At 43.7% G+C, this 55,538-nt stretch carries 45 protein-coding genes, 7 tRNA genes, 2 rRNA genes and 1 pseudogene (1 of these 55 only partly in view); 34 read left to right on the top strand and 21 right to left on the bottom strand.

Annotation, left to right across the window (positions count from 1 at the left end):
• The 9 genes from V6C21_RS01500 to V6C21_RS01460 form a co-directional block, all read left to right on the top strand.
• Positions 1-124, top strand: a 23S ribosomal RNA gene (locus tag V6C21_RS01500); the annotation flags it as partial.
• 64 nt (positions 125-188) lie between these two features.
• A tRNA-Lys gene (locus tag V6C21_RS01495) sits at positions 189-264 on the top strand.
• Between the two features lie 69 nt (positions 265-333).
• A tRNA-Glu gene (locus V6C21_RS01490) sits at positions 334-409 on the top strand.
• Positions 410-438: 29 nt separating this feature from the next.
• A 5S ribosomal RNA gene (gene rrf / locus V6C21_RS01485) occupies positions 439-555 on the top strand.
• A 24-nt stretch (positions 556-579) separates the two neighbouring features.
• A tRNA-Ile gene (locus V6C21_RS01480) sits at positions 580-656 on the top strand.
• 6 nt (positions 657-662) lie between these two features.
• Positions 663-739, top strand: a tRNA-Trp gene (locus V6C21_RS01475).
• A 28-nt stretch (positions 740-767) separates the two neighbouring features.
• Positions 768-844, top strand: a tRNA-Asp gene (locus tag V6C21_RS01470).
• Positions 845-846: 2 nt separating this feature from the next.
• A tRNA-Thr gene (locus V6C21_RS01465) sits at positions 847-922 on the top strand.
• A 217-nt stretch (positions 923-1,139) separates the two neighbouring features.
• Complete coding sequence (locus V6C21_RS01460) at positions 1,140-2,864, top strand: PASTA domain-containing protein (RefSeq protein ID WP_479268159.1); 1,725 nt, start codon at positions 1,140-1,142, stop codon at positions 2,862-2,864.
• Here V6C21_RS01460 and V6C21_RS01455 read toward each other — a convergent pair whose 3' ends face one another.
• The 6 genes from V6C21_RS01455 to V6C21_RS01430 all read right to left on the bottom strand — a co-directional run bounded on the left by V6C21_RS01455 (position 2,865) and on the right by V6C21_RS01430 (position 7,354).
• Positions 2,865-3,236 carry a PH domain-containing protein gene (locus tag V6C21_RS01455; RefSeq protein ID WP_034843419.1) on the bottom strand — a complete coding sequence of 124 codons (372 nt, stop codon included), beginning with the start codon at positions 3,234-3,236 and terminating at the stop codon, positions 2,865-2,867.
• A 293-nt stretch (positions 3,237-3,529) separates the two neighbouring features.
• Complete coding sequence (locus tag V6C21_RS01450; RefSeq protein WP_479268158.1) at positions 3,530-4,132, bottom strand: FMN-dependent NADH-azoreductase; 603 nt, start codon at positions 4,130-4,132, stop codon at positions 3,530-3,532.
• A gap of 257 nt (positions 4,133-4,389) precedes the next feature.
• A complete protein-coding gene (locus V6C21_RS01445) occupies positions 4,390-4,611 on the bottom strand; it encodes a hypothetical protein (protein ID WP_034843413.1) in 222 nt (73 codons plus the stop codon).
• A 98-nt stretch (positions 4,612-4,709) separates the two neighbouring features.
• Complete coding sequence (locus tag V6C21_RS01440; RefSeq protein ID WP_479268157.1) at positions 4,710-5,372, bottom strand: ATP-binding cassette domain-containing protein; 663 nt, start codon at positions 5,370-5,372, stop codon at positions 4,710-4,712.
• 22 nt (positions 5,373-5,394) lie between these two features.
• Positions 5,395-5,961, bottom strand: coding sequence for a stage II sporulation protein M (locus tag V6C21_RS01435; RefSeq protein ID WP_479268156.1), 567 nt, complete (start codon positions 5,959-5,961; stop codon positions 5,395-5,397).
• Positions 5,924-7,354, bottom strand: a complete 1,431-nt coding sequence (locus tag V6C21_RS01430) for a hypothetical protein (RefSeq protein ID WP_479268155.1) — start codon at positions 7,352-7,354, stop codon at positions 5,924-5,926. Before V6C21_RS01430 ends, V6C21_RS01435 begins: the two co-directional genes overlap by 38 nt.
• A 957-nt stretch (positions 7,355-8,311) precedes the next feature.
• Between V6C21_RS01430 and V6C21_RS01425 the strand changes: the two genes are divergently transcribed.
• Positions 8,312-9,544 (top strand): homocysteine S-methyltransferase family protein, encoded by a 1,233-nt coding sequence (locus tag V6C21_RS01425; RefSeq protein ID WP_034843487.1) that lies wholly within the window; start codon positions 8,312-8,314, stop codon positions 9,542-9,544.
• 37 nt (positions 9,545-9,581) lie between these two features.
• Here V6C21_RS01425 and nth read toward each other — a convergent pair whose 3' ends face one another.
• The 3 genes from nth to V6C21_RS01410 form a co-directional block, all read right to left on the bottom strand.
• On the bottom strand, positions 9,582-10,214 hold the full coding sequence (nth, locus tag V6C21_RS01420; RefSeq protein WP_034843488.1) for an endonuclease III: 633 nt from the start codon (positions 10,212-10,214) through the stop codon (positions 9,582-9,584).
• Between the two features lie 433 nt (positions 10,215-10,647).
• Positions 10,648-11,763 (bottom strand): hypothetical protein, encoded by a 1,116-nt coding sequence (locus V6C21_RS01415; RefSeq protein WP_479268154.1) that lies wholly within the window; start codon positions 11,761-11,763, stop codon positions 10,648-10,650.
• 103 nt (positions 11,764-11,866) lie between these two features.
• Entirely contained in the window at positions 11,867-12,439 is a 573-nt protein-coding gene (locus V6C21_RS01410; RefSeq protein WP_479268153.1) for a uracil-DNA glycosylase, read from the bottom strand.
• Between the two features lie 272 nt (positions 12,440-12,711).
• On the opposite strand from V6C21_RS01410, the gene V6C21_RS01405 reads away from it, so the two are divergent.
• Positions 12,712-12,787: transfer RNA gene (locus tag V6C21_RS01405), tRNA-Ala, on the top strand.
• A gap of 97 nt (positions 12,788-12,884) precedes the next feature.
• On the opposite strand, the gene V6C21_RS01400 is transcribed toward V6C21_RS01405, so the two are convergent.
• The 5 genes from V6C21_RS01400 to chvE form a co-directional block, all read right to left on the bottom strand.
• On the bottom strand, positions 12,885-13,778 hold the full coding sequence (locus V6C21_RS01400) for a CFI-box-CTERM domain-containing protein (protein ID WP_479268152.1): 894 nt from the start codon (positions 13,776-13,778) through the stop codon (positions 12,885-12,887).
• A gap of 50 nt (positions 13,779-13,828) precedes the next feature.
• A complete protein-coding gene (locus tag V6C21_RS01395) occupies positions 13,829-14,146 on the bottom strand; it encodes a hypothetical protein (RefSeq protein ID WP_479268151.1) in 318 nt (105 codons plus the stop codon).
• Between the two features lie 523 nt (positions 14,147-14,669).
• Positions 14,670-15,848 carry a multiple monosaccharide ABC transporter permease gene (gene mmsB, locus V6C21_RS01390; protein WP_045085869.1) on the bottom strand — a complete coding sequence of 393 codons (1,179 nt, stop codon included), beginning with the start codon at positions 15,846-15,848 and terminating at the stop codon, positions 14,670-14,672.
• Positions 15,848-17,386 (bottom strand): multiple monosaccharide ABC transporter ATP-binding protein, encoded by a 1,539-nt coding sequence (gene mmsA / locus V6C21_RS01385; protein ID WP_034843499.1) that lies wholly within the window; start codon positions 17,384-17,386, stop codon positions 15,848-15,850. Before mmsA ends, mmsB begins: the two co-directional genes overlap by 1 nt.
• A gap of 156 nt (positions 17,387-17,542) precedes the next feature.
• On the bottom strand, positions 17,543-18,649 hold the full coding sequence (gene chvE / locus V6C21_RS01380; RefSeq protein WP_034843531.1) for a multiple monosaccharide ABC transporter substrate-binding protein: 1,107 nt from the start codon (positions 18,647-18,649) through the stop codon (positions 17,543-17,545).
• 395 nt (positions 18,650-19,044) lie between these two features.
• On the opposite strand from chvE, the gene V6C21_RS01375 reads away from it, so the two are divergent.
• The 4 genes from V6C21_RS01375 to V6C21_RS01360 are packed head-to-tail and all read left to right on the top strand — an operon-like array spanning position 19,045 to position 24,165.
• Complete coding sequence (locus V6C21_RS01375; protein ID WP_045085868.1) at positions 19,045-19,938, top strand: substrate-binding domain-containing protein; 894 nt, start codon at positions 19,045-19,047, stop codon at positions 19,936-19,938.
• A 15-nt stretch (positions 19,939-19,953) separates the two neighbouring features.
• Positions 19,954-21,465: a sensor histidine kinase gene (locus V6C21_RS01370; protein WP_034843502.1), complete on the top strand. Its 1,512-nt coding sequence runs from the start codon at positions 19,954-19,956 to the stop codon at positions 21,463-21,465.
• Positions 21,466-23,076, top strand: a complete 1,611-nt coding sequence (locus tag V6C21_RS01365; RefSeq protein ID WP_034843504.1) for a DNA-binding response regulator — start codon at positions 21,466-21,468, stop codon at positions 23,074-23,076. It begins immediately after the preceding gene.
• An 18-nt stretch (positions 23,077-23,094) separates the two neighbouring features.
• Positions 23,095-24,165, top strand: a complete 1,071-nt coding sequence (locus tag V6C21_RS01360; protein WP_479268150.1) for a sugar ABC transporter substrate-binding protein — start codon at positions 23,095-23,097, stop codon at positions 24,163-24,165.
• Between the two features lie 277 nt (positions 24,166-24,442).
• On the opposite strand, the gene V6C21_RS01355 is transcribed toward V6C21_RS01360, so the two are convergent.
• From V6C21_RS01355 to V6C21_RS01345, 3 genes are all read right to left on the bottom strand, one after another.
• The gene (locus V6C21_RS01355; protein ID WP_479268149.1) at positions 24,443-25,273 is read right to left on the bottom strand and encodes a carbohydrate ABC transporter permease; all 831 of its coding nucleotides are present in this window, start codon (positions 25,271-25,273) and stop codon (positions 24,443-24,445) included.
• On the bottom strand, positions 25,270-26,163 hold the full coding sequence (locus V6C21_RS01350) for a carbohydrate ABC transporter permease (RefSeq protein WP_034843508.1): 894 nt from the start codon (positions 26,161-26,163) through the stop codon (positions 25,270-25,272). The genes V6C21_RS01355 and V6C21_RS01350 overlap by 4 nt, the downstream gene beginning before the upstream one ends.
• A gap of 81 nt (positions 26,164-26,244) precedes the next feature.
• Complete coding sequence (locus V6C21_RS01345) at positions 26,245-27,507, bottom strand: ABC transporter substrate-binding protein (RefSeq protein WP_479268148.1); 1,263 nt, start codon at positions 27,505-27,507, stop codon at positions 26,245-26,247.
• Positions 27,508-27,711: 204 nt separating this feature from the next.
• Between V6C21_RS01345 and V6C21_RS01340 the strand changes: the two genes are divergently transcribed.
• From V6C21_RS01340 to yicI, 3 genes are read left to right on the top strand one after another with little or no spacing between them, the layout of a single operon-like run.
• Entirely contained in the window at positions 27,712-29,505 is a 1,794-nt protein-coding gene (locus V6C21_RS01340) for a sensor histidine kinase (protein WP_479268147.1), read from the top strand.
• Complete coding sequence (locus tag V6C21_RS01335) at positions 29,490-30,281, top strand: response regulator transcription factor (protein WP_045085864.1); 792 nt, start codon at positions 29,490-29,492, stop codon at positions 30,279-30,281. The genes V6C21_RS01340 and V6C21_RS01335 overlap by 16 nt, the downstream gene beginning before the upstream one ends.
• Before the next feature lie 4 nt (positions 30,282-30,285).
• Positions 30,286-32,601, top strand: coding sequence for an alpha-xylosidase (yicI, locus tag V6C21_RS01330; RefSeq protein ID WP_479268146.1), 2,316 nt, complete (start codon positions 30,286-30,288; stop codon positions 32,599-32,601).
• A 187-nt stretch (positions 32,602-32,788) separates the two neighbouring features.
• On the opposite strand, the gene V6C21_RS01325 is transcribed toward yicI, so the two are convergent.
• The 3 genes from V6C21_RS01325 to V6C21_RS01315 are packed head-to-tail and all read right to left on the bottom strand — an operon-like array spanning position 32,789 to position 35,749.
• The gene (locus V6C21_RS01325) at positions 32,789-33,802 is read right to left on the bottom strand and encodes an acetylxylan esterase (RefSeq protein ID WP_479268145.1); all 1,014 of its coding nucleotides are present in this window, start codon (positions 33,800-33,802) and stop codon (positions 32,789-32,791) included.
• Entirely contained in the window at positions 33,799-34,746 is a 948-nt protein-coding gene (locus V6C21_RS01320; protein WP_045085862.1) for a glycoside hydrolase family 113, read from the bottom strand. Before V6C21_RS01320 ends, V6C21_RS01325 begins: the two co-directional genes overlap by 4 nt.
• Positions 34,733-35,749 (bottom strand): glycoside hydrolase family 130 protein, encoded by a 1,017-nt coding sequence (locus tag V6C21_RS01315; RefSeq protein ID WP_045085861.1) that lies wholly within the window; start codon positions 35,747-35,749, stop codon positions 34,733-34,735. Before V6C21_RS01315 ends, V6C21_RS01320 begins: the two co-directional genes overlap by 14 nt.
• 342 nt (positions 35,750-36,091) lie before the next feature.
• On the opposite strand from V6C21_RS01315, the gene V6C21_RS01310 reads away from it, so the two are divergent.
• The 6 genes and pseudogenes from V6C21_RS01310 to V6C21_RS01285 all read left to right on the top strand — a co-directional run bounded on the left by V6C21_RS01310 (position 36,092) and on the right by V6C21_RS01285 (position 43,178).
• Entirely contained in the window at positions 36,092-37,096 is a 1,005-nt protein-coding gene (locus V6C21_RS01310) for a LacI family DNA-binding transcriptional regulator (RefSeq protein ID WP_479268144.1), read from the top strand.
• A gap of 521 nt (positions 37,097-37,617) precedes the next feature.
• Positions 37,618-38,925: an ABC transporter substrate-binding protein gene (locus V6C21_RS01305; RefSeq protein ID WP_479268143.1), complete on the top strand. Its 1,308-nt coding sequence runs from the start codon at positions 37,618-37,620 to the stop codon at positions 38,923-38,925.
• A 222-nt stretch (positions 38,926-39,147) separates the two neighbouring features.
• Complete coding sequence (locus V6C21_RS01300) at positions 39,148-39,912, top strand: carbohydrate ABC transporter permease (protein WP_479268142.1); 765 nt, start codon at positions 39,148-39,150, stop codon at positions 39,910-39,912.
• Positions 39,913-39,914: 2 nt separating this feature from the next.
• Positions 39,915-40,805 carry a carbohydrate ABC transporter permease gene (locus V6C21_RS01295; protein ID WP_479268141.1) on the top strand — a complete coding sequence of 297 codons (891 nt, stop codon included), beginning with the start codon at positions 39,915-39,917 and terminating at the stop codon, positions 40,803-40,805.
• Positions 40,806-40,817: 12 nt separating this feature from the next.
• Positions 40,818-41,927: pseudogene (locus tag V6C21_RS01290) on the top strand (AGE family epimerase/isomerase); the annotation flags it as partial.
• A 75-nt stretch (positions 41,928-42,002) separates the two neighbouring features.
• The gene (locus V6C21_RS01285) at positions 42,003-43,178 is read left to right on the top strand and encodes a glycoside hydrolase family 130 protein (protein ID WP_045086072.1); all 1,176 of its coding nucleotides are present in this window, start codon (positions 42,003-42,005) and stop codon (positions 43,176-43,178) included.
• A gap of 59 nt (positions 43,179-43,237) precedes the next feature.
• On the opposite strand, the gene V6C21_RS01280 is transcribed toward V6C21_RS01285, so the two are convergent.
• Positions 43,238-44,644, bottom strand: coding sequence for a phosphomannomutase/phosphoglucomutase (locus V6C21_RS01280; protein WP_479268140.1), 1,407 nt, complete (start codon positions 44,642-44,644; stop codon positions 43,238-43,240).
• A 312-nt stretch (positions 44,645-44,956) separates the two neighbouring features.
• Between V6C21_RS01280 and V6C21_RS01275 the strand changes: the two genes are divergently transcribed.
• From V6C21_RS01275 to V6C21_RS01230, 10 genes are all read left to right on the top strand, one after another.
• Entirely contained in the window at positions 44,957-46,027 is a 1,071-nt protein-coding gene (locus tag V6C21_RS01275) for a mannose-1-phosphate guanylyltransferase (protein WP_479268139.1), read from the top strand.
• Positions 46,028-46,126: 99 nt separating this feature from the next.
• Positions 46,127-47,092 carry a thiamine pyrophosphate-dependent dehydrogenase E1 component subunit alpha gene (locus V6C21_RS01270; RefSeq protein ID WP_479268138.1) on the top strand — a complete coding sequence of 322 codons (966 nt, stop codon included), beginning with the start codon at positions 46,127-46,129 and terminating at the stop codon, positions 47,090-47,092.
• A 33-nt stretch (positions 47,093-47,125) separates the two neighbouring features.
• A complete protein-coding gene (locus V6C21_RS01265; RefSeq protein ID WP_034843518.1) occupies positions 47,126-48,169 on the top strand; it encodes an alpha-ketoacid dehydrogenase subunit beta in 1,044 nt (347 codons plus the stop codon).
• An 11-nt stretch (positions 48,170-48,180) separates the two neighbouring features.
• Positions 48,181-49,218 (top strand): NAD-dependent epimerase/dehydratase family protein, encoded by a 1,038-nt coding sequence (locus tag V6C21_RS01260; protein WP_034843519.1) that lies wholly within the window; start codon positions 48,181-48,183, stop codon positions 49,216-49,218.
• A gap of 130 nt (positions 49,219-49,348) precedes the next feature.
• Positions 49,349-50,494, top strand: a complete 1,146-nt coding sequence (locus V6C21_RS01255; RefSeq protein ID WP_034843521.1) for an O-fucosyltransferase family protein — start codon at positions 49,349-49,351, stop codon at positions 50,492-50,494.
• Between the two features lie 33 nt (positions 50,495-50,527).
• Positions 50,528-51,586, top strand: a complete 1,059-nt coding sequence (locus V6C21_RS01250) for an O-fucosyltransferase family protein (protein WP_479268137.1) — start codon at positions 50,528-50,530, stop codon at positions 51,584-51,586.
• Complete coding sequence (locus V6C21_RS01245) at positions 51,576-52,535, top strand: O-fucosyltransferase family protein (RefSeq protein ID WP_479268136.1); 960 nt, start codon at positions 51,576-51,578, stop codon at positions 52,533-52,535. The genes V6C21_RS01250 and V6C21_RS01245 overlap by 11 nt, the downstream gene beginning before the upstream one ends.
• Positions 52,536-52,574: 39 nt before the next feature.
• Positions 52,575-53,477, top strand: a complete 903-nt coding sequence (locus V6C21_RS01240) for a phosphotransferase family protein (protein ID WP_479268135.1) — start codon at positions 52,575-52,577, stop codon at positions 53,475-53,477.
• A gap of 93 nt (positions 53,478-53,570) precedes the next feature.
• A complete protein-coding gene (gmd, locus tag V6C21_RS01235) occupies positions 53,571-54,593 on the top strand; it encodes a GDP-mannose 4,6-dehydratase (RefSeq protein WP_034843527.1) in 1,023 nt (340 codons plus the stop codon).
• Between the two features lie 18 nt (positions 54,594-54,611).
• Positions 54,612-55,538, top strand: the 5' portion of a protein-coding gene (locus V6C21_RS01230; protein WP_034843529.1) for a GDP-L-fucose synthase family protein. 12 nt of this gene lie beyond the right edge of the window; the window shows 927 of its 939 coding nt (coding positions 1-927); the start codon lies at positions 54,612-54,614; its stop codon lies beyond the right edge, outside the window.

The raw sequence follows: 55,538 nt of genomic DNA, 5'->3' as shown, positions 1-55,538 counted from the left end.
GATAAGATATCCCACATCGTTAAGATGGTAAGACACCTTGAAGACTACAAGGTTGATAGGTCGGAGGTGTAAGCACCGTGAGGTGTTAAGCTGACCGATACTAATATGTCGAGGGCTTGACCTCAAAAAGTTCTACGGAAGCAGTAGAGTAAACTAAACTTTGTTCAGTTTTGAAGGCCCTTAGAACTGCACCTCTAGCTCAGTTGGTAGAGCAACTGACTCTTAATCAGTGGGTCCAGGGTTCGAGTCCCTGGAGGTGCACCACTATTAAAATATGGCAGAGGTTCAGTGGGAGCGAGGGTCAGGGATAAGGAAGAGGAAAGAGATATAACTGGCCCGTTGGTCAAGCGGTCTAAGACACTGGCCTCTCACGCCAGTAACAGCAGTTCGAATCTGCTACGGGTCACCAAAAACGACAATAAGTAAAATTAGAATATAGCCGGTGCCTATGACGATGAGGACCCACCCGTTCCCATTCCGAACACGGAAGTTAAGCTCATCAGTGCCGAAGATACTTGGCGGGCGACCGCCTGGGAAAATAGGTCGGTGCCGGCACATAAGTCTATCCTTTATTAACTTGGGCCTTTAGCTCAGTTGGTTAGAGCAACCGGCTCATAACCGGTTGGTCCGGGGTTCGAGTCCCTGAAGGCCCACCAAAATGCAGGGGTATAGCTCAGTTTGGTAGAGCAGCGGTCTCCAAAACCGCGTGTCGTGGGTTCGACTCCTACTGCCCCTGCCATTTTTGATTACGATATATAAAAATATATGGCCCGGTAGTTCAGCTGGTTAGAACGCTAGCCTGTCACGCTAGAGGTCAGGGGTTCGAGCCCCCTTCGGGTCGCCAATGCTGATGTAGCTCAGTGGGTAGAGCACATCCTTGGTAAGGATGAGGTCGGCCGTTCAATCCGGCTCATCAGCTCCAGAAAAAAGCCGCATAAACGATTGTTTATGCGGCTTTTATTTTGTCTTAGTGCGCATAGGCTTTAAATTAAGACACTATTTCGCTATAATTTTTGAAACTTATTATAGTATCAAAAATATAATAGTATAAGTGTTATTGATAAATCCGTTATTCATAACGAATAACGGATTTATTTTTTGCAGCCTGAGGCTGTAACTGCATCCGGGGGTAAAGACATATGGGAGGATATATTGGGAAATGCTTGTCAGGCAGATATGTTTTGCAAAAAATTATAGCCGTCGGAGATAAATCAATAGTTTATAAAGCTTATGACAATTTGGAGGATAGAACTGTAGCCGTAAAAGTATTTAGCGGAGAAGTTTATATAAAAAAGGGGATGAGCAAACAGTTTAAAAAGGAACTCAATGCACTCACCCTCTTATCGTTCCCGGGTATCGTTCAGGTTTATGATTATGAATTTGATGGCCCGCAAAAATATATAGTCATGGAGTATGTTGAAGGGCTTAGTTTAAAAGACTATTTGGAAAAGCAGAAACTTCTGAATTGGAGAGATGCATTGAATATTGTGGAACAGGTGCTGTTGGCACTGGAATATGCGCACAAGAAAGGCATTCTCCATCAGAACATAAAGCCGGAGAATATTCTGCTGGCCGCTGACGGGACGATAAAAGTTATGGATTTTAAGATTAGCGGGCTTATGGATACCAAAACCAAAGTGATAACTGACTTATACTGCGATTATGCAATATATTCAAGTCCAGAGCCGGCAGATGAAAAAGCAGATATCTATGCTGTTGGAGCGCTGCTGTTCAAAATGCTGACCGGCAGCCTGCCTTATGTTGGGAGCAGCGCGGCATCTGCAATGCAGCATTGGGGAAATTCTAAACGGAAGAGCAAAGATAAGGACGCGATACCTGTAGGACTTAAGGAAATAGTCCTTCGTGCAATACAGAAAAATCCGGAACTGCGATACCAATCGGTATCAGATATGCTCGGTGATATAAATAAACTCAATTTAAATCCTGACATCACTTTTAATTATGATTTAGGCGGTAAATCTACAAAGAAAGAAAACAGCGCATGGAAAAAGTCGGCCTCAACGTTGCGTGCTGCCCCTGTTGTGATTGGAGTATTCATTCCTATTTTTATAGCGCTGCTCATTGCCCTCATTCTTATGGCAGTCGGCAAAAACATTATCTTTTCTTCAAAAGTTAAGGTGCCAAATCTCGTCGGCAAGGATTATAAAAGCGTCATGGCCGACCCGAAATATAAAGATATTGACATCAAGATGCTTACAACAGAATATAGCGACACCTATTCCGCTGGAACTATCGTCTCCCAGAATCCCCTGCCCGAAACGATTGTGGAAAAAGGCTCCCGTATTGATGTATTCGTCAGTTTGGGGCCGGAAAAATTAACAATTCCGGATGTTACAGGGATGAAAGAGTCCGACGCAGTGTCTACGCTAAACAACGCCGGATTTAAGAAAGTGAAAACGAATAAGGTATACGATAATGTAATTGAATCTGGGTTTGTGGTGAGACTCGAGCCATCAGTAAATACGCAAGTATCAGCAGATACGGAAATCACTGTCTATGTAAGTATGGGCGCTGATCCTAAGAATAGGCTTATAACAGTTCCCAATCTTTCGGGAATGAGTTATGAGAAGGCAATAAATAAACTTAAAGCTTTAGGCCTTAAAGCAGGGACAAAAACCTATAAAAATTCAGATGCGGCGGCAAATACGGTTATTTCACAAAACCCTGCCGCAAATTCACGTGTTGCTGCTGGCACTCGCGTCAATCTTGTAATCAGCGGCAAAAAAACCGCTGCCGACAGCAACATATCAAATAATAAAGCTGCCGACAGCGGCAAAAATAAACCTTCATTTAATTTCAAATGGCAAATAGATTGGAAGAATGGTTTTCCGCCTAAGAAATAATTATCTCAAAACATACTCGCTGATAAAACGGCAGATACTGCTGATATCCACATTTCCCAAAAACTCAAGTCTGACCTTGCCAAGGCCGCTAAAATAAAGCTCCAACTCACTGTCAAGGTCAAATGTTCCCGCTGTTTCTACTGAGAACGCTTGGATTTTCGCATACGGGAGAGAAGAAAAATCCTTCTTTTTGCCTGTGAGTCCCTGTACGTTGACGGTAATAATTCGCTTGTTGGTAAAAACTACAGTGTCCCGCACCGACTTAAAGGACATTACGACATTTTCGTCGGGGAGCAGAATCGGGGCCACCATTTCGGCACCGTCCGCAGAGGGACGAAGTTTGAAGAAACTGCCATTTTTGAAATCAATCACAAATATAACTCCCTTCAACTGAAATGATTTATAAAATCATCATATACCAAAAAGGGAAAAGTATGCAATTATCATTTTTCTAAAAATCATATTAAGCCATTTCAGTAATGATTTGAACCCTAAGGATAAGTTTATTACGTTAAAAAAACCGCCACCGGCAGCAGTACATCGTGTACTCAAGCTGCCGGCGGCGGAAAAGATAACCGCGTTTAGCATTATCGGCATATTAGCCCGATATTTTAAGCAAAGAAAGTTGTATTTTCGCAGAAGGGAAGATAGTTAAATGGGGATCATCAGAATGTTTCGGCAATGCGGCGGGCGTCACTTATGGCTTTAGAAATGATGGTCTCCGTATCAACACCTACAATGTCAAGTGAATTGGCGGCGATAGTGGTATAGTCCGTTATGCCTAAAAATCCGAGTATAGTTTTAAGGTACTTGTCTCCAAGCTCCCAGGCTGCATTCGGACCGGTGGAATATTCACCGCCTCTTGCGGTTATATTGACCGCTTTTTTGCCCTGGCATAGCCCAACCGGCCCGTTGGCTGTATATTTGAAGGTTATGTTGGTAACGCAAATGTAGTCAATGTAGGCCTTCAATATCGCGGGAACACCAAGATTCCACAGCGGTTCGGCAAATACATACTTGTCAGCGGCAAGGAACTGATAAGCGTACTTTAATACAGGATCGTCTTTGCCTTCCCCTGGCTTTGCGACGTGTTTCTGCACGTCCTGCGGCGAGAGAAAATGGATGCCTTCTTTATAAAGGTCGAGCGTGATGATCTTGTCATTCGGATTCTTAAGTTTATACGCCTCTATAAACTGGTTTGCAATTCTGAAAGTTCTCGACACATCGTCGGGTTTCGGGTTTGCTTTAATATATAAAACTGTATTCATAAAACACTCACCTCTGAATTCATTCTATCACTTTTACAGCGTTTGTCAATCCCTAAATTCCTGACTTTGTCATATACTTACTCTAAAAGGTGGTGCAATCTACTCTGATTTTAAAAATCTGACTATTTTTTTCGTCTGAATCTGCTAATAATAAGATATCCAAAAAGCACTGCAAAAATACAGTAGATTACTATTCTGAATGGTTCCATATTATTTCCACCCCATAAATTCAAGATGTGGACCTGTAATCCTACGAATTAAAGAGCAATAGCCTCTTTCTTGGTCAATTTCTTAATTGCCTGTTTTAAACCCATTTTTACCGCTTGCTTTATCAGAGCGGCGGTTCCACCGGAGACGATGCCGGCTACGAGGAAACCTGCATCAATAAGCCATGCCCACCAGGCATTACCTGTTAAATAATCATAAATCAGGTTACCAGTTGACCAGGATGTCCCCAAAATTTCAATAATATATGTCATATTTATGCCTCCTGAATTTTCCAGGTCCACATCTTGTTAAATTTAATAAAGTAAGAATGAACCCCCGAATATACAGAACATATGAAAAATCAAAATCATCATTCCGGATTACGAAAAAATTCGTCGTCCAACTTATCTATATGAACGACCCTTGTTGCGATTGCCTTAAATGTCTCTATATGCGTAACAAAAAGCACCGCTTTGTTTTGTGATTTTACAATATCAGCGACGGAATCGAGAATTATCTGCTGCGTGGACTGGTCAAGGGCGGTAAATGGTTCATCCAGAACCAGCAGATCAAAATTTCGCGAAAGCATAATCGCCAAATAGAGTTTGTTTCTCATTCCTTGTGAAAGCTTTTTGACTAAAACTGAATCATACCCGTCAAGATTAAAAAGTTTCAGATAGTGGTTTACATTTTCATTATATTTTTCATCACATTCAAAAATGGTTTTAAAGAATTCAATATTTTCTCCGACCGTAAGATAGTCGTAAAGGCAGTCTTCGCTCATTATATAAGAAATTTTTTTGATGAGAGCGCGGTTTTCAGAAACAGATTTGTTATATATGTATATGTTTTGATAACTGTTGACTATTCCAGTTATACAATTCAATATAGTTGTTTTGCCTGCACCGTTGCTGCCTTCAAGGCAGACGATTTCACCAGGATATACTTCAAGGGAAAAGTCCTTAATTACAACTTTCTCGTCGTAACCAAACGTCAGGTTTTTGACGGTTAATATGCTGTCTATTATTACCACTCCCGAGCAACAATTTGCGCCTTTAGAAATATGATACTAATTTTTCAAACACCCCTGCGACTAAATACATTATAAGAAATAATACCGTAAAGGAAGCTGTAAAAAAGCACATATCTATGAGCGCGGTTGAAAGTTTTTGCTTTTTTAAAAAAACGAGTTTGACGTTTTTAAATACCTTTACCCAAAAATAGAAGGAAAAAAACGAGTTTAATACTATTGCACAGGACTCAATCGTACCATGAATAACCATTTTATAAACGAGATACAATTTATTTGTACTATATAAAACACTAAAGGTAGTACCTAAGGACAGAGCGTTGATATAGATGGCGAAAATACCGTAAAGACCAAATGTAGAAATACCCATAAACTCTTGAAAAAGGAAAACCAGTATATTATGTAAGAAAACCTTAGAAAATTTTACTACGCCAGGGTTGACAATGATTTCTTTGTCTGCATCGGGTATTGGGAAAAGAGTGCAGAAGACAATCAAGCCGATGAAAAGAACAGTTAAAAGGATTATCGCTATCCGTCCGCGAATAATTGAAGTTTTAATCACTTGCAAAGATTTTCTTAAAGTCTGCACCATACTCACCTTTAGTTATTGACGCAACAATATTAATGCGTATCTTCTTCATTATTTTAGAACACACCAGCGTCGAGGCAAACAGAACGGTCATTACGGTGAGTGTGCCTAAAATCGTAATCACTGTTGACAGGTGGAAAGCATATACTACCACCGCACACGCGAAAATCGCAATGCCCATAATGTTTGTAAGCACGGAAATTGGCATAAAGTCAGAAACGCCTTCCTCGATGATATTGTACTCATCAAGATATTTCTCATAATCCTTATAATTTGATCTTGTAAAGATCAGATTATTGGTTATCAGCATATATGGGGAAATAATAAACCACAGCACTCCATTTATTACAAGAAGAGCGGTTGCTGCCGGCGGTGCGCCCAATAAAAATGAAAACAGCGACAGCATGAGCGTATACAAAATCACTGACAATGATTTTGACTGGTAATACAGAAATAATTTTGATTTTAGCAACAGTGATATATCGATGCCGGATGAATTTAACAGCAGCAGCGTGCTATAGTCACAGCAAAAGGAGAAAATAAAGACAAGCTTTTTGTTGATTACGGAGCCGGCGTCGAGAAACATTACAAATGCAGAAACGGGGAACAAAAGATAAAATGCCGTGTCCGAAGGGAATTTTCTCAGTAAAAGAAACGTAATTAATAAAAGCAATGCCGGTCTATCAAGCAGATAGATGTAGAGGTATTTATTATAAAGGTAGTTATACATACTGGTTATTTGCTTTTTATCTTTTTTTATCAAAGCCGCCGACTTGGACGTGTCCTTTTTGGGATGCAAAAACTTGCCGAAAAGATCGAATACCGCATCCATTAAATAATATCTGCAAGCATTTGATTCGGGGATTGAATTCGGGATTCCACGTATAAGTTTTTTCGACGCCAGAATGAACAAGACCGCTGCTAATACAACGCCGATGCCGGCGCAGTAAAGAGAAACCGAATCATATAAGTTCCACAGGCTGTTCGACAGACTAGTCAATGCGTCGAGTGTATAATTAAACACGTTTGCCTTTCGGCTTCTTGATGCAACAAACTTGATAATGTTGATTATGAATGCGATAAGATAATATATGACGGCGGTTGTGACAGCCATAGAAAAAAGATAGCTGAAAACCGAGTAGATTTTTTTAATCGTAATTCCAGAAATATAGAGAATGAAGTATGTAAGCAATACCAATGAATAAAGTGCGGCAATAAAAACCAATAGCACTGCCATTTTTAAAATGCTCAGCTTTAACAATATGCCGAGCGCAATGATATCAAGGATAATATTGTCCTGAATTAATAAATCAAAAATTAAATTTGCGGTAAATATCCATCTAAACCTGCTGAACTGTTCCGGCTCAGCAAGGCATATATCCGATCTGAAATACAATTTCCAGTTGGTGCTGTCGGTTTTAACAAACAGAAATAAAAAGCTTAAAAACACGATGAGAGCGGATATGCTCTTTGATATGCCAAAAACGGGCAGGAGAAAAATAAACAGGTATTTAAACAGATAATTAGTGATAATATAATATGTAACGTAAACGACTGTTTGAGCTTTTGAACTAAACCAAGAGCGCAAAAAAGAAAAACGATCAAAAAACATATTTTTATTTATGCTGATAAAAAGCCTTAGATAAACCAAGGATCGTTTATTAAAAAATACCATAATATCACCTTAAGTGATATTATAGCAAATTTTTTCTCAATGTCAATCAATATTTTTAATAATATTACAAAATTTATATAAATTAGGCATAAAACATATTGTACGAAACCAAAATCATGCTGTATCTCACTGCGTGCTCCAGTGTAAGCCAGTTATGCTCCGCTGTAGCCGTTCGCGGGCAGATGGCTAATCTATAACTAATGTAACCGTCCGCGAGGGACAAGGTAGAATTTATGACAGAACTACCCCGTGACTTGCCCCGGCGCTAGCCGGCGTAAGGAGAAGGGATAAAATATAACTAATGCAGCCGTACGCGAGGGACAAGGTAGAATTTATGACAGAACTACCCCGCGTCCTGCCCCGGCGCAGCCGTAACTGGGTTTCAGAAGGTAAAAGATAGAGTCATATGAGCTATCAGTCTGACGTGGGCAGAAGCCGTCAAGTACGCGAGCGGGAGGGTAAAATTAATATCAAAGCTACCCCGCGTCCTGCCCCGGCGCAGCCGGTGAAAATTATCACAAACTCAATCAATATTTGTGATATAATAGATAACAAGGATATTTTATTATAAAAATAAGCGTCCCATCTTTCAGCCGGCTGTAGTTTAATTCTGCTTTATGCTGGGCGGATGTTTAGACGCTTTTATAACTTTGATACTTAAGCTTATACGGAGGAATTATGTTCGAATTCAAAGAACCGCTGCTTCTTGACGGCGCAACAGGTACAAATCTTATTAAAGCAGGAATGCCGTCGGGTGTCTGTGTTGAGAAATGGGTGCTTGACCACCCAGATACAATTATTGAGCTTCAACGGGCTTATGTAGACGCCGGGAGCAATGTAATAACGGCGCCGACTTTTGAGGCCAACAGATATAAGCTATCCCTTCACGGACTCGGTGACAAGGTCAAGGAATTCAACAAACAACTCGTTTCGCTGTCAAAAGAAGCGGCAGGGGGCAAGGCGGCTGTCGCCGGCAATATGGCGCCAACAGGGCTTTTTGTCGAGCCTTTTGGTGACGAAACCTTTGACGGGCTTGTGGATATTTTCCGCGAGCAGGCCTTTGCGCTCAAAGAAGCCGGCGTCGATTATATCGCATGTGAAACCTTTATGAGCCTTACCGAAGCCCGGGCAGCGCTTCTCGCCGCAAAAGAGACAGGGCTGCCGGTAACTGTTACACTGACAGTTGAAAAGAACGGGCGTACACTTTCGGGCGGCAACGTGCTTTCCAATCTTGTGACGCTTGCTGCAATGGGCGCGGCTGCTGTTGGCCTTAACTGCTCAACAGGGCCGGAAATTGTATTGAAAGCGCTTTCAGGCGTGCCGTCGCAATTGCCGGTTCCGGTTATAGCAAAGCCGAACGCGGGCGTTCCAAGCAATGATAACAGCCAGGTCACCGTGGACGAATTTGCGTCATATGCGAAGGAATTTTTCAAAGAGGGCATAGGCATTCTCGGCGGCTGCTGCGGTACAACGCCGGAGTATATTACGGCGCTCCGTGAAGAAATGAACAAAGCGGAGTTTATAGATAAACGGGGCGGCGACGGCGCCAAATCAGAAGGAGTACGCGATTTTATCGCCGCTAATGAAAAGCAGGCGTTCTTTATCTCTGAAGAGGACTTGGATTTTTCACATAAAATCAACTGCGGAGTCGATATAGCAGACAGGCTTCTCGAAATTGAGGGCGAAAACTGTGCGGCACGTGTTGTTATTAAAAACGCCGACGATGCGCATGAATTCGGCATGAACGCTTATCTTGCGTCGGTGCCTGTAGTATTGCTCGGTTACGACGCGGACGCTCTCGATACCGCCCTCAGATTATATCAGGGCCGCGCAATGCTGGACTCAAAGTCCGATATAGAAAAGGATAAACTTAATCTGCTGTCACAGAAATACGGCGCAATTATAATATGAGTTTTAGCCGGCAAAGGCAGGCCCTTCTGAATTTGCGTCATTTGACCCCGATCCGCGGGCAGTATTCTCGCAGGCAGCAGTCGTCACACATCGGGGCGCGCGCCTTGCAGACCGCCCTTCCGTGCCAGACGAGCCTGTGACAGAACATACCTGATTTTTCTGGCGGTATGACACGGCGCAGCTCCTGCTCAACCTTATAAGGGTCTTTTGAATTGGCAAGCCCCAATCTGTTTGAAAGGCGTATGCAGTGCGTGTCTGCGACATAAGACGGTTTGCCGTAGATATCGCCAACAATCAGGTTCGCGGTTTTGCGCCCAACACCAGGCAGCTTTACAAGCTCCTCGATGGTATCGGGTACGACTGAATTGTATTCATTGACAAGCATTTTGCACATGGCGACTATATCCCGCGCCTTTGTTTTATAAAGCCCGCAGGAATGTATAATATTCTCGATATCCGAAATATCAGCCGACGCAAAATCCTCAGCGGTTTTGTATTTCGCAAACAGGTCTTTAGTCACGATGTTTACCCTTTCGTCGGTGCATTGGGCCGAAAGCCTCGTTGCTATGAGAAGCTCGAGGGCGTTCCTGCTTTCCAGCGAGCAATGTGCGTCGGGATAGTTGATTTCAAGCGCTTCTATAATTTTAAGCGCACGTTCTTGTTTATTCATTTTGACGTCTCCCGGCAGAGGATCCCGGATTCACTGGTGTCCCTGCTTTTATGTATTTTTATATGCCAATTATTATCTTATCACAGAAAAAGGAGCCGGTAAACAGATAAAAATCCGGCAAAAAACACCCCGAATGGCCTTTTATTTTATAATCATTATTGAGTATGTTCAATAAAATATAATAATTTATTATATATTTTCCTACAAATTACTTAGTGTTTAATGGATGTAGAATCAGTGCAAACAGATATTGTCTCAAGATTATTATTCAACTATAAAATTGAGAGAAAAAGAGAAATTTACGCCGCGGGCAGTGTTTAACATTGTAAATAAAAGGTTTAGAGAGGAAACTTTTTCAATGTCCCAAAGCGGCGGGGAAAATGATTATATAACAGAAAGGCCGGACTCTATTTTTGAGTCTGGCCTTAAAAATTTACCCTATAATCTTATTGATAAGCTCGTCGAGCTTGCTTTGGGCGCGTTCGAGGTCGACGCAGGGCGCGTAACATTCACGTATAATATCATCGTCAGCTTTCGCTTCCTGCAAAAGCAATATGGCCTGATTGTAAAGCTCGCGAGCTGCCCTGCGGTTGAAGCCTATCCGCGCTTTTTTAAGCCTCAGGGAATCGCAATCCAAAAAACGGCGGATGTTGATATGGCGGCAAGGGCGACCCTCTGCCTTGTGGAAATTGTTTGACGTGATAAACGCTATTGCAAGTTCAGGAATCAGGAGGTGTTCCGGCGCGCCGGTAATCGGGCAGGCGCAGATAATAACGTCATAGCCCGCCGCTTTGGCTCTTTCACTCAGCAATGATATAAGCAGCCGGCCTATGCCGTAATCGTCCACGATAGCGTATACGCGGTTATAGGAAGCAGTATTCTCGTTATAAAAAAAGATTTCGCCGTTTGCCGTTATTCCGGATAAATACCGCGGTATGTCAATACCTGTGCCTTCCTTTGAGGGAAAAATTCGCTTTGCCAGCCCTGCCGCGTATTTTTCCACAGCCTCGGTGTCAAAATACTCCTTGGCAATGCGGAAACAATCGCTTTGCAGGGACGCCGCCGCGGAAATAAAACGATAGGCCCTGTCATACTGGGCTGCGGCGCGGGTCGCGAACTGCAATATTTTTGCGCGGTTGGCGCAAAGCTTTTCATCATCCATATCAAATAGGGTTATTTCCGTCTCGACTACGCCCGGAAATTCGGGCTTAATACAATGAGGCGGCAAACCATCAGTGATACAGATTTTAAGCTGCGGAAGCACAAGGGCGTTTACGCCATTCGGATCGGAAACGCAATGTATGTATTCAACCGCAATATTCGATTCTTCAAGTCTTTCGCCGGCTTTTGGCAGCAGTGTAGCGGCAACACCGGGCGCACTCTTTAAAATATATGCCTTCCACCCCGCCGCCGCGTTATAAAGCTGCCCAAACTTAGAAACAAAACCTGAAGGTGTGTGGGCACTCATAAAATAATGAGCGGCTTTTGATTTTTTTTGATTATCAAGAGAAACAGACTCGCCTGTCAGGGTGGCTTCACTTGACTGCATTGAAATCCCCCCCGTTATCTTGCATTAATAAATGCTGTATTCCATGATATTCAAAAAAACAGGGGAATGACACCTTAAATATAAAATATACAGGCTTTACGATTTAAATTTTTGTTGAAGTACAAATTTCGCGGATTTTATCCCGCAGGGCGAGATAGTCCTTGAACGCCTCTGGTTTCTGCGCCGGATTTCTCAAAAGCGCGGCAGGGTGAAGCGTCGCCATCATAAGCGTGCCGTTTTTCTCAAACCACAAGCCGTGTTCGCGGGTGATTTTCAAGTCGGGCTTAATTAGCCTCATCCCCGAAATCCTACCGAGGCAGACGATAATCTTCGGTTTCATCAGATAAACCTGATTCCGCAGCCAATCTATGCACATATCCTGCTCTTCAGGAAATGGGTCGCGGTTTTTCGGCGGGCGGCATTTGACCATGTTTGCTATATATACTTTAGTGCGGTCGAGGCCTATTGCAAGCAGCATTTTGTCAAGCAGCTGCCCGGCACGCCCGACAAAGGGCAGGCCCTGTAAATCTTCCTGTTCGCCCGGTCCCTCACCGATGAACATAACCTCTGCGTCTTTATTTCCTCCGCCGAAAACCAGGTTAGTGCGCGTTTTGCAAAGTTCGCATTTCTTGCACTCCCGGCAGGCAGCTTCAAGTTCACTCCAAGTCTCGTACACTGTTTTTCCTCCATTTTATATTTTAAAGCTCTCATAAAATTATAACACAAGGACAATTGTTTTTCATTCAATAGTGGGATTATGAGTGAGGAATATAATGGCCGGCCGAGGCCGAACACGATATTCCCAGTTTTAAATACCCAAAAATACTTGACAAAGCACTTCATAACCATTAAAATAATATAGCAATCTGTCAATCTGGGGCGCGGCGCTATCTTAAGCGCGGCGTGTTCATTTTTCTAAAGAACCTGCCCGGATTTGCATATATATGTGGGGGTGTAGCTCAGCTGGGAGAGCACCACGTTCGCAACGTGGGGGTCAAGGGTTCGAATCCCTCCATCTCCACCAAATATAACCGAAAAGCCAGTAACCATCTTTGGTTACTGGCTTTCTTATTTTTCAGATATTTTTACGGCACGCACCAAATGTAATATAACATAACCTATCATAACCACTCTTTACGAAGAGTTTCAACCATTTCAGTATAGGTCTTTCTGCACTGTTCATACTCATTATGCTCATAGAATGAAAGGCACTTTGACAGATACCTTTCCCATATGGATTTGTAAATATCTTTGCGTTTCGGAGATTTATCAATGGCTCTGACAATCATCGGAGCGATAAGGTAATATTCCTGTATTTGTTCCGGACCGCCCTGCTGAAATTTCAAGTAATTGTCCCTGAAACTTCTGAAAGCCTGAAGCTCATAGCAATTATCAGGCCGGCCCAATGTTTCACAAACCGCAGTTGTGATAAAACATAACTTTGTCTTAAAGCCCGAATTTATCTCTTCAAATGACGATTTCGAAATTTTCCGGTTCTTATGTTCATTATTCCATAACAGCACAAGCATATCGGCCAAGCTTTCACTGTATTCGGCATCATATTTTAAAACGGACGGTATCAGAAATGAAACATATACCCAGATTAGATTCTCAAGCTCCAATCCTTTGAGATTGCTGAATTTTTCTTTTCCTATCACCGCTTTGATTTTTTTATATATGGATTCTGCGTATCGCTTAACAAACTGTTCTTTGTCACCAGAGTAATCGCTGTAAGCGGCAGCAAAGCAATCAAACGATTTTGATATTTCCGTATAATATTCGTTAAACGCAGAGCTGTATTTTTCTTTTGTAATCAATTCGATTACATAAGGATTTATTATTAATTTGGGCGTAATCGCTTGAATTGCTTTGTCCAGTAATGCTTCGTTATTTTCCGCTGATTCCGTTTTTGCGCAAAATATATTTCCGCAAAAATTACAAGTAACCTTTTCAATTTGGGTGTTTATCTCAAAACTTTTCCCGCAAGCTGGGCATGTAACGGTTCTAATCTCCATAAAGACCTTTCCTGTTTTTTAATTTACAGCATCAAAGTACGCAAACACAATCAATCGCGCATTTTTATCTTTGATTTATCAATAAAGATGAAAATGGCAATGAACGCTGCAAAAACGCAGACACAGAGCAGGTAATATAAAATGGTAGCGTAGGGTTCCAGTTTTACATAATCAACGCCGCCAGTGATTACAGCTAATGCACCGCCGATTATGCAAAACCATTTTATCATCTTTTTATACTTCTCATGGAGCGCTTTTTTAATATAATCAGTTTTATAAATACTGCCCTTTCCAGAAAAGGCCCAGTAAAACATATAAATGCCTGTAAGAATTATAAGTATATCTAACGCTTTGTTGAAAGAATCCATAAAAATACCCTCCGTTTATAATTTAACCGCGCATCTAACTGCTAAGGCATGCTGGCTGATATGCTGGTGTTAGTGCCGTTGCACTATGAATATAAAACGCCTTCAATGATTTTAATATTTATGCTTCAGATTGCTTTATAAGCGCTGTTTTATTCTGCATAAAGCCCCTTTAACAGCGGGCAGGTAAATTTGTTGCAGTATACAGGCAAAGCCCTTGCTAAACCTATCTGAGCCGTTCTGGGCAATATTCAAGGGAGAGTGTTTATATAAATTTTTGAAACACTATTTGAATAATGGATTTAAGTACAGAATAATACCCTCTGAAATGATTGTCAATCTCTTTGTCTAATCATCGGCTAAGCGCAGGCGTTACACCCTCGCGCGGGTTATTATTTTGGGGAAATTATCACGATTTTTATAGTTGATATTAATATGAAGCCCACATCTACTCACAATGGTTAATGATTAGATGTGGGCTTCCGCAGTAAAAAAACAATGGGGGAGATCTACCGGCTATCTCAAATTATGATGCTTTTGCTCTTGATTTTGAAATAATATCGAATGCTACAGCAAGAAGAAGGACAAGGCCTTTTACAACCTGCTGGATATCCGATCCTACACCGAGAATAGACATACCGTTATTCAGAACACCCATAAACAAAGCGCCTATGATTGCTCCAACTATTGTTCCGGCACCGCCGTACATTGAAGCGCCGCCGATGAAGCAAGATGAAATGGCATCCAAATCATAGCCTTGACCAGCAAGAGGAGAAGCTGCGTTCAACCTTGACGTTGAAACGATAGACGCGATAGCTGCAATTACGCCCATATTGGTGTAGCACAGGAACAAAACCTTGTTTGTATTAATACCTGACAGTTTTGCGGCTCTTTCATTTCCGCCCATCGCGTAAATATATCTGCCAGGAACTGTTTTAGAAGCGAAGAAACTGTAGGAAACAACAAGGAAGAGAATGATAATAAAGACAATCGGAATACCCTGATACCTTGCCAGCCATAATGAGAACAACATGATAACTGCTGAAATAAGTATAAGTTTAATTAAGAAGAATGACCACGGAAGTACATTGGTTGTATATTTTAACTTTTTGGCTCTGGCTCTGACCTGAAGAACAATAATAGCGGCAGTCGTAATTAAACCAACAACCAGTGAGGTTATATTTAGATTTGAACCGGGAATCTTGCAGAAATCAGGAATAAATCCAGCACTGATATTTACGAAAGATTTACTGAACGGAGCAAGCGTTAAGCCGTTGAGAACCCTTGTTGTAAGTCCTCTGAACATCAACTGGCCCGCAAGTGTTACGATAAAGCCCGGCATTCTTACATAACCGACCCAAAAACCTTGCCACATGCCTATCAGCAAACCGAGAATAAGGGCAACAATAATTGACAACCAGAGAGGCGCGTGATGATTTATCAGCATAATACCGAGAATAGCGCCGATAAATGCAACGACCGAACCTACTGACATATCAATGTTGCCGCCGTTTATAAGCAGAAGCATCATACCTACTGACAGTACAAAGACGTAGGCGTTCTGAAGAATCAGGTTTGTGATATTCATAGGAACAAACAGAATACCGCCTGTTGCAATTTGAAAGATAATCATTACGACTATCAGCGCGATGAGCATTGTATATTGTTTGATGTTGTTCTTGATTAACTTTATAAACGTATCCATTATACTGCCTCCCTGTTACTTTGCATAATGCATTTCATTATAGCCTCTTGGGAAATTTCTTCACCTTGAAGTTCGCCGACAATCTGACCTTCATTTACAACATAAATCCTGTCGCACATACCCAAGAGCTCAGGCATTTCAGAGGAAATAAAGATAATTGCTTTGCCTTCTTCAACAAGTTGATTCATGATTGTATAGATTTCGTATTTAGCGCCGACATCGATACCGCGTGTCGGTTCATCAAGGATCATCAAATCAGGGTCTGTATAAATCCATTTACTCAAGACGACCTTCTGTTGATTTCCGCCTGAAAGATTAATGCACTTTTGGAAGACACTTGGCGTTTTGATATTTAACTTTTTGCAATAATCCTCTGCCACTTTAATCTCAGCATCACTGTTAATGACCATTTTATTGGCGAGTTTATTTATTGCTGCAATCGTAATATTCTGTGTTACGTCACCTGACAGGTTAAGGCCGCCGTTCTTGCGGTCTTCGGTAGTATATGCTATACCGTTCTGAATGGCTTGTCTGACGTTGTTTACCGTTATTTCTTTTCCATATTTATATATCTTGCCGGTGATATTTCTGCCATAGGATTTTCCGAAGATGCTCATTGCAAGTTCGGTTCTGCCTGCTCCCATAAGTCCGGCAAATCCAAGGATTTCACCTTTTCTTACATTAAAACTGACATTAGAAATAACCTTTTTATCAGGGATATTTGGGCTATAGACATTCCAGTTCTCAACAGAGAACATAACTTCCCCGATATTATGTTTTCTTTCTGGATAAAGGTTGGTAAGTTTTCTTCCAACCATGCCTCTTATAATGTTGTCTTCGCTAATATCATCTTTATTTTTGTCAAGTGTCTCTATTGTTGCGCCGTCGCGCATAACCGTTATGGTATCTGATACTTTTGTTAGCTCTCGAAGCTTATGTGAAATAATAATGCTTGTTATACCTTCTTTTTTAAGGTCAAGGAGAAGGTTAAGAAGATTATTTGATTCTTCATCATTAAGTGATGCGGTTGGCTCATCCAAAATCAACAGCTTTATATCCCTTGATAAAACCTTTGCAATTTCAACAAGCTGCTGCTGACCGGCGCCTAAGTTGCCAACAAGGGTATAGGTATCTTTTTTAAGCCCGACTTTTTTCAGCAACTCTTCAGCCTGTTTATGTGTTTGGTCCCAATTTATAATCCCTCTGTTTGCCCTCTCGTTGCGGAGATAAATATTTTCACCTATGGTAAGCTGTGGGACTAAAGCAAGCTCTTGATGGATAAAACCAATTCCGAGTTTTTCGCTGTCGCTGATCGTTTTGAATTTGCAAACTTTACCTTCAAAAATTATATCCCCTGTATAAGTGCCATAAGGGTAAACGCCGCTGAGAACATTCATGAGTGTTGATTTACCTGCGCCGTTTTCGCCTATCAACCCATGTATTTCTCCGCGTTTTACCTTGAGGTTTACATTATCAAGAGCCTTGACACCGGGGAATGTTTTAGTAATGTTTCTCATTTCAAGTATGTATTCGCTCATTCCATCATCTCCCACCATTGTAAACGTAACTTCCTTCTGGTAGACTATATTCGCGGACCCAGTGTATTGGCATAAGTTTTATAACAGTAATAGTCGGCTTGCAGCAGTAAAACTTGTCATTTAACACTACAAGCCGAACTATTACTTTACTTGCTATTATTTAAGCTGGTCTTCTGTATAGTATCCGCCCTTAATAAGAATGTCTTTGTAGTTGTTTTTGTCAACATAAACAGGTGTAAGAAGCTCGGTGGGAACAACCTTTACGCCGTTGTTGTAGCTCTTGGTATCGTTTATTTCCGGAGCATTGCCCTGTTCCATAGCTTCAACCATTGAGACAGTCTTCGCTGCGAGGAGTCTTGTGTCTTTAAAGATAGACATTGACTGCTGGCCCTCTATGATAGCTTTAACATTAGCTATATCGCAGTCCTGACCGGTCAAAATAGGATAGGGCTTTGCAGATGTGCCATAGCCGTTGCTCTTGAGTGAAGCTACGATACCGATTGCAAGGCTGTCATTAGCGGAAAGAACCGCATCAAGCTTTTCACCTTTTGTATAGTTAGATGTGATAAGGTTATCCATTCTTGACTGAGCTAAAGCTGATGTCCAGTTGGAAATTGCGCACTTTGCAAAATCAATCTGGCCGCTCTTTACGATAAGCTTACCCTTGTCTATGTACGGTTTAAGAACGCTCATTGCACCGTTATAGAAGAACTGCGCGTTGTTGTCACCCGGGTCACCGGCAAATATCTCAATGTTGAAAGGACCTTTTCCTTCTTTCAGGTTCAGCTTTGATTCAATGTACTGACCCTGGATAACACCGACTTTGTAGTTATCGAATGTCGCATAATAGTCGACGTTCGGGGTCTGCATAATAAGCCTATCATATGCGATGACTTTGCAGTTGTTTTGCTTTGCCGTGTTCAGAACGTCAGTAAGGGATGAGCCATCGATTGCGGCGATAATAAGTATTTTGCATCCCTTTGTTATCATGTTTTCAATCTGCTGAATCTGAGTGTTGACATCATTGTTTGCGTACTGAATTTCAACGGGATAGCCTTTGTCTTTCAACTGCTTTACAATGTTGGCACCGTCTTGGTTCCACCTTTGCAGAGACTGGGTAGGCATTGAAACACCGATTTTTTCGTACTTTGCCGAACTACCAGATGCGCCAGTTGATGAACCATTTGAACTTGTATTTGAGCTACATGCTGTCAAAGAAAAAACCATTGCGCCTGCAAGCAGAGCTGCAAATACTTTCTTCATTAAGCCGCTTTTCATTTCAGAACCTCCTATTTTCTCTCAAAATTTTTGAATGTATATTGGCTTTGCCTTAGATAGACAAAGTCGACCGCTTCTATCGTACATATATATTAAAGGAAAGCCTTTAAATTGTCTCTGCACAGGTTTATTAATATCTTACTTTTTTTATTTATTTTTTTATTGCACATATTTTAATTAGCATTTTTTTAAGAACAAGAATTTGAAGATTTATTTTTAATGATATCTATTGTATAATAGATAAAAGAGACGGAATTTATCCGCGGTATTTTGGTGATTATATGAAATCATATAAAGTTATAATAATCATACTTGTACTATGCCTATGTATAGGTGGAATAAGTTATTCAAAAAGCATTACAAAAAGATCTGTCCACCTAATGGATGACACACCAAAAAATGCACAAATATTTCGTTACCATTTTGTCGTAATAGCGCAGAATATCAACGAGACATTTTGGCAGTCGGTAAAGAGCGGGGCGCAAAATGCAGGGCAAAAGTATGCGGCTGCGGTAGAGTTCATCGGACCAGAAGTACAGGATGATGATGAAGAGCTAAAGTATTTAAATATAGCTATAGCATGTAATGTAGACGGAATTGCCGTTTATGTAACAGATAAATCAAAATTAAGTCCGGTTATAAATAAAGCGGTTGAAAGAGGAATTAATGTAGTTACGATTGAATCTGATGATAAAAATAGCCGGCGTAAAGCATATATAGGGCCAAACAACTACGAAATTGGTGCAGCTCAGGCGTCACTGGTAAGAGAAGCGGTAAATGGGGAAAGCAATGTTGCACTGATATTCGGGGGTAACTATGCGGAAAATCAGGATTCAAGCGAAGAACTGCTGCAAAGCTTTAAAAAAAGCATAGAGTCAGATAAAAATATAAGGTTGAAATCAGTAAAGAATTCCGGAAGCAGCTATTTCGGCGCGGAAAAGATAATACGAAATATTTTATACGACGAGCCTGATATAAATACTGTGGTATGTACAAGCTCCGACGATACGCTGGAAATTGCACGTGTACTTCTTGATTTAAATAAAACCAGTGATATAACTGTTATCGGTTACGGGTATTCTAGCCAAGTGAGAGATTACATAAAAAATGGCGTGATTTTCGGTTCTGTATATGAAAATCCTGAGAAAACCGGAAGCAAGAGTATCGAATGTCTTGTTAACCTTTTAAATATGAAAGATGTTTCATCAAATATAAATACTGGCGTTTACAAGGTTACAAGAAATAATTTAGTTAGTAATTCGGACGGTTTGTAATTCGGAGAATTATATATGCTGCACTTTAAAAAAAATTATAAAAATGTTATAAGGAAAAAACTTATTCTTTATTTTGTAGTATCTTCCGTTATTGTTAATTTAGTTGGTTTTTATACATACTACAATACCCGCATATTAACATATAAACTAAACACAATTTTTACAAATGATGTAAACCTTACAAACCTCTGCGATACGATTGATTCAGTAGAAGCAAGTTTGAAAGCATATCTGACTACAAGCCATTCGACTGATTTGCAGGATTATCTTGTGTCGAGCAATAATTTAAGGCAAATGGTGACAAATCTAAAAACAACACTTTCAAATAACGAAAGCGATTTACTTTATGTCGATATTAAAAATATGCTGTTCACGTATCTCCAGCATACAGATTTTGCTGTGCAGGAGAAGCGCGGCAGGAATATTGACGGATATACGGATGAATTTAATGAAGCGACGCAGGTCTATAACTACATTAACGAATACATAGACAAGCTTAAGGTTGTAGAGTTTAGAGAAAATAATGCCAACTATCTGCGGCTTTCAAATGAGCTTCAAAGGCTTCAATTTTTTAATATGATAATTTTGATAGTTGGATTATGTGTTAACTTTGTTTTGGTGCTCTTGTTTGCTTACAGAATTACGGAACCTATCATCCGGCTTTCAAAAGCAGCAAGTGAAATAGCTAAAGGAAACTATAATATCCCGAAAATAGCGGTTAAAACAAACGATGAGATTAAAACACTGGCGGTCTCCTTTAACCGCATGGCCGAAAGCATAAAAAAGCAGCTCATTGAGATTCGTAAAAAAGCTGAAATTGAAAATCGCCTAAAACAACAGGAAATGCAAAATATCAAAATGAAATCCATGCTTGATGAAGCCGAGCTCCGCTCCCTGCAGGCCCAGATTGACCCGCATTTTATGTTTAATACGCTCAATGCAGCCATGCAGCTTGCGATGTTCGAGGACGCCGAACGCACGCAGCTTTTTTTAGAGAATTTCTCAAACCTTCTCCGGTATAATCTCGGCACTATCAGCATCCCCTCAACCATATTGGATGAAATAAGCAACATTGAAAGCTATATTTATTTACTGAAAGAAAGATATGGAAGAAAATTTGAGTTTAATGAATATATTGAAGATGGGATACCTAATTTGCAAATTCCGCGAATGACACTCCAGCCTATTGTTGAGAACTCTTTTATTCACGGCATTAATGAAATGGAGAGCGGGGGAGTTATCAGTGTTTCCGTTAAAAGATGTGGGGATTATGTGCATGTTGTAATATCTGACAACGGACGCGGTATGAGTAAAGAAACCATTGATAAAATATTGTCTGACAACCATAGCAGCTTGACAAAGGTAGATAGCACCGGTCATAAATCCCAAAGTATCGGTCTTAGAAATGTAATCAGCAGGTTAATGCTTTTTTATCACATTGAAAAGGAATCTGATGTAATAGAAATCGAGAGTATCTCAGGCACAAAAACGACGTTGAAGTTGCCGATTAAACGGGAGGAAACATAAATGTATAAGCTGCTAATTGTAGATGATGAACAGATTGTAATAGACTCGGTTAAATTTATTGTTGAACGACAAGGCAATTTGCATTTTGAAATGGAGACTGCTCATACCGGAAGGGAAGCAATTGAAAAAGCTGAAACATTTCGGCCTGATATTGTTGTGATTGACATAAAAATGCCTGGTATCAGCGGATTAGAGGCAATTTCAGAAATAAAAAAATTTCATTCCGGGGCCTTATTCATAATCATTACCGCATTTGCAAATTTTGATTTTGCCAAAGAAGCATTGCAAATGGGCGTTATAGAGTATATTAATAAGCCGATAAGCCGAAGCAAGCTTGTTGCTGCACTTGAAAATGCTGTAAAAATCAAAGATGAAGAGCGTAAAAAATTAAAAGTTCAACTTGATTTTAAAGAGAAAATGGCTTTTATCCTGCCGGCCCTTGAAAATAGCTTTATATATTCCATTGTGCTTTCCGATGACCATACTACTGAGCTTAAATCGCTGAAAAAAATACTTGATATTAATTTTGACTGCGGATATATAATGACTATCGAATATGGACAAGGTAAAAACAAAAACGGCCTTGTAAATAAAATCGGGGTAAGCATTAAAAGTCAGAAATTATATTCTGCATTAAGAGACGCTATCAAAGAAAACTGTAAAGGTATCGTCGGCCCGGTAATGATAAACCGCATTACCACATTTGTTCCATGTAATGCCGAAACGGATGAATACACACAGAGAATAGAAGCATTAAAAATAGGGACAAAAATCTATAATAAACTTAAAAGCATAGATTCAGGTATTGATTATTATATCGGCATCGGCAAATGTTATCCCTCGTTAAGGGATGCTAACAAATCCTATGAAGAATCGTTAATAGCCATTGATTATATGGACGAAGGCGGAGTAGTCCATATTAACGACATACCAATGGAACGGGATATCCAAAGGTCATATAAACAAGATATAGAGCAAAACTTGGTTAAAAAAATAATTTTGGGAGAAACAGAAGAGAGTGTCGCTGCTTTTGAACATATTTTCTGCCGGCTAATTGAACAGGATAGGGGTAATATTGACAAATTAAAATTAAATCTGCTGGAACTGGTGGCTGCCATTTGGCGTATTTCAAAAGATTATAATCTCAACAGTGACAACGCTGTATTCGCAGATTGCCTGTCAGAATATATGTCGATAAACAATATAAACCTTATACGGACGTGGATGATAGACAATATCAGGCGGACAAGCGATGAAATGGCAAGGGCTAAGAAAAACAATTTTTCATGTATTGTAAAAAGAGCGATTGAATATTTAACCCAAAATTATAATAAAGCTATAACATTGGAATATATGTCCAGAGAGCTTAATATTAGCCCAACGTATTTCAGCAAAATTTTTAAAGAGGAAACAGGATACACCTTTATTGATTATTTAACCAAGCTTCGCATAGAACAGGCGAAAAAGCTAATCGCTAATAGTAATTACGGGAACAAAGAAATCTGCGATTTTGTGGGTTATTCCGATCCTAATTACTTCAGCAGAGTTTTTAAAAAAATTGTCGGGGTAACGCCAACGGAGTACAGATCCTATTCAATGAACAATAAATAAAAAGGAGGGCAGTGAATATTGAAAAAGCCCTGTACTGTTCTAATAATTTTTATTATGATGTTTGGAGTCATAATACAGACAGGATGTTCAGACCGGAAATACATAAGTTCTCGAAGCTCTTCCCAAAAAATTACTATTGGTTTTTCTATAGACAATTTGCAGCAGGAACGCTGGTATATTGACAAAGATACATTTGTAAAAGAAGCAGAAAAATTAGACGCAGACGTTATTGTCAATGTCGCTTACAACAATGCCGATACGCAGATTTCCCAAGTAAAAGATATGGTGGCAAAGGGAATAGATGTGCTTGTCATCATACCTTATGACTGCCGTAAGGCAGCCGTAGCAGTCAACTACGCTAAGAAAAACGGGGTAAAGGTAATCGCATATGACCGCCTTGTATTAAATGCCGATGTGGATTTATATGCTTCATTTGACAATGAAAAGGTCGGCACATTACAAGCAAATGCAATGATAAAAGCGGTTAGCAAGGGAAACTATGTAATAATCAATGGCCCGTCTACTGACTATAATACTGTTATGATTAACAAAGGAATAATGGATGTTCTCAACAAATACATAAAGGCAGGGCAAATAAAAATCGTCAAACAGATAGTAACTAAAGACTGGTCGGCAGATGAAGCCTCTGACAGTATTGCTAAACTGTTAAAAGATGATACACATATAGATGCCATTATTGCAGAAAATGACACGTTGGCAGCCGGAGCTATAGACGCTCTCGCAGAATACCATCTTATCTCATCAGTTCCCGTTGTAGGAATGGACGCTGACATAGCCGCCTGCCAGCGGGTTGTTGAAGAGCAGCAGCTTATAACCGTATACAAACCAATTAGTAAACTTGCCACTGCTGCTGCGGACGTTGCTGTGAAATTGGCAAAAAACGAGAAGATAACCTTCAGTGAAAAGATAAACGACGGTAAATATGATGTTCCATACCTTAAAATTGAACCTCTGGCAGTTGATAAAGAAAATATGTATTCCACAGTTATAAAAGATGGTTTCCACACTGTTGAAGAGGTTTATATGAATGTTCCGAAATCCCAATGGCCGGAAGATAAAAATAAATAGCAGAATAATTTTTGAATAGTGTTAGGGGTTTATCTGCTTAGCCTAAGACAAGAATAGTTTTTGAATTTTAATTTTGTCTAATATACTGTAATAAATAAAAAGCGGTACCTGTTGAATTGGACACAACAGATACCGCTTTTTTTAGATTATTTAAATGTTATGCGCTGGTGCCTGCCAATCTCCTTGAGGCTTGCGCTAAATATACTAAAAGAGCACTGCAAAACTTTTCGCTTTGCAGTGCTCTTTAAAAATAAGAATTGGTAAAGTTCTAGAGCTGTCAGCCTTTGACGGCACCTGCGACCATACCCTTGACGATGTTTTTCTGGAAAATCAGGTAGATAATCAGTGCCGGAATGATAATCAGTATGGCACCGGCCATAATGTTCTGCCATTCCATTTTATACTGTCCCATAAAACCATAGGCAGCGAGCTGGAGGGTTTTGACAGAGTCGTTGCTGTTGATGGTAAGAAGGGGGAGCAAGAAGTCATTCCAGATCCACATGGCGTTGACGACAACTACACTTGCTGTAACCGGCTTGAGCATTGGGAAAATAATGCTGACAAACATACGCAGCGGCGAGCAGCCATCCAGCGAAGCGCACTCTTCAAGTTCATGCGGGATTCCCTTGACGAATCCATGATACAGGAAGATTGAAAGCGGCGCACCAAGTCCCCAGTAGATGATACCAAGTCCATAAAGGTTGCCGAGCATGCCAAGCTCTTTTGCCAGCTTTACCAGTGTAATCATAAAGGATTGGAACGGAATCATCATTGGCATAATGCAGAACAGGAAGATGAGGTAGCTGTAACGTGTTTTGGTACGAGAAAGCTTATATCCTGCGAGGGAGCTGATAACAACAATACCAGCGACGCCAAACACTGTGACAAACAGCGTATTGAGGAATGACCTCGGATAGTTCATGCTTTCAAAAACATTTTTGAAGTTGTCAAAGGAAAAACGCTGTGGTACTTCCAAAACGTGAGACATGATTTCGCTGTAGGATTTAAAGGAGCCGAACACCATGAGCAGCAAAGGGGAGAGGTAGCAGGCCAGGATGATCAGCATAACGACAAATGTAATAATGGAGGAAGTTTTTGTCTTTTTCATGCCTCTATCTCCTTTTTCTTGAATAGGGTTACCTGCAGAATGGTGATAAAGGCCACCATGACGAACAGGATAACGGATTTGGCACTGCCGTAGCCATACTGGTTACTATTAAAGGCGGTGTTGTAGATATCAAGTGCAACAGAAGTCGTTGCATCGCCCGGACCGCCGCCGGTGAGTGTGAAGATTAGTTCAAACATTTTCAGAGAGTTTGCAATCGAGTAGAAGGTACATACTGTAATAGATGGAACGATCAAGGGCAAAACAACCGAGAAGAAGCGGCGGACTTTACCCGCGCCGTCAATTGTTGCGGCTTCCAGAACATCATCCGGCACGGACTGCAGCCCGGCAATATATATCAGCATGTAGAATCCGAGCGCCTGCCACACAGTGACAAGTACAGTGCTGATAACTGCCAGTTTGGGTTGCCCCAGCCAGCTCCATCCGAATGCTCTAATGCCTGTCGCCTGATGTATCGCTTCAAAAGCTCGTCCGAAAATAAACTTCCAGATAAAGCCGATAATAATAAGACTGATAATATTCGGAATGTAAAAAGCAGCCCTAAAAAATCCTTTGCCCCATAAGTTTGACTGTTCCAGAATCGCTGAAAGGAGCAGAGCTATTATATTGATCAGGATAACCGTCAGAAGGGCATAGAGCAGCGTATATCCGATGGCTTTTATAAACGTAGAGTCATTAGTAAAAGCACGAATATAGTTCTGAAGCCCGATGAAAGTTGATTTACGCTGAATGCCGTTCCATTTGCGTAAAGAATAAAAAATGCACATGAAAAAGGGAATTCCGACAAACAGTAGGATTGCAATTACTGCGGGCATAGTAAAGCCAAGAAACTCCAGAGCATGGCTGACTTTTTTTCTCCGTGCCTGATTCATAGACTTAGACCTCCAGGATTTGGTCAAAAATGAGGGGGGCAAAAACGTCCCCCTCACCAGACCTGATAAATGATTTTACTGTCAGCTTTCTGCGTTATAGGCATCTACAAATATCTTAGTCAAATTGTCTTTAGTTTGCTGACGGGAAGCACCCGCTGCGTAGTTTTGGAATGCTGTGCCGAACGGCTGTTCGATACCATCGGGGCCGCAGAATATCCACCACTGGCATGTTTTCCCGTCATTTACAGCCTTTGCAGTTTCCTTAGCCAGTTGTGTATCGGGGCTTGCTGCATCTTTCTGCGGGGAAATTTGCTTGACAACTTCCGGAATCCAAGATTTGCCGTAATCAGAAGTGGTCAGCCAATCCAGGAATGAGAGAACTTCTTTAAGGTTTTTGGAATCTTTTGAAACGCGCATAGTCAGGTTTGAATCGACGGCTATAACAGATTTTCCGTCCATGCGGGGAGCTTCAAGGTAACCCATGTCGATGTCTTTGTTAATCTTGCGGATAGAATCCTCTTCCCATGAGCCCTGATGGATCATGGCAACTTTACCGTTGGCAAAGTCGGAAACTTGCATATCTGCAGTGGACTCCATCGGTTTAGAGCCGCTGTATTTCTTAACAAGGTCGATCAAATCAAGAGCAAAGTCAACCTGCGGGAGATCGCCGAATTTTAACTTGCCGCTCTTAATGTCACTGAAGAGCTTGTTGTAATCGCCATCGTATGCGTCACTCATAGACGGGTAGGTCATCTGAGGCAGAACCCACCATTCAGCAAAACCGGAGCTGAACGGCTGAATGCCCTTAGCCTGCAGTTTTTCACAAACTTCCTTGTAATCGTCCAGTGTAGTGGGCAGTTTAGTAATTCCTGCTTTTTTGAACAGATCTTTATTGTAAATAAAGGAATGAGACTGGACAAGGAACGGATATCCTGTAATCTTATTGTCTAATGTAACACTCTTGAGGAACACCGGGTTAAAATTCTTCATGAAACTTTCGTTTGTCAGGTCGTAAGCATAGTCTTGATAGACCTTGTTGTCGTTATAAGCACTGGACATGAACAGGTCGGGAATATTGCCTGAATTTAGTTTGGATTTTAATACTGTCTGATAGTCGTTTTGAATGATTGTCATGTTGATGGTGACGTTCGGAGCAACTTTCTTGTACTCAGCTGCCATGGCTTTGTACTGATCAGTAAGTTCCGGACTGTTCAACATGAAGTTTAAGGTAACGGGACTCTTTGATGAAGCTGTACTGTTAGTTGTTTTTTCGCCTCTTGAGCAACCGGCTATGGTACCGGCCAGAAGAACTGCGCAAAGAGACAAGGCAATCAACTTTTTCATATTTTACCTCCTTGCTTTTTTGAACGAACAATATGCTGTTAGCTTTCATTTCACCCTATGATAATATGTTTATTGTTAAAAGAAAAGTGAAAATCGAAAACTATTAGGGGTAAAAAGAGATACAAAAAAATCCTTAACTCGTATAATTTTTTATGCTATAATTTATAAAAATTCCGTCATATAAGGAAATGGAGAGGCAACCAGATGCACATTCTGGTCAGGGTCAAGGAAAAATTTCATCAGATGACAGTCGTAAAACAGATGATGATTGCCATTACGCTGATTGTATTTTTTTCTTTTACGGCCATTACGGTCTTTAACTATCAGCGTACCATTGATATCATCAACCGGCAGCAGTCTGATTCGAATTTGGAAATCCTGGACCTGAAGAAAAACAATTACGTCAGCTATATGAATCAATTAGAGGACTATACCATGCAGCTGCGGTATAATGACCAGATATTCAATATTATAAATTCCGGAAAACCTATTGATTATTCTGCTTATTCCACTGTCAGCTCCTTGCTCAGGAACACTTTTTTATCGCGCAATGATGTGGTTTCATACCAGTTTTACCTGCTGAAAAGCAAAACCTGTTTCAGTATCAGCAGTTCCGATTTTAATGTGAGGAGTTTTCCCTTTGGTTCCGCTGATGAGATTTACTTGTATAGACAGACTTATGCTGCAAAGGGCAATTACCTGACTTTCCGCACAGAATATGGAGACGGCAAAAAGTTTTTGACAATATGCCGTCTGTATATCAATATCAGCAATCGCCGACCGCTTGCTTTCGTAAAGATAACGGTAGACGATTCGTTCTGCCGCAATCTTTCTTCTGACAGCAGCGGTGTTCAAGGAATTCTTGGAATAATAGATCAGGATGGAAAACTTGCTTTTTCGAGTGATGGCAATGTTCTGAATACAAATTCTCTGCCACTTGTCGCTTCTGCGCTTTCGGGCAAAAACAGCAAAGGGAGCTGTTCTGTGCAGCTTTCGGGAGAAGAATACTTAGCAGTGTTCAGCGATACTGCAAACGGAAGGTGGAAGCTTATCCGGCTTCTGCCGCAGGATGTTCTTCGCCAACCGGTAGTCAACACGCGAAATATCAGCCTGCTTTTAGTTTTGGTTGCCTTTATCATTTCTGCCGGTGTTATCTATGCGCTGATCCGCGCTCAGCTTCGCCCGCTGCAGATGCTGGCAAAACAAATGCAGAACGTAGGACGCGGTGACTTCAAGACAAAAGTACAAGGGGGCGGCAGTGCCGAGGTAAACAACTTGGCAGAACAGTTTAACCGGATGACGGAGCAGATCGACGAGCTGATCCAGAAGAATTACGTCGCCGAACTCCATGAAAAAATTGCGCAAATGAAAGCACTGGAAGCGCAGGTGGACCCGCATTTCCTTTACAACACGCTGCAAACGATTTCCACAGAGGCGGTGCTTTCCGGCCAAAAAACGATACAGCGCATGGTCGAATCGCTGGCGTCTTTACTGCGGTATTCCGTCCGGGAAAAGGACTTAGTTCCGGTCAGGACGGAATTAAAGCATGTGCGCCAATATCTGTTTTTACAGACTGCCCGGTTTGAGGACAGGCTTGCCTACAGCATTGATGCGGATAAGGCACTTGAAGAGCAGATGATACCCAAGATTTCTATTCTGTCACTGGTGGAAAACTCCATCAAACACGGATTGGAAAACAGCTGCGAATTGATTTCCATAGCGGTTCAAGTGCGCACTTCGAACGATTTTCTCCGTATTACTGTAACTGATAACGGAAAGGGGATGACTGAAGAGCGGCTTGCTGAGGTTCGCAGCATGACAGAACTGGACAACGCGGAGGGCAGCAGCATTGGCCTGCCGAACCTTGCTGCGCGGCTTAAGATACTTTATGACGGACGTGCTTCTCTTTTGATTTCGAGTACACCCGGCACGGGGACGAGAGTAGATTTGATGATTCCTCTAAGTCAGAAGGGGGGAGCTTCATGTATCGATCGTTGATAATCGACGATGAAAAACCAGTTCATCGTGTAATAAAAGCATTGGGTAACTGGTACCAGTTAGATATAGCCGAGCCGGAGTCCGCTTATGACGGGAAATCGGGTCTTTCCGCTATGAGAGAGCTCCGGCCTGATATTGTTTTCTTGGACATGAAGATGCCGATGATGAACGGCAGCGAGTTTTTGAAAACGGCATATCCGGAATTTCCGCACGCAAAGATTATTGTGGTCAGCGGCTATGACGAATTTACCTTTGCCCGAACTGCAATACAGTATCATGTAATCGACTACCTGCTGAAGCCTATTGTTGAGGAGGACCTTAACAGCGCGCTGAAAAAAGCACGGGACCTCCTCGACGAAGAGAACCACGTGCAGCGCGGGGAACAAAATGAACCTTCCTCCCTGGGCGCGGAACGTCTGGCTGATGCCGTCAAGGATTATCTGGACCGCAACTATGCCCGTGATATTCATCTCTCTGAGCTGGTTGATAAATTCCATTTTTCGAAAGAATATATTTCAAGACTATTTCGAGAAAAATACGATACCGGAATCTATGAGTACGTTTTAAAATCCCGCATGACCCGCGCCAAGGAGCTGCTTTTGGAAAACGATCTCCGTATACAGTCAATCTCGGAGCGGTTAGGCTACAAGGACAGCAACTATTTCAGCAAGGCATTCCGCACATTTTACGGTATCTCTCCCTCGAAATTTCGGGAGCAGCACCTTAACAATCCCTCTGAGAATCATCAAAAACCAACATTCCTGAAAGGAAGCTGATTCAATGAAATTTACCGACGGATATTGGCTCAAAAAACCGGGCGTGGAGTTTAGCCGCGCCGTTCAAGTACGCGACATAAAAGAGGAGAAAGACAGCGTTACCATTTATGCCGCAAACCTCAATGTGACCGACCGAGGGCAGACCCTGAATCACCCGCTGCTTACAATCCGTTTTACAGCTCCAAGGCCGGACGTATTGCGGGTTGAAGCTGTGCATTTTGCAGGAACCGCTAAAAAGGAACCGCGTTTTCAGATATATGAAGAACCCTGCGAGCTTAAGGTAGAGCGCACTGAGGACGAAATTAGAATCTCGAGCGGCAAACTCACCGCAGTAGTTTCCTGCGCACATTTCCGCGTCAGATATTTCTATGACGGCCGGTTTCTTACCGGTACGTCAGACCGTCCCCTTGCCTATGTGAGTGCTCCATGGGGCAAATTTATGCTGGAGCAGTTTGGCCTCGAGATAGGCGAAAAACTGTACGGACTCGGCGAGCGGTTTACCCCGTTTGTCAAAAACGGACAGACGGTCGATATATGGAATGCGGACGGCGGCACCTGCTCTGATCTCGCATATAAGAATGTGCCGTTTTATATTTCCAACCGTGGGTACGGCGTATTCGTCAACAACAGCGGCCGCGTTTCCTACGAGATTGCTTCGGAAACAGTGTCTTGTGTCCAGTTCAGCGTGCCGGGCGAAAAGCTGGAATATATGGTCATAGGCGGAGATGACATGAAAGGGGCACTGCGGAACTACACTTCCCTCACCGGACGTCCTGCACTGCCTCCCGCATGGACTTTTGGTCTGTGGCTGACCACTTCTTTTACAACCCAGTACGACGAAAATACTGTCAACAGCTTTGTTGACGGCATGGCCGAGCGGGATATTCCGTTGCACGTATTTCATTTCGATTGTTTCTGGATGAAGGAGTATGAGTGGTGCAACTTTGAATGGGACCCACAGGTGTTCTCTGATGTCAAGGGTATGCTTGCGCGCCTCAAGCAGAAAGGCCTTAAAATCTGCGTCTGGATCAATCCTTACATTGCCCAGAAGTCGGCGCTATTTGAGGAAGGACGCAAAAATGGGTATTTCTTGAAGCGGCCGAACGGCGATGTATGGCAGTGGGATCTCTGGCAGCCGGGTATGGCAATCGTGGACTTTACTAATCCGGCAGCCTGCGACTGGTACTGCAGCAAACTGCAGAGGCTGATTGATCTCGGCGTAGACTGCTTTAAGACAGATTTCGGCGAGAGAATCCCAACCGATGTAGTCTATTATGACGGTTCCGACCCAGAGATGATGCACAACTATTATACATTACTTTACAACCGCACAGTGTTTGAACTGTTGCGCAAAAACTTCGGCGAGAACAATGCCGTTCTGTTTGCACGCAGCGCCACAGTCGGAGGACAGCAATACCCGGTGCATTGGGGCGGTGACTGCGAGGCAAAGTACAGTTCTATGGCGGAGAGCTTGCGCGGGGGACTTTCTCTGTGCCTTTCCGGATTCGGGTTCTGGAGCCACGATATCAGCGGCTTTGAGAATACGGCGACACCTGACCTCTACAAACGCTGGGCTGCCTTTGGCCTGCTTTCTACCCACAGCCGCCTGCATGGCAGCAACAGTTACCGAGTGCCGTGGTTGTTCGACGAGGAGTCCGTCGATGTAGTTCGTTACTTTACAAAACTGAAATGCCGCTTGATGCCGTACCTATACTCGATGGCCTGCGAAACTCACCGTACCGGTGTGCCCTGTATGCGTGCAATGGTGCTGGAGTTCCCCGATGACCCCACCTGCGATTCGCTGGATCGCCAGTACATGCTGGGCGATTCGCTGTTGGTCGCACCTATTTTCCATGAGGACGGAACGGTGGAATACTATCTGCCAAAGGGGAAATGGACACATTTGCTTACCAATGAGACCGTCGAAGGCGGCTCATGGAGGCGGGAGCACTATGACTATTTTGGCCTGCCGCTGTTTGTCAGACCGAATACAATACTTGCGCTCGGTAACAACGAGCAGAGGCCCGATTATGATTACTCCAACGGCCTGACACTGGAGGTATTTGAGCTTTCAGATTATGAGCCGGCACAGGCGGAAATCTTTAATCAGGACGGAAGTCCTATGCTGCGGGTTGAGGCGCGCAAAGACGGGAGCCGCGTAACCATTCATTTTGAGGGAAAAGCGACGGGCCTGTGTGTGCGGATGCGGGGTATTTCAAAAGTCAGCGGACTTTCCGGTGCAACAGGGGAAGAAACAAAAGAGGGCATAATGCTGTTGGTTGACCCGTCTCTCGGCGACGTCACGTTTACAATCGAATAAGATGCAACCGTAAAACAGTGATTAGGGCTTTCGGTCCAAAAGACCGAAAGCCCTTTTTACTGCCGCCAAAATGAGCAAAAAAGCTCCCTGTGATACTTAAAGCAGCCCAGTCAACTGCTAATCAAGTATCCAGGGAGTATGAAGGGGATATGTATTGCTTCGGCAGGGAAGCAGAAGCAATAGTTAATTAAAGGAGGCTTTCAAAAAACTCAAGGATATAATCACCTGAATATGGGAGGTATTCATGACCGTATTCAGGGAAAAACACACGCTGTTTATTTGATGTTATGCCGTTATATGCTGCCATCTGCGAGAAGGGAGGGCAAACCTTGTCCATCAGCGCCGTAGTCCACAAAACATCGCATTTTATATCCTTTGTGCGGTTCTTGAGGTCAATATAGCCAAGCCGGTCAAAGAAGAAATCTTCTTTTCTGTGAAGCGGGTCGCGCTGGCGGAAATACCAGGTTATCTCTTCATAGCAGGGGCAGTCAAAATTAAACTTATAGATACCGCGGAAATCGCATAAAAAAGGATAAACCGGCGCCGCACCTTTAAGGGACGGTACGAGGCTTGCACATGCTACGGTAAGAGCGCCGCCTTGAGACGCACCTGTCGCAAAAACATTGTTTTCATCGACGAAATCGAAACTCATTAAAATTTTTGCAGTCTGCGCCGCGTCAAGGAATACGTTTCTGTAGAACATGTTGTCCGGATTTTCGGATTCAAGGCCTCTTATTATATGTCCGCTCTGTGTGTTGCCTTTTCTGTAAACGCCGTTATCCTCGCTTTCTCCGCCTTGGCCTCGCACATCCATTGCCAAGACGCAGAAGCCCTCTTCGACATAGCCGAGCTTTGACGACCAGTCACCGATATTGGTCCAGTAACCGTGAAACATTGCCACACCTGGCATTTTTCCCTTAATGTTTTTTGGTATAAGCAGCTGGCAGTGGATTTTTGCTCCGCCGGCACCGGTAAAATACAGGTTGTATGCCTTGCAGCCGCGCGGATGGAATTCCGGCTCAGCCAGCTCGTAGCTTATGGGCAGCGCGTTGAGTTCCGCCTTGGCCCTGTCCCAATATGCGTCGTAGTCGGCGGGAGGATCGCCGACGCCGCGGTAGTTTTCAAGATTCTCTATCTGCTCTTTGTAGAGCTTAGATAAGGGGTTTATCTCACTTTCAGAAAAATAAAATTTTCTGTTCAAGCTGATTCCTTCTTCTTGGTATAATATTTTTTGACGACATTGCAGGCCGGTTTTCCAAAGATGCAGTAATCGTCGTTTTCTTTTCCCTTGCTCTCAGGATAAAGCTCGGCAGGCCAATCCCACAGCCCAAATCCCTTAAACCAAGGGTATGGGTCGGTACTATCAAACATTGTTTGATAATACTTCTTCTGTTCAGACAGACTTAAACGCCCTTTATGTTCCCAGTTGTAGGGCTCCATTGCCGAACCCTCACGGGATGGACAGCCAGCCTCCATGAAAAAGAACGGTTTCTTGACTTGCTCAACAAAGCGCGCAATCCTTGAAAGCTGCTCCGGCCATTCGTTGATTGCATAATAGCCGCTGGCTGATACGGCGTCGACCGCGTCCCAAAAGTCTACCTTTTCCTCGCGGTATTTATCAGTGTTGTAGGTAAGATAACCGCTGTAAACTCCGCGGATTTTTTGAAGGAGAGCCCGCCATTCGGCTTCTCTTTTCTCGGTGCCGATCATCTCGCACCCGGCGCAAAACATAAAGCAATGCGTTGATTCGGCTATCCTCGCAAAGTCCAAAATAAATTCTTCATACGAGGCAAACCACTCTTTCCATGCTTGCTCATCGCTGCCCATGTCAATAAAGGCGCGCCATAATCCGCTTTTTATATTGAGAATAGGTTTTAGGATAACACGGAGCCCCAGACTGTGAGACAATTCTATAATACTGACCACTTCTTCGGGACTTACCGTTCCTTCGCCGGTGTAGTCTATCACGGTTGACTTTTCATTCGCCTGATAAGCGGTAGGCGCCAACACTACCGTATCGGCTCCGGTTTTTTTCGCCATAAGTTTCAGCGATTGTTTTGCGCTTTTTGTTTCCCATGCGCCGCGCGGGCTCATAAAGCCCCAGGTTACGCCCTTTATGTAAGAAAACGTATTATATGTACTCATCGCTGTCACCCGGGCAGAGAGAAGAGTTGTTGATTAATTCGTCCATAATCAGATCAAGCTGAGTGAACGCAACGGCGACATAAGTATCCGCGGCGCCGTAATAGATCGCGATTCTGCCGGTTTCTGCGTCCTGGAGAGTTGCGCATGGGAATACGACATTGGGTACAAATCCGCGTGTCTCGTAATCCTTTTCCGGTGTCAGCAGATACTCCTTTGTGCGGTAGAGCACCTTGCTGGGATTGTCAAGGTCAAGGAGGGCCGCGCCGAAGCTGTAAACGAAGCCGTTGCATGTGCCCGAAACGCCGTGATAGAAAAGCAGCCATCCGGCATTTGTTTCAATCGGCGCCGGACCGGCTCCTATTTTAACTCTTTGCCACCAGCCGCCGCCTTTGGTCATTACGCGCCTGTGCCTGCCCCAATAGACGAGGTCGGGGCTTTCGCTTATGAAAATATCGCCGAAAGGAGTATGTCCGCTGTCGCTCGGGCGGCTGAGCATTACATATTTGCCTCCGATTCTGCGGGGGAACAAAACGCCGTTGCGGTTGAAGGGAATAAAGGGGTTTTCAAGCCTTGTGAAGGTTTTAAAATCCTCTGTGACGCCAAGTCCCAGAGCCGCTCCGCCAAAATCAGTGCACCAGACGATATAATATTTGTCTTCAATCTTTATCACTCTTGGGTCGTAAGCATATCGGGGTTGAAAAGGATTGCCGTTCTCGTCATACCAGCGGATCTCATCATCGTCAATCTCCCAGGATAAACCGTCGGAGCTTCTGCCTAAGTGCAGCCGAGCTATACCGTCCTTATGGTCAGCCCGGAAAACGCCCATAAAGCCGCCTTTGTACGGAACGACCGCGCTGTTGAACACCCGTGCTGTTTTCGGGGTCGGGTTCCAATCAATAATCGGGTTTGATGTATAGCGCCAGACAGCACTCGTGCAGCCCTTGGGCCTGTCCTGCCAGGGCATTTGGGGCAGCGCCTCACCTATAATCTTGAAGTTTTTCATAAAATCATAACCTTCCCAAAAAAATCGGCAAAAGTTACTTTATTGTTACTTTACAATTATTATACTATGCGGTATCATTATGTCAATAGATTTTTTAATAATTTATCATCAGAATTACTTTGACGGAAAAATGTTGGTAAATTGCGGCATCGTTTAATAAAGCAGGATAGTTTTCGACACTTTATATTCCTGCTATTGACAACGATTTAAATTCAAGTATTATATTTATTGAAATATAACGTTACACCAAAAATCAGATGAGAACAGCAAAAACGATGCCGGGGAAAACCCAAACCGGTATGTTTGTCATAGAATATCAAAATATTAGGAGCCAAAGAGAAGATGAAAAATAGGGTTAGTATGCAGGATATAGCCGACAAAGTCGGAGTTTCAAAGGTCACTGTCTCAAAGGTGCTGAGGGGACAGAGCGACGTTTCTGAGTCGATGCGTGACAAGGTACTTGAAACGGCGAAAGAGCTTGGTTATGTCTATAAAGGCAGCACTCAGCAGGAATGTGATATATCTAAAATTATTGTGATGACCCCGGAGCATTTTCTCGGAAGAAGCGACTCTTTTTATATAAAGCTTTTCAAGGTTCTTTCGGAAAAGCTTGACAAGCTCGGCATTGACACAAAACTTGTTATAGTAGACACCGAAAGCGAAAAGGAGTTAATTGTCCCCGACGCGGTAAAAAACCGCGCGGCCGACGGCCTGATCGTATTGGGTCAGTTTTCAAGGAAATATCTCAAGAATCTTGTCAGCTATGAATTGCCGCTTATTTTCTTAGACTTTTATTACGACGGATTCGATGTGCCAAGTATAATTACAGACAACTTTTTTGGAGCCTATGAGATAACAAATGCCCTTATCAAAAAAGGGCACAGAAGAATAGGGTTTGTAGGCAATATAAACTCTACAAGCAGCATACAGGACAGGTATCTCGGCTATTACAAGGCTCTGCTTGAATACAATATACCGCTGAATCCTAAGTGGATTCTGAATGACAGAACAGAAGACGGTATAACCATAGATATAGAACTGCCGGACGAAATGCCGACGGCATTTGTCTGCAACTGCGACGAGATTGCCCTTTCGCTCGTAAATAAACTGAAGCGGCATGGGTACAGAATCCCGGAGGATATCTCGATAGCCGGTTTTGATGATACGGCTCATTCGAAGTTATGTGACCCTCCGATTACCACCGTGCATATAAGCCTGGATGAGATGGCAAATATGGCAATAAGAACGATTATGAAAAAGATAAACAAAAATACGGCAAACAACAATAGGATGTTGGTAAAAGGCAAGATCGTGAACAGGAAGTCACTTGCCGCACCGAGAGATTAAAAATAAAAAGTCAGATAAGCACCAGAATCAAGCGCCGCACTTGAATGTGCGGCGCTTTTTTATCGATAATTATTCGCCCGTCGGATTGCGGTCAGAGAAACTTAAAGATAAAAACCTTATGAGAGGCAATATGAGACTTTAAGATCTGCAGGCATAAAAGCATAAAGCGCAGGCAGACTATAGCGGATGCTGCAGTATGCGCCTTCCATCTATACCTTTGAGATACCCGCCGACAATATTAGTTATAGATTTGCACATTTTATGAGTTAACATCTGTTATATGATAAATTAAGTAACACTCACATAGTGACGTAAAGTATTTCATAAGCAGGAAAGGAACGACAACCCCACAATTATTGTGCACAATAAACAAAAAGTATTGCAAAAATGCATCAATATAATAAAAAATTGCAGCTACGCCAAGATTATTCTAATAATATTATTGACAAAGCTGCGGAAGTGGGTACAATAATAAGTGTAACGTTACGTTTATATAATTTACTTAACAAGGAGGAAAAACGATGAAAAAGCTAATTTGTCTCTTTGTTGCGGCAGCAATGGTTGTTTCCTTTGCAGGCTGCTCAAACAACAAGAAATCGTCCTCTGGCTCAAAGAATTCGAATGTAACGCTTAAGGTTTTGACTCACTGGACAAACCTTACTAAATCCGACGGAAGCGGATGGCTCGATAAGTTTGCGGATAAATTCGAAAAAGAGACCGGAGCTAAAGTAAAGTTTGAGGCAATAACCGACTATGCAACGGAAGTAAAGACACGTCTTTCGAGCGGAAATTACGGCGATGTACTTGATATTCCAACAGGCGTAGCGACATCAGATTTACCCTCGTTTTTCGCCAAAATAGGAAACAGCAATGACGACGATCTTAAAGATTACTACTATACATATGTTGACGGAATTAAGAACAGCGACGGAAGCTATGACGTATATGGTTTAAGCTATGGTCTCAGCATTGTCGGAGCGGTTTACAACAAAGCTGCATTCAAAAAGGCCGGAATAGACGAGTTCCCGACCACGCTTGACGGTCTTTATGATGCCTGCGCAAAGCTTAAAGCAGCCGGCATTGTACCAGTTGCGATTAACTTCAAGGATAAATGGCCCCTTTCCTCCGCTTTCGATGCAATTCCGCTTTTCGCATCCCACGACGGGAACTGGCAAAATACTGTTTATAAGACCACCGATTTGTTCAGCGCGGATAAGCCGTACGGTGTTTCGCTGAGTATCCTGAACAAGCTTGTAAGCAACAAATGGGTTGAGCCTGACCTTACAACTACAAACTGGGAGCAGTCAAAATCCGACCTCGGCACAGGAAAAGTTGGTATGATGTTCCTCGGCAGCTGGGCGGTTCCTCAGATGGCTGCAGCAGCAACAAACCCGGACGATATCGGTTTTGCTCCGATTCCAACTGACAACACAGGAAAGCTGTATACCTACGCGTCACAGGACTATATGATGGGTATTGCAAAGAATACAAAGTATTATGACCTTGCTAGAAAATATCTCATGGAATTTACGGCCTCAGATTTTGCTGGAACTCAGGGCTTTGCACCGATTATCAAGGGGCAGGAGAGTTCAGACAAGGTAATCAAGGACTTCATGGCAACCGGAGTTACTGTGATCATGGGTGAGCCGGGTGAAACAGGAGAAGAAGGCTCAAACATGACCAAAATTGGCAATGAAGCCGGAATAGACTTCTGGGGTGGAATGTATCTTCAGGATGTAGCGATTGCATCCCAGCAGGGTAAATTTGACCAAGTTGTTAAAGAGCTTAACAAGAGATGGAACGAAGCTAAGACAACATGCGGTTTCTGATTAAGGAAGAAAATGTAATATCGGGAGGTGTCCCAGAAGGCTTTTGCATAAAAGTCTCTGAGGCCTCCCTTTTTCTAAAACCGGGCTTTACGTTTTGTGTTAGGTTGTGAGGATATGTTTCGAAATTTAAGCTACAAAGTACAGAAAAGAATAACCATCATATCGTTTCTGATACTTCCTGTTTTATTCCTAATAGTTTTCACATTTATCCCGGCAATGAATATGATTTGGTACAGTTTTACAGACTGGAACGGATATAGCTTGACCAAAAGGTTTATAGGTTTTGCTAACTATAAAAGGATTTTCACAAATCCAGCAAATTTTAAACCTTTATTCAACAGTCTCTATTACTTTTTCGGTGGTCTAATTCAGATAGCGATTGCGTTCTACTTCGCTGTTGTTCTGAACTCAAAGGTTTTTGCAAAGAATGTATTCAAAGGGCTGTTTTTCTTTCCATATCTTATTAACAGTGTTGCTATCTCACTCATTTTTGTATTCTTTTTCCAGCCGCAAGGGACGCTTGATGCAGTACTCAAGCTGTTTGGCATAACGGGGACGCCCCAGTGGCTCGGAAATCCTCATATCGCGAATTATTCATTGGCGGCTACGTCAATTTGGAGATATTTCGGCTACAACTTTATAATATTTCTCGGTGCAATCCAATCAATTCCGGATGACATCATTGAAGCTGCTGTACTCGATGGAGCATCTGCTTGGCAAAGAACCAGATATATTACGATTCCCAGCGTTAAAAATATTATAAAGCTCAATTTAATTCTGAATATTTCCGGAGCCATAAGCGTATTTGAAATACCGTATATTATGACATCGGGAGCTAACGGGACAAACACGTTTGTTATCCAGACGGTAAACACCGCATTTACTCTTCAGCATGTAGGTCTTGCATCCGCAATGGCTGTGGTGGTTTTGATTATCGTTTCCGTAACGACTATACTTTCAAACGTACTTATCAAGGGGGATGATTGATCATGTACGGTAACAAAAACGCTGCGGCCGCGGATAGTTTAGAAAAACGCTATTTAGCTTTGAAGATAAAAAAGATTATATTTGATATTTTAAAGTACTTTACACTGATACTTATGTCTTTGATTTTCATCCTGCCGATTCTAACGATAGTGCTCGGGTCTTTTAAAGACCATACTGAGTTTTATACTATGAGTAAGCTTGCCCTACCCAAAAGTTTTGCAAACATAAGCAACTTCAAAACCGCTTTTATCGATGGGGGCATGCTTAACGGCTTTAAGAATACAGTCATTATCCTCGCGTTTTCCCTGACTGGGTCAATACTCTTTGGCGCAATGGTCGGCTATGTTGTGAGTCGATTTGATTTTTGGGGTAAAAAACTGATTTTGGGACTATTCTTTGCCGCTATGCTTATTCCTATGGTTACGACACAGGTTGCTACATATCAGATTGTGGCGCACCTTCACCTCGTTGACACGATATGGTCGGCCATTGTGCTCTATCTTGGCGCAGATGTGATGAGCATTTATATAATGATGCAGTTTGTTGATTGTCTGCCTGTCAGTATTGACGAATCAGCAATGCTAGATGGGGCTTCTTATTTTACGATTTTCTTCAGATGCATACTGCCTAATCTAAAGCCCGCAATCGCAACTATTGCCATTATTAGGGGCGTCGCCATCTATAACGACTTTTATATTCCATTTCTTTATATGCCTGACTCGAACCTTGGTACCATGTCAACGTCGTTGTTCAGGTTCAAGGGTCCGTACGGCAGCTCATGGGAAGTAATTTGCGCAGGCGTAATCCTTGTAATGGTTCCTACGCTTATAGCTTTTCTCGCACTTCAGAAATATATTTACAACGGTTTTACATCAGGTTCGGTAAAAGGCTGAAATTCTGCAATAATGCTGAGATTCGTTAAAAAAGGAATATGCGATATGAATATGATACTTAAAGATGAATTAGAAGATGAGCTGTTTAACAGGCTGGTTCCGTTTTGGAGCGGCTTGCGGGATGACACATACGGTGGGTTTTACAGTTTCGCGGATTTTAACGGAAAGGTTGATAAAAAAGCAGCAAAGGGCTGCATACTAAATTCGCGAATCCTCTGGTTTTTCTCCGCTGTCTATGCTCTGAACAAGGATGAAGCCGCCCTTTCATGCGCGGAACATGCCTTCAGATTCCTCAAGGATAGATTCCTTGACAAGGAAAAAGGAGGCCTATATTGGTCAGTAAATTATGACGGAACGCCGCTTGATGACAGAAAGCATACATATGTGCAGTCATTCGGTATTTACGCGCTTGCTCAATATTCAATCTCGACCGGCGATGCCTTGGCCCGCTCGCTTGCGCTAAGCCTTTTTGAACTTGTCGAGGATAAATGCAGGGACGAAAAGGGCTATCTTGAGGAGTTTGACCGCAGCTGGCGGGTGAAAAACAATGAGATGCTCAGTGAGCACGGCATCAATGCGGCACGCACAATGAATACTCATCTGCATCTGATAGAAGCATATACGACGCTTTACAAGGCGACACATGACAAACGCGTGGGAAGACGACTGGCGTATTTGTTGGACATAGTTAAAACAAAGATTTATGATGAAAAGAAAAGAAGTTTAAAGGTATTCTTTGACGAAGATTTTAACGAAGTGCTTGATATACGCTCATATGGGCATGACATAGAGGCAAGCTGGCTTATCGACCGCGCGACGGAAGCACTTGGAATAGAGCGGCTTCCGCTGACGCTTGCTATCGCCAAAGAAATCTACAAAAGCGCCTATTCATCGGACGGAGTTATAAATGAAACGGTGAAAGGGGTTACTGACAGGCATAAAATCTGGTGGGTTCAGGCGGAAAGCGTAGTAGGATTTTTAAACGCCGGTTTAAAAACCTGCAGTCACAAGTTTCTGGCGGCAGGCGTCAACCTGTGGAATTATATCAGGAACAACGTATTTGACCGCAATACTGGGGAATGGTATTCAGAACTCGATGAGCGGGACAATCCACTTCAAATTCCAGTTGTTTCCTCATGGAAGTGCCCTTATCACAACGGCCGAATGTGCATAGAGGCGCTGAAAATGCTCTCCGGAATGGATTCAGTGTTTAAGACAAAGTACATTAACAGGCTGAACAAATACTGTGCACTGGTCCAGCAGAAGAACAAGCCGGCCGATGATGACAACGGCATATATGTGCGCTATCAAAACCCGGTGCTCACAAGAGAACATGTCCCCCTTGCTTGGCGCTACGACCTTAACGAGAAAAGCAACCCCTTCTTTCAGGAAAGGATGGGCATTAACGCGGTTTTTAATCCGGGCGCAATAGAGTTTGACGGGAAATACTGCCTCGTGGCGAGAGTAGAGGGAGTTGACCGCAAATCCTTCTTCGCCGTGGCGGAAAGCAAAAACGGGATCGACGGGTTCTGCTTCCGCGATTATCCCATTGTTTTGCCGGACTCAGACATTGAGGAGACCAACGTCTATGATATGCGCTTGACTTACCATGAGGACGGCTGGATTTATGGTGTCTACTGCGCGGAGCACAAGGATCCGGACGCGCCGGCCGATGATTTGTCATCAGCGGTGGCGAGGGCGGCGATAGTCCGCACCCATGACCTTGAACACTGGGAGCGGTTGCCTTACCTCAAAACGCCGTCGCCTCAGCAGCGCAATGTCGTGCTGCATCCCGAATTCGTCAACGGGAAGTACTGCTTTTACACCCGGCCTATGGACAGCTTCATTGAGGCTGGGAGCGGAAGCGGCATTTGCATAGGATACTGCGATGATATCACGAACCCGGTCATAGAAAAGGAAAAAGTTTTAAGCCCGCGGAGGTATCATACGATAACCGAGGCTAAAAACGGCGAGGGCTGTGTCCCGATAAAGACACCGCGGGGCTGGATACATATCGCACATGGTGTCCGCGGCACTGCCTCAGGACTCAGGTATGTAATCTATCTGTATGTGACAGCGCTGGATGATGTAGAACGTATAATTGCGGAGCCCGCAGGGTATTTGATTGCGCCTTTCGGCACTGAGAGGGTCGGAGACGTATCGAATGTGGTGTTTACAAACGGCGCCATTGCAAAAGAAAACGGCGACGTTTACATCTACTATGCCTCAAGCGATACAAGAGTCCATGTTGCGGTGACAACAGTGGATAGGTTGCTTGACTATGCCTTTAATACTCCTCCTGACCCGTTGAATTCCGCCGGTTGTGTCAGACAACGCATTGAGCTTATTAAGAAGAATTTAGGTGAAAACTAAATCAAAGGCGGCCAATATTCAAAAGATATTGGCCGCCTTTATATTTGCGCAGATATAACTTAACTGCCTTCCTGCTGACGGGTAAGGCTATGCAGGCTGCGGCTGCGGCTGCTGACATAGGGCTTGAGGGCATTCGCCAAAACCTGTTTTATCCGCTCACAAGCATCTTCGTTTTTACCTTCGCACCTGACAATAAGCTCAGATTCTGTGTCAGACGCGCATACAAGGCCCCAGCCGTCGTCAAAATAAGCGCGGATTCCGTCCGCTTCCACCGTATCGGTGGCCTGCCTGCGCAGCTCAATGCTGACCTTTTGAACGATATCCGATTTTTCATCTTCTTTGCAGGGGATCCTGATTTCCGGCGTCACGAATGTTTTTGGAAGGTCGGACAAAAGCAGACTCAAGGGTTTATTTGCATTGGTCAAAATCCGCAGCAGCCGTGCGGCCGCGTAAATTGCGTCGCCATAACCGTAATATTTGTCGGCGAAGAACATATGACCCGATATATCCCCTGCAAAGGGCGCATTATATTTTGCCATTTGAACCTTTATGGGTGAATAACCGCCCCTGCAGAATATTGGCCTGCCGCCGAGCCGTATTATTTCATGAATCAGTTTTTCTGAAGATTCGACATCAACAATGACATCGGCGTGGGGATGGCGGGGCAGGATCTCCCTGCAGAACAGTATCATCAGGTCATCGCCCCAGATGATATTGCCAGTTTCATCGACGACCCCGAGCCGGTCCCCGTCAATGTCGAAGCTGAGCCCTAAATCCGCATGATGTTCCTTTACAGTGTCTATCAGTAACTTCATGTTTTCAGCCCGGGCCGGACCAGATAGATAATTTGGAAATGAGGCGTTTGAATCACATGACAGCGGAACGATGCTACAGCCGAGCTTCTTCAATATTGCGGGGGCGCAGAGGCCGGTGGCACCGCTCCCACAGTCGACAGCCACTTTTACCTTGTGCCTGCCGAGTTTTATCCTCTTTGCAATCATATTTATATAATCATTTACCGGAGAGCGGAATTTATAGCTGCCTTTTCCGAGCTCAAAGGCACCCTTTTCCGCGAGAAGGCGTATTTTCTGTAGCTCGGACCCGTATAGCATTCTGCCCCCGTACAGAATTTTAAAACCGTTGTATTTCTCAGAATTACGGCTCGCCGTCACCATAATTCCGGCGCTGACGCCAAAGTCTATGCCTGCATAGTAAAATATAGGGCTTGTTACAGTGCCGATATTTATGACGTCAATGCCTGCGGAACGAAGCCCATTTATGATACAGAGCTTCAAATCAGGCGAGAACTTTCGGTTGTCACTGCCCACTATGGCATTTTTCTCACCATTTTGCCTTAGGAAAGTCCCGAAAGCCTTCCCAATCAGCTCGGCTTCATCCTTTGTTAAATCCTCTCCATAAATACCGTGTATATCGTAGGGCTTCACAATCCTTTTTAAATTGATCATTGTTAAATCTCCAATATCAAAAGTAAGATACGCTAAAAACTTGCCACTTGGTTTTGAATAAACGGGTTTACCGCATAATACGAGTCCCGTCCAGTCTGGCATTTCTTCTATTAAACATGATATTCGGACAACGTCTTTTTGCTATTTCAACATAATGCGCCAAATATAGGGTATACCGGTGATTAATCGGCATGCCCTTTCATTTTTTGTATAGATTACAGGGCAAAAAATATCACGCGACATATTATGAAATATAGCATTAAGGCAAATTTAAAATTGCCGGTATTCATATTATTCTGGAGCGTGATGAATTTGGATAGATTCGCGGTTATTATGGCGGGCGGTGCCGGCTCAAGGTTGTGGCCTCTCTCAAGGGAAAGCAGGCCCAAGCAGTTTATAGAGGTCGGTAACGGCAAATGTATGCTGCTTCAAACCATTGACCGGATAAGGGAGATTGTACCTTACGACAAGTGTTTCATTATTACAAACAAGAAGCTTTTCGATATAACGAGAAAAACAGTGGAGGATATTATCCCTGTTTCAAATATAATTTTGGAGCCTATGCGCAAAAACACAGCCGCGTGTATCGCTTATGCCGCTATGATTCTAAAAGAAAAGGCGGGACAGGGCGTATTGTGCTTTATTCCGGCGGACGGCTATGTGGGCGACGAAAACAGCTACAGAGCTGCGGTCATGCAGGCCTGCCGGGCGGCGGAAGAGACCAATAATCTCGTGGTTATCGGCATAACACCAACCTACCCGTCAACCGGATACGGCTATATTCACATAGCAAGCGAAAAAGCCGAAAACGGCGCTTATAAAGTAGAGCGGTTTGTAGAAAAGCCGGACCTTGCCACCGCAGAAAGGTATATGAAGTCCGGGGATTATCTGTGGAACAGCGGTATCCTCGTCGGTACAGCGGAGGCTATTCTTAAGAACGTAAAGAAGTATCTTCCCAATCACTTTGACAGTCTTTCCAGAGCGGTTAAGGCTGAGAATAATGGACAGCTGCCGCTGGCTATTGAAAACGCTTACAATATGCTTGAAAACATATCCTTTGACAACGGGGTTTTGGAAAAATGCAGTGCCATATCTGCAGTAAAGGGGCGATTTGACTGGGACGACATCGGCAGCCTCGGCGCCCTGCCGAGGGTATTGGGCACCGACAAAGACGGCAACGCTATAAAGGGGAATTATGTCGGCATAGACACATCAAATACGATTATCTGCGGCAACGATATGCTGGTCGCGGCGGTGGGTGTAAACAATATGGTAATCGCCGTAACGCAGGACGCTGTTCTTGTATGCCCCAAGGATAGGGTACAGGATGTAAAGGCGCTGGTGGGGCGGCTGAAAGAAAAGGGCCTTGAGCGGTATCTATAGGAAAGTATGACCGCAGGATTGCGCAGAACCCCTTCATCACAAATTCCTACAAACTCAATATTATGTTATAAGGCAGGTTTTTATGAAGGGGATGGTGTGGTGGAAAACTGCAGGTTGATTGATTTATACACGATGATGCTGAAAATCCGACTGGTTGAGCGCAGGATTGAGGCGGAATATAAATATGACGAAATAAAAACGCCGATTCATTTGTCGATTGGTCAGGAGGCGGTTGCCGTCGGCATCTGCTGCCAACTGAGAAAGGACGACTATGTTTTCGGCACGCACCGCAGTCATGCGCAGTATCTCGCCAAAGGCGGCGATTTGAAGAGCATGATTGCCGAGCTGTACCTAAGAAAAACTGGGTGCTCCCGCGGGAGAGGCGGCTCAATGCACCTGGTGGCTCCCGAGGTTGGCATATTCGGGTCAACCGCGATAGTGGGCGGGGATATCCCTCTGGGTACAGGGACGGCACTCGCCTCAAAATTGCAGCACAACGACCGGGTAACCGCAGTTTTCTTCGGAGACGGCGCAGTGGATGAGGGCACATTCCATGAGAGCCTGAATTTCGCTTCGCTGAAGAAGCTTCCGGTAATCTATATATGTGAAAACAACCTCTACGCAATAAATTCTAAGGTAACGGCGCGCCATTCTGGAGACGGCATTTACCGCTGGGCGCAAAGCTATAACATGCCAAGCTGGCAGATTGACGGAAACGACGTAATCAAGGTAATGGAAATCGGTAAAAAGGCCATTGAAAACTGCAGAAAAGGAAATGGGCCGACGTTTATCGAATGCCTCACCTACAGGTGGAAAGGGCATATCGGTACAGTCGACGACCTCGGAAAGGGGTATAGGCCTAAGGAAGAATATGATTACTGGGTTTCAAAGTGCCCGATTAAATGGTTCGGGGATTATCTGAGGTCAAAAGGCATATTGGATGACGAAACAGACAAACGGATTCACGATGAAATAAACGCCGAGATTGAGGAGGCGTTTGAATTTGCCCAAAGCTCACCAAAGCCTGAGCCGAAGGAATTAGAGGAGTCTGTTTACGCTAAATAAAGCAATTCAATTATATGAAAAAGGGGATTCGCTATGCCTTGGACAACAGTTCAAGTTGAAAAGTTAGGAGAGTTTTATATAAAAGGCGACTCGGATTCAGACAGGGTTATCTCATATAAGGACGCACTATATGAAGCGACCGACCAGGCCCTTGCCAGAGACCCCAGGGTTTTTGTATTGGGAGAGGGAGTGGACGACCCGGCCGGGGTTTTCGGCACCACCAAGGGGCTGCAAGAGAAATACGGGAAGGAGCGGGTTTTTGATACCCCTATCTGTGAGAACTCGCTGACCGGATTTGCCGCCGGCGCGGCCATGGCGGGGCTAAGGCCGATACTGGTTCACAGTAGGATGGATTTTCTGGTGCTGTCGTTAGACCAACTGACCAACCATGCGAGCAAGTGGCATTATATGTTCGGCGGCAGGGTCAATGTCCCGATGGTAGTGCGGACCATCAGCGCCCGCGGCTGGGGGTCAGGTGCCCAACATTCCCAGTGCGTTCAGGGCATGCTGATGAACACGCCGGGGCTTAAAATCGCCGCGCCCGCGACGCCCTATGACGCAAAGGGGCTGCTGATTTCAAGTATCGCGGATAACGGGCCGGTGCTTTTTGTCGAGCATAGATGGCTATACAAAACCACCGGCGGCGTACCGGAAAGCCTGTACGCCATACCTTTCGGCAAAGGCGCCATAAGGAGAAAAGGCACCGATATCACGATTGTCGCCGTCTCGTATATGGTGGTTGAGGCGATGAAGGCTGCGGAAAAACTGCAGGCTCAAGGGATATCCGCCGAGATTGTTGACCCGAGAACCATAAAGCCGATTGACGAGGATATTATTTGTGAATCCGTCGCCAAAACCGGACGGCTCCTTATAACAGATACAGGCTGCAAAACCGGCGGCGTTGCCGCGGAGATAGCCGCAATTGTCGGTGAAAAGGCGTTTCATCATCTAAAAGCGCCGATAGTCAGGGTATGCTGCCCGGATACGCCCACACCTGCCAGCGACGTTTTGGAAAAGGCGTACTATCCGAGCGCAGATACCATATGCCAGCGGGCCGCAGACCTTGTGAAACAGTAAGGGGCGTTGTTATGGACAGAATCATTAAAGAGGACTGCCTTGAGTATCTAAAGAAGATTGATTTGTCGCCGCTTAAAGGTAAAACAGTCTTTATTACCGGCGCCAACGGGCTGATTGGAACATATATTATCTATATGCTCCACCTTGCGAATCTGACTCAGGACGCGGGTATAAATATTGTCGCCACAAGCAGGAACGCCCCCTGCAGCAAGCTGTCCGATATATTCAGCGGCCGCTACACTTTTATATCGGCGGACCTTGCCAAAGACGGCGTTCCGGAGCTTCCGTTCAAAACCGATTATATTATCCACGGGGCGACCTATGCCCAGCCGGCGACGTTTATAAAAAAGTACAGGGAAACTATCCTCCTAAACACAGCGGTTACTGAAAGTCTGCTGAAGAAAGCGAAAGATGACGGGGCAAGCTTCCTTTTCTTAAGCTCTTCCGAGGTTTACGGCAACCCGGACAAGGCGCATATACCGACGCCGGAGGATTACCCGGGGCTTTGCACGCCGGTGAGCGTGCGGGCGGTCTATTCGGAGGCAAAGCGCCTCGGGGAAACCATCTGCTTCTGCTATCGCAATTTTGAAGATTTAGATGTAAAGATAGCCCGTATCTCAATGACCTACGGGCCGGGGGTTACCATCAATGACAAGCGCGTTTTGGGTGAATTCATGCGCCAGGCGCTCTTTGACCATAAGATTAAGATGATAGATGACGGCAGAAAGGAGCGGCCGTTCTGCTACATTGCCGACTCTGTGATTATGCTGCTGAATATACTCCTTTACGGCAAAGACTTTGTCTATAACGTCGGCATTAATGAGAGGATATCCATAAGGCAATTGGCAGAGGAGATATGCCGCCAAACCGGCAGCAGCCTTGAAATTGAACAGCGTAAAACGCCGACCGGCCGCAATATAGAAGAATCGCCGGAATGTGTTCAGCTTGATGTTTCCAAAGCGTGCTCTGAATTTGGCATAACCAGCTTTAAGCCCTTCAGTGAGGGACTTAAACGGACAATAGAGTGGAACATGCTCAACTTAAAATAATGCAATTTTCGCGCAGGAAACTGCGGAGACGTTGTCTCACAGAGCTTCCTGCCTTTTTTGTTTTACACCAAAAGCCTGTCACAGTCATATTATAATGTGATATTTGTTTTTTATTGGAGTGATAAAAACAATGCCCAGCGACAAATTTCTACTCATAAAAGCCTGGAGCTATATTTTGTGGAATGACGTTGAACATGTTTTATCCCAGCTTCTTATTGCCGAGCTTACTGGCAGGACGCCAGTAGTATATTGGCCGACGTATTGCCTGCATAACGGTTTTATCAATACAAACGGGTTTGAACTGTATTTTGAGCCTGTTTCAGAATATTCGATATTTGATGTTGCCAAGTCTGAATACACCTATTACCCGCCGGTATGGGACGAAGATAATCTGCTGATGGATGACCCAGACAGGGATAAGTTGGTGTACAGAAATATTGGCGATATATTGAGCAGAAAAGAGAATGTCGTGGTCGGCGATGTCTATTTTGATTTATATGACCTGATTCCTTATATAAAAAAGGATAATCCGGCGTACGGGATGACAGTAAACCAAATCTACAGTTATCTGTTTCACAAATATATACGGTTAAAACAGGATATAATCGCCGAAATCAATGGTTTTTACAGGTCATGGCTCAGCGATGAAGGCCCTGTTTTGGCTGTTCATGTGTGCGCACCGGAAAAGGATTATGAGTATAACGCCGAAAGCGGAAGAGTAGAAGGCTCAAGGTTTTACCCAAAAGGTTATCAAAACAGCAAAGATGATAAGCTTCAGACACGGTTTAAAATTCCCCTGTTTTGGCGCAAACGCGAGATTTTGAAAGCGAACGCACCGTATCACGGGGAAATTAAAAAATATGTCGACAAGTATGATATCAAAAAGATATTCCTCGTTACAAACAGCCAAGCGGTTTTGAATGAATACAAGCAGAAATACGGTTCTATGATTGTGGCAACCAAATCCAAGAGAGCCGAGGAGGACGAGAAGGTCAAGTATCTTGACAGCTATATCGTAAAAAGGCGGGCCGGGATCGATATCCTGAAAGATACCTATCTCGCGTCAATGTGCGACTTCTTTATCGGGAATGATTTCTCGAGCTTATCTCATGCAGTAACAATTATGAAAGATTGGCCGGAAGGCAACGCAAAGCTGCTTTATTGGGAATACCGCAGAAAGAAATACCCGATTAACGCAGACATTATAACAATTCAGAAAAGGAACAGTCCTTTTGCCAAAGCCAAAAAGCTGTTTAATAAGCTTTTAAAACGGTAATACGGAACTATCCTTTCTTGAGGTGCTGAAATTATGAATGAACGGTTTTTATTGATAAAATCATGGGGCTGCGGTTTCTGGTCAGATGTTGACCATGTGATGGGGCAGCTTCTCGCGGCTCAGATAACACGCAGAATCCCGGTTGTATACTGGGGCACAAACAGCCTTTATTCCGAATCCTTTACTACAAACGCCTTCGACCTATATTTTGAACCGGTGTCTGAATACACTATCCACGATATTGCGAAACCGGAATATACTTTCTATCCCCCGATTTGGAACTCAAAAAACATTATGGTGGAGGACCTCGACAAGATAGCGTGGACCTATAGGGATCTGGGCGATATGTTGGCAAGCGACGCTAATGTGGTGGTAAGCGACGTTCACTATTTTATACGGCCGATGATCCCGTATATCCCGGCGGAACACTGGGCGTACGGCATGACGGCGCATGAAATCTACCGCTGCCTTTTCAATATTTATTTGAAACTAAAGCCTGATATACAGCAAGAGATAGACGAATTTTATGACCAGAATATGAAAGGCAAAGGCCCGCTGCTGGGAGTCCATATCCGCGGTGGCGACAAGGTTCGGGAGGTAGAAAAGCTCTCTAACTTAAATAAGAGATATCAGACGGAAATAGACAAATATATAAGCAAATTCGGCATCAAGAAGATATTGCTCTTGACGGACTGCGAGGAGATATTGGAGCATTTCAAGAAGCTCTACGGCTCAATGCTTGTGTTTACTGACTGCAGGAGGGGAAAGCTGGCCGATACCAGAAACGCCGCCCATCTGCAGAACTACAGCAACAAACGGAGAAAAGGCATTGAGATTATAAAAGACACTTATCTTGGGGCAAGATGTGATTATTTCATTGGAAACGGGTATTCCAATGTTTCTTATACAGTAAAGCGGTTAAAGGACTGGCCCGATGAGCATATGACCCTTTTCTACCGTAGTTTAAAACAGGAAAAGCGCATGGCCAGAAAGAGGAAGAGAAAAGCAGCGGCAGTACGGGCCGCTTGGGCGAAAAACCATAAAATCGAGTATCCGGAATTCTACGGAGGTGTCAATACCTATGCCGACTAATAAATTTCTGTTGATCAAGGCTCTCGGACGCAGTATATGGAAAGATGTGGACCATGTAATATGCCAAATCTATGCCGCTGAGCTGACGGGACGGACCCCAGTCGTATACTGGGGCATGGAAAGCATGTATAGCACGTCAATAGATACAAATGCTTTCGAAGTATTCTTTGAACCTTTGTCGGAATATACGGTGGACGATGTAATCCGTCCTGAATTCACCTATTATCCCCCTGTTTGGAAATATGAAAATGTCATGGCGGAAGACACTGACAGACTGAAGATGGAAGGCCGCGATCTGAAGAGCATGATGGAAAGCGACGCGAATGTCGTCGTAAGCGACGTCTATTATCCCTTGAGGGCGCTTTTACCCTGGTCCACAAGTGCTCATTGGTCATATGGCATGACACCCTGTCAGATCTACCGCAGGCTGTTTAAAAAATATCTCAAGCCGAAGCCCGAGATAAAGAGGGAGATCAAGAAATTCATCAATACCCACCCTGACTTTAGGGACGAACGGCCGATTATCGGCGTCCATGTGCGGGAGGACGCCATAGTCACTGAGGTGGCGCAGTTATACGATTTGAACGAGTATTATAAGCCCCATGTATGGGACTTTATAAGCCGGTTCAATATACGGCATGTTTTCCTTATTACCGACTCCAATAAAATCTTCAGGCAGTACAAAAAGCTCTATGGCAAAAACGATATGATGATCTATCCCGAAAGCAAGAAAATCAAATTTGCGGAGCGGATTCCGACCTGCCTGCTGGACTATCCCAATAAGCGCCATAAGGGAGTTGAGATGCAAAAGGATACGATTGAAATTATCAAGGACACCTACCTGGCCGCCCAATGCGATTTCTTTATTGGCAACGGATATTCGAGCCTTTCAAATACCGTAATGCGCCTTAAAGATTGGCCTGAGACAAATATAAAGCTGCTGTACTGAGGAATTAGCTTATTTTTCAACAAGTAGGGTGATATGACAATGGCTGATAAGCTGGCAAAGTACGTTGAATATGTCAAAAGAAAGTTTCCGCAGATACAAGTCACGAATGTTGGGTTCAACCTGACGGATGGAAATCACAGCGATGTTGTCATTATAAACGATGAGCATATTTTTAAATTCGCAAAATACGACTGGACGGCCTGTTATCTGGCAAACCAATGCAAAATAACCTCGTTTGTGAGCGAGTATATTGATACCCGCCTGCCGAAAATGGAATTGATTGAGGACAGCGCGGTTAAATGTGATTTTATTAAAGGGGCGCCGCTCACACGCGACCAGATACTGAAACTTAGCATCGGTGACCAGAACCATATCGCAAGGCAGATAGGCAGCTTTTTGCGTCAGCTTCACGCAGTGCCTCTTAAGGCGGCAAAGTTCTATAAAATCGGCGATGCGCAGGTGGATATTACAAAAGAAAATGTCTTGTCCGAGATAAGGGATATAAAGCGAAAAATATATCCCTACTGCGACAGCCTGTCTCAAAAAGCAATTGACGAAAACCTTGAGGTTGTCCTTAGCGACAAGAACTTCCTTAAATATACCCCTGCCGTCATACATGCCAACCCCAACCCTGCGGCCTTTATCTTCGATAAAGAGACGAAAAAGTTAAACGGAGTCATAGGATTTGGCTTTTCCGGCATAGGCGACCCGGCATATGACCTCGGCGTCATCCTCGAATGTTACGGAGAGGTATTCTTAAAGCGTGTCGCCAAGTATTACGGCGACATGTCGAATCTTATCAGCAGGGCCAGGTTCTATGCTTATTTTAATGGCCTGATGTGGGCAAAGAGGACGGCAGATATGATAACCACCAGGGACTTTTCAAAATTCAGGTTCTATCAATGCGCAAAGGACTGCATGCCGGTGGGGAGCCCGTGGTAAAACCGGAGCGGAACCATAACAAGGCGGCGCCCCGCGGCATATGATAACAGTAAAGTGGCGTAAAACAATAAATTAAGGAATAGTGAGGCTGCTATGAAAAAAGCATTGATAACAGGTATAACCGGACAGGATGGGTCCTATCTGACGGAATTGCTGCTTAAAAAAGGGTATGAAGTCCATGGGATAGTCCGCAGAAGCAGCAATGTAAATACCCAGAGAATTGAACATCTGCTCGCGGACGATTCCATCAGAGACAAAAAGCTGTTTTTGCATTACGGTGATTTAAACGACAGCGGCAGTTTAAGCAGGCTGCTGTATCAGATACAGCCATCTGAAGTATATAATCTCGCCGCGCAGAGCGACGTTAAAATCTCCTTTGATATACCGGAATATACGTCCGATGTTAATGCGCTCGGCACACTGAGGCTGCTCGGGAGCATAAAAGAGGTTGACCCGAGTATCAAATACTATCAGGCGTCCTCCAGCGAGCTGTTTGGAAAGGTGCGGGAAACGCCCCAGACTGAAAATACTCCCTTTTACCCGAGAAGCCCTTATGCCGCAGCGAAACTTTATGCCTATTGGATAACCGTAAATTACAGAGAAGCATATGGCATGTTTGCCTGCAACGGTATCTTGTTTAACCACGAATCGCCCAGAAGAGGCGAAAATTTCGTGACGAGAAAGATTACAAAGGGCATTTCGAATATATTGAAGGGCAAGCAGGATAAACTTATTCTCGGCAACCTCGACGCAAAACGCGACTGGGGTTACGCCGGGGATTATGTTGAGGCCATGTGGCTTATACTTCAGCAGGAAAAACCCGACGACTATGTTGTTGCCACCGGTGAGACCCATACGGTAAGGGAATTCTGTGAGCTCGCCTTTAAGTGTGTGGGTATTGATATCGCCTGGGAAGGCAGCGGCTTGAATGAAATCGGGGTGGACAGCAGAACAGGAAAACAGCTTATAGGGATAAGCGAGCGGTATTTCAGGCCGAGTGAAGTGGATCTGCTGCTCGGCAATGCGAAAAAAGCCCGCGAAAAGCTCGGATGGTCGCCGAAAGTATCCTTTGAGGAGCTTGTGAAAATTATGGTGAATGCAGATTTGAATCCTTGAATTTATGAGGTGAGCGTATTGGATAAAGGGAGCAAAATTTATGTAGCGGGCCATACCGGAATGGTCGGTTCTGCGATTGTCAGAAGCCTTGTCCGGCAGGGATATACGAATATCGTTTCGGCCACGCATAAGGAGCTTGATTTGACCAATCAGGCCCAGACCGAAGCCTTCTTCGAGCGGGAAAAACCTGAATATGTGTTTCTTGCCGCGGCTAAAGTCGGCGGAATTCATGCCAACGATACTTATCCCGCGGATTTTATTATGGAAAATATGGCAATCCAGTGCAACGTGTTAAGAAGCGCCTTTAAGAACCATGTCCGAAAACTGATGCTCCTCGGAAGCTCCTGTATTTATCCCAAAAAGTGCCCGCAGCCTATTAAAGAGGAGTACCTGCTGACCGGAGAACTGGAGCCGACAAATGAGGCTTACGCCCTTGCCAAGATTTCAGGCATTAAAATGTGCCAGTCCTACAATAAACAATACGGGACAAAATATATAAGCGTCATGCCCGCCAGCCTTTATGGCGTAAACGACAGGTTCGATATTGAGAATTCCCACGTCATTCCCTCAATGATAATCAAGTTCCACAAGGCAAAGGTAAATAACAGCCCCGTCGTTGAGCTTTGGGGAACGGGTACGCCGCTCAGGGAATTTCTCTATGTAGACGATATGGCGGATGCCTGCGTATATCTGATGAACAACTATGAGGGCAACGAGTTTATCAATATCGGCTCCGGTCAGGAGATAAGCATTCGGGAACTGGCGGAAAAGATTAAAAAGGTCGTTGGATATGAAGGCAAAATCGTATTCGATTCGAGCAAACCCGACGGCACTCCGAGAAGGGTATTGGACAATACCAAAATCTTTAAAACCGGATGGAAGCCGAAAGTCTCGCTGGACGAGGGCTTAGAAAGGGAATACAAGTACTACTTAGATAATATAGTG

Origin of the sequence: [Clostridium] cellulosi (genome assembly GCF_036762875.1) — a bacterium.
GTDB lineage: Bacteria > Bacillota > Clostridia > Oscillospirales > Ethanoligenentaceae > Ruminiclostridium_D > Ruminiclostridium_D cellulosi.
Note: the sequence above shows the minus strand (reverse complement) of the source record. Positions and strands in the feature narration are given on the sequence as shown.

Coding starts and splice junctions, on each gene's coding strand:
- V6C21_RS01435 (WP_479268156.1), bottom strand. CDS start 5,961: ATGGTGCAGACTTTAAGAAAATCTTTGCAAGTGATTAAAACTTCAATT.
- V6C21_RS01255 (WP_034843521.1), top strand. CDS start 49,349: ATGCCCAGCGACAAATTTCTACTCATAAAAGCCTGGAGCTATATTTTG.
- mmsA (WP_034843499.1), bottom strand. CDS start 17,386: ATGAGCGAATACATACTTGAAATGAGAAACATTACTAAAACATTCCCC.
- V6C21_RS01425 (WP_034843487.1), top strand. CDS start 8,312: ATGTTCGAATTCAAAGAACCGCTGCTTCTTGACGGCGCAACAGGTACA.
- V6C21_RS01285 (WP_045086072.1), top strand. CDS start 42,003: ATGGATTCAGTGTTTAAGACAAAGTACATTAACAGGCTGAACAAATAC.
- nth (WP_034843488.1), bottom strand. CDS start 10,214: ATGAATAAACAAGAACGTGCGCTTAAAATTATAGAAGCGCTTGAAATC.
- gmd (WP_034843527.1), top strand. CDS start 53,571: ATGAAAAAAGCATTGATAACAGGTATAACCGGACAGGATGGGTCCTAT.
- V6C21_RS01450 (WP_479268158.1), bottom strand. CDS start 4,132: ATGAATACAGTTTTATATATTAAAGCAAACCCGAAACCCGACGATGTG.
- V6C21_RS01240 (WP_479268135.1), top strand. CDS start 52,575: ATGGCTGATAAGCTGGCAAAGTACGTTGAATATGTCAAAAGAAAGTTT.
- V6C21_RS01250 (WP_479268137.1), top strand. CDS start 50,528: ATGAATGAACGGTTTTTATTGATAAAATCATGGGGCTGCGGTTTCTGG.
- V6C21_RS01370 (WP_034843502.1), top strand. CDS start 19,954: ATGCTGCACTTTAAAAAAAATTATAAAAATGTTATAAGGAAAAAACTT.
- V6C21_RS01335 (WP_045085864.1), top strand. CDS start 29,490: ATGTATCGATCGTTGATAATCGACGATGAAAAACCAGTTCATCGTGTA.
- V6C21_RS01310 (WP_479268144.1), top strand. CDS start 36,092: ATGAAAAATAGGGTTAGTATGCAGGATATAGCCGACAAAGTCGGAGTT.
- V6C21_RS01320 (WP_045085862.1), bottom strand. CDS start 34,746: ATGAGTACATATAATACGTTTTCTTACATAAAGGGCGTAACCTGGGGC.
- V6C21_RS01280 (WP_479268140.1), bottom strand. CDS start 44,644: ATGATCAATTTAAAAAGGATTGTGAAGCCCTACGATATACACGGTATT.
- mmsB (WP_045085869.1), bottom strand. CDS start 15,848: ATGGATACGTTTATAAAGTTAATCAAGAACAACATCAAACAATATACA.
- V6C21_RS01345 (WP_479268148.1), bottom strand. CDS start 27,507: ATGAAAAAGTTGATTGCCTTGTCTCTTTGCGCAGTTCTTCTGGCCGGT.
- V6C21_RS01295 (WP_479268141.1), top strand. CDS start 39,915: ATGTACGGTAACAAAAACGCTGCGGCCGCGGATAGTTTAGAAAAACGC.
- V6C21_RS01460 (WP_479268159.1), top strand. CDS start 1,140: ATGGGAGGATATATTGGGAAATGCTTGTCAGGCAGATATGTTTTGCAA.
- V6C21_RS01315 (WP_045085861.1), bottom strand. CDS start 35,749: ATGAAAAACTTCAAGATTATAGGTGAGGCGCTGCCCCAAATGCCCTGG.
- V6C21_RS01305 (WP_479268143.1), top strand. CDS start 37,618: ATGAAAAAGCTAATTTGTCTCTTTGTTGCGGCAGCAATGGTTGTTTCC.
- V6C21_RS01355 (WP_479268149.1), bottom strand. CDS start 25,273: ATGAAAAAGACAAAAACTTCCTCCATTATTACATTTGTCGTTATGCTG.
- V6C21_RS01260 (WP_034843519.1), top strand. CDS start 48,181: ATGGACAGAATCATTAAAGAGGACTGCCTTGAGTATCTAAAGAAGATT.
- V6C21_RS01265 (WP_034843518.1), top strand. CDS start 47,126: ATGCCTTGGACAACAGTTCAAGTTGAAAAGTTAGGAGAGTTTTATATA.
- V6C21_RS01365 (WP_034843504.1), top strand. CDS start 21,466: ATGTATAAGCTGCTAATTGTAGATGATGAACAGATTGTAATAGACTCG.
- chvE (WP_034843531.1), bottom strand. CDS start 18,649: ATGAAGAAAGTATTTGCAGCTCTGCTTGCAGGCGCAATGGTTTTTTCT.
- V6C21_RS01415 (WP_479268154.1), bottom strand. CDS start 11,763: ATGCAGTCAAGTGAAGCCACCCTGACAGGCGAGTCTGTTTCTCTTGAT.
- V6C21_RS01375 (WP_045085868.1), top strand. CDS start 19,045: ATGGATGACACACCAAAAAATGCACAAATATTTCGTTACCATTTTGTC.
- V6C21_RS01350 (WP_034843508.1), bottom strand. CDS start 26,163: ATGAATCAGGCACGGAGAAAAAAAGTCAGCCATGCTCTGGAGTTTCTT.
- V6C21_RS01400 (WP_479268152.1), bottom strand. CDS start 13,778: ATGGAGATTAGAACCGTTACATGCCCAGCTTGCGGGAAAAGTTTTGAG.
- V6C21_RS01245 (WP_479268136.1), top strand. CDS start 51,576: ATGCCGACTAATAAATTTCTGTTGATCAAGGCTCTCGGACGCAGTATA.
- V6C21_RS01445 (WP_034843413.1), bottom strand. CDS start 4,611: ATGACATATATTATTGAAATTTTGGGGACATCCTGGTCAACTGGTAAC.
- V6C21_RS01300 (WP_479268142.1), top strand. CDS start 39,148: ATGATTTGGTACAGTTTTACAGACTGGAACGGATATAGCTTGACCAAA.
- yicI (WP_479268146.1), top strand. CDS start 30,286: ATGAAATTTACCGACGGATATTGGCTCAAAAAACCGGGCGTGGAGTTT.
- V6C21_RS01395 (WP_479268151.1), bottom strand. CDS start 14,146: ATGGATTCTTTCAACAAAGCGTTAGATATACTTATAATTCTTACAGGC.
- V6C21_RS01340 (WP_479268147.1), top strand. CDS start 27,712: ATGCACATTCTGGTCAGGGTCAAGGAAAAATTTCATCAGATGACAGTC.